We start from the raw sequence: 57,671 nt of genomic DNA on the forward strand, positions 1-57,671 counted from the left end.
CGCCGCGCTGGCCTTCGGCTTCACGGCATTCCTCGGCTGAGATCCACCACCGAGTGCGGTCGAGGTCCTGATCTTGGACGCGTTCCAGTGGGCGCAGGAGGTCGCGCCCAGACGTAGCAGATTCGTTCATGTATTCGATTCCAGGCACTGCGGCTACCCACCTGCACCACGAGGGGCCCGAGCCGACGGGAGAACGCCATGCACCGCGACCTGCGAGCACTCGCCGACCTCGGCATCAACCCGTTCCGCCTCGACCCCGCCCCCGACGTAGCGCCCCGCCGCTCCGGCTGGGAGGCCCGCGTCGACCAGACCTCAACCGACAGGAGGTTGAGGCGGACTGGATGGCGCGTGCTGCCTGGACTGCCAGGAAGTCACCTGCGACGACTGCACTCTCGCCGCCAGGGGGCCGTGGTGACACGAAAGACCTCGCCGCCCCCAACGATCGGGGCGCCAACCATCAGACCGTGAACCCAAGTTGTTGACGGCGCCTCGCAGCAAGGTCGTATCCATCAGCCCATACTGGCTGCGTGATCTGAAGCCCCGCCCCGGCGTGATGCATCCGGGCGGACCGCTGCCCAATGGGGGGACATGGCGAACTTCAGGACGCTCGCCGAGCTCGCTGCCCGGCATGAGCAGCAAACCGACCCGCTCGCACGCCCTCAGCGTCGTGTGGCTGCACTCGTCGAGCATCAACGGTCCGCGGACTTCATACGCCACATGATCGGCAACCGGGCCGTCGCAGATCTCAACCGGCTCACTCTCGGTGGGGCGCTGCATGCCGATGGGCCCCGACGGTGGTGCGAGCGCCACGGGTACCGCTGCATCTCCAGCTGGGGAGATGTCGGTGTCATTGCACAGCGCGGCACCGAACTGCCGGTCGCCGCGAGTCTCGGAGACAGTCTGGTGTGGGGCGGAGAGCGGATCACTTTGGAGAATCCCGCACAGCCCGCTTGAGCCCCATCTCCACATCGATCCGCGGCAGCCCGGCCTCCTTGGCGAACGCGGACACGACTTGCAAGCGGTCGCGGCAGCGCTGGGCGATCTCGAATTCGACGAGGACAGGCGCGGTCCAGTGCACGGTGGTTCACCCATACCGCCACATCGCACTCCCGCAATGCGCTCACCGTCTCAGGCAGCCCCACTGCCTGCCTCAGCTGGAGCAGTTGACGGTGCAGGGCACCTCGATCCGGTCTGCACCCTGACTGGCCTCGGCGCTTCGCCGGGGCGCTGACGGGTATGCACGTATGTGGCGCGACGGACATGGCGGGGCAACCGGCAACGAGCGCTGCCTCTGTCACCCGAGGTGCCACTACACTGCGCCGTGGCACCACAGGACACACAGCAACTGGCCGAACGCGAACGGGGAGCGGCATGGCTACGGGGGGATGGGGCCCGGGAAACGGCCCGGGTCAACCTGGCGGCAACGGACCGGGAGGCCAGGGCGGCTGGGGTGCTCCCTACGGACCACCGCAGGGCGGCCCGTACGGTCCGCCACCACCTGATCCGGGCCCGTACCCGAACCAGCCTCCGTACCCGAACCCGTACCCCTACGGCCCCCAGCCGACGAGGCCCGCCGTCCAGCGTTCCCGCGGCTGCCTGTCGTACGCCTCACCCTTCGGGCTTGTCGGCGCGATCCTGCGCTCCGCGCACCGCGTCGCCACCAGGCTCTTCGCGCAGGAGGGTGAAGGCCGGATCGTGGACCGTGCCGTGGACCGCGTCCAGGTGGCCCGCACGGTACTCGGTGCCGCCGCCACCATCGGCCTGATCCTCGCCTACAACGTGGACCCGAACCGCTGGGAGGACGCGGCGTACGGCGGTGCCGCCCAACTCATCGTCGCCCCGTTCGTGCTGATCGTCGCCGCGCCTCTGGTCATCGTCGGATTCATCTACTACGCGCCCCCGCGCCTGCGGCCGCATCTGCGCTCCCGGCTGCGCGCTCCGCTCAAAGCGGTCGGCTGGTACGTGCTGACGTTGGTCGTCATCGGCGGAGTCCTCGTCCCGACGGCCCTGACCGTCAACGCCGACGACGGGAAGGACTGGTGGGAGTACGTACTGGTCGTCGCCGCGATGATCGTGGTCGTGTGGGGCTTTCCCTTCTTCTTCATGGCGTCGCTGTACTCGGCCCGCAGTGCCTTCAACAGCGCCCAGGTCCACCCGATGCTGCCGCCCGTCCTGACCGTGGCGCTGGTGTGGGTGTTCGCGGCCTTCAACCTGATCGGCGACGGCCTGCCAGGGGGCCCACCCATCGTCCAGTTCTGCTCCACGCTGGGCGGGCCGCTGTCGGTGACCGCCGTCTCGCTGTGGGAACTGCGACGGATGAAGACCCGTTTCGGCGTCACCCTGCGCGCCTGATCCGGCTTCCAAGAGCTCGTAGGCGGTCAGCGCACGCATGACTGGCCCGCCGCGCAGGAATCTGGCACCCCTCACCGGACCCCTTGGAATCGACCACTTAGGCTGGCGCGGTGACTGATGGGCAGGAGCGGGTGCAGCCGTCGGGAGTGTGGGCCACGGCGGTAGGGGTGGCCAGGGTGCGGGCGCTGGAGACCGAGCGGGAGAACGCTCTGTTCCGCGACCCACTGGCACGGGCCTTCGCCACCGCCGGCGGCCTGTGGCCCTCCTCTCCCCCGCTGCCCGATGACGAGGCCGCGCGACGCCGTCGGCTGGCCGTGTCGTTCTCCATCGTCATCCGGACGAAGTTCCTCGACGACCTGTTGCAGCAGGCCTCCTTGTCGGGGGTCCGACAGGTCGTGCTGCTCGGCGCCGGTATGGACAGCCGGGCCTTTCGGATGAACTGGCCCGAGGGCACCCGGCTGTTCGAGGTCGACACCGCTGAGCCACTGGACTTCAAGGCTTCGGTGCTGCGCCAGGAGCGGGCCGTCGCACGCTGCGAGCGGATCACCGTCGCGGTGGATCTGCGGGAGGACTGGCCCGGCGCGCTGGCCGCCGCGGGGCACGACCCGGCCGTGCCGACCGTGTGGATCGCGGAAGGACTGCTGATCTATCTGCCCGAGGACGCGGTGGAGTTGCTGCTGGCCCGGATCACCGCGCAGTCGGCGGCGGGCAGTTGGTTGGGTCTGACGTTGGGCTCGCGCGGCGTGATCGAGCGCTTCGGCGCGGACGCCGTGCCGGGATCGGCGGCGTCCATGTGGGTCTCGGAGATGCCCGACGACCCGGTGGGCTGGCTGGCCGGTCACGGCTGGGAGGCCGACAGCCACACCCTGCGCGAGCGCGCTGCCGCGTACGGCCGCCCGATCAGCACCCCGCCGCAGCGTGAGGAGCGGCCCGGCGGACTGATATCGGCGGTCCGTCGGTAGAGCGCCTCCCGATTCACTGGATGATGTCCAGGATCCGCCCGTCCACCGTCCCTACGACCAGCCGGTGTTGCTCCACGCGCAACCGCCGGCGGACCCGCCACCGGCCTCCACGCCCGATCCACCGTGTTCCTTGTCCCTCACCCACACAACAGGCCCCATGCTGCGGGCGGTGAGTCGCCGTGCGCGGTGGTCGCCTTGATGGTCCGAGCCGGGATGCCGTCGTTCTTCAGCGTGTTGTCGACATGCCCCTAATTCGGCAGCGCCCGGCGGAACGTATCTTGGCGTCATGACAACAGCAGTGGGGACGCGCGCAGAGGGCACCGCCTTGGTCACCGGGGCCTCCCGCGGTCTGGGCGCCGTCATAGCCCGCCGTCTCGCGGCAGTCGGGCATGCCGTCGCCGTCAGCTATCGATCGGGGGCGGACGAGGCCCGAGCGGTGGTGACCGACATCCGCGCGGCCGGTGGCAAGGCTGAGGCGTTTGCTGCGGACATCACGGACGAGGCCGCTGTCACGGCTCTCATCACGGATGTCACGGCCACCCTCGGATCCGTTGCCACGCTCGTTGTCAACGCCACCGGACCGCAGCCCGCACAGGATCCCGCGGCGGTGACGTGGCAGGACCACCTCGACCAGCTTGCCTTCTTCGTCAAGAGCCCCACACTGCTCATGCAGGCCGTACTGCCCGCCATGCGGGAGCGCGGCGGTGGCCGGATCATCCAGATCGGTTCGGACGTGCTGGAGCGCGTACTGCCGGAGATGTCCGCTTACGCAGCCGCCAAGGCCGCCCAGCACAGCCTGACCGAGTGCTGGGCCCGCGCGCTCGGCCCGTACGGGATCACGGTGAACACCGTCGCCCCTGGTTGGATTCCGGTTGAGCGGCATGCCGGGACAAGCCCCGAATCGCTGGCCTCCTACGCCGCCGACGTGCCTCTGCGACGTATGGGGCAGCCGGAGGACGTCGCCGCCGCCGTGGCGTTCCTCGCCTCACCGGCGGCAGCCTTCGTCACCGGCGAGCGCATCAAGGTCAACGGCGGGCACACCCTGGGCTGAGCCAGCCTGTTCGACGAGATACACAGAAGCGACCTTGTGATCTGACCGCGACGATCACGCCGGCGCCGGGTGGAGTCCGAGTTCGCAGAGCGTCTGGGTAGCCGGTCGGATCATGGATCAGTCTTGCCGGGGGCCTCCCAGGTCGCCGTGATGTCGCGGGCGACATCACGGAGGAGGTCGATGAGTGTGTCTGCAAGTGGTGTGAGGCTGGCGTCGGTCTTGGTCAGGGCGTAGAGCTGGCGGTAGGGCCTGGGGTGGGCCAGTTCGCGGTGGGTGGTGCCGGGAGTGTGGGTGAGGGCCAGGCGTGAGACCAGGGCCGCTGCGCTGCCCGTGCCCACGAGGGCCTGGGCGACGTCGTAGGACTCGGTCTCGAACCGCACGATGGGAGTGAAGCCGGCCTCGCGGGCAGCCTCGTGGAACTGTTCGCGGGCGGCGTGGCCCGCCAGGATGGAAACCCACGATTCGCCGCGCAGTTGTCTCAGCTGCAGTTCGGTGTCCGCGGGCTGCCCAGTGGCCAGTGGGTGGTCGTCGGGGAGAACCACGATCATCGGGTCCAGCAGGAGCGGGTGGGCCTGCAGGTGCGGGGGCGGCGCGAGTGGCGCGCCCCAGGACGCGACGATCGCCAGGTCCAGGCGTCCCGCGCTGATCTCGTCCGCGCCGCGTCCGGACACCACGTCCACGACCGAGACATCGGCGTCCGGATGGCGGTGGCGCAGAGCGGTCAGGGCGGGTGGCAGCAGGTGCAGGGCAGCCGCCTGGAACGTTCCGATCCGCAGGCGCAGGGAGAGGTGGCCGAGCAGTGCGGCCAGTTCCGCCTGGGCCCTGTCAGATGCCTCCTCCACGGTTCGACCGTGCGAGGCGAGCAGCGCACCGGCTGCGGTGAGCGTTGCTCCGCGAGGACCACGGACGACCAGGGGAACCTGCCAGTCGCGCTCGGCCTTGGCCACCTGCTGCGTGACTGCCGCGGGCGTGATGCGGAGGGCGTGAGCCGCCGCCGTCAAGGAGCCGTGCCGCTCGATCAACGCGAGAAGCCGGAGCTGTCCCGGATCCACCACCATTCACAAATCCTAACGCTGCACCCTTCTCTTTTAACTTCTCTTACGAGTCTGGGACGGCAAGGCTGGTGGGACACCCGTCGACCGCGATCCCCGGAAGGGGTACCGTCCCCATGCCCACACATGTGCCCGTCTTCATCGCCACCACATTGCTTCTGGCGATGCTGCCCGGCGCGAGTCAGGCCCTGATGATCCGGCAGGTTCTGGAAGGCGGCCACCGCACGCTCCGAGGCACCCTCGCGGGCAACGCCACCGGGTTCCTCCTGTGGTCCACGGCCGCCGCGGCCGGGCTGTCAGCCGTCCTGCTGGCCAGCCCGACCGCATACGCGGTGCTCCGAATCGCAGGCGGCATCGTGCTGATGATCCTCGGAGGGAACACACTGCGGACCGCGCTCACCACCGCCTCCAACCGTGCACCCCAAGAGGGCGGGCGCCGCACCGGCTTCGCGGGCGGATACCTCACCGGCCTGAGCACGAACCTCGGCAACCCGAAGGCCGGTGTGTTCGCCGTCTCGGTGCTCCCCCAGTTCGTGACGTCGAAGGGCCCGGTGTTCCTGTCGACCGTCGCCCTGGGCGCTGTGTGGGCGCTCGTCAGCGCCTCTTGGTACATGCTGCTCACCTGGGCCGTCGGCCGAGGGCGCGACCTGGTGTCGCGACCGGCCGTCCTGCGGGGACTGAGTGTGACGACCGGTGTCGTTCTGCTCGGGCTGGGCGCCGCGGTGGCCGCAGGTGTCTGACAGCCGGGCCACGAGCGAGGAGCCGACGACCCACGCGACGGCGCCGGACGGAACCCGCATCGCCTACCAGTTCCGTGGCCAGGGGGCTCCGCTGGTCCTGCTGGCGGGCCAGGCCAACAACCACCACTGGTGGGACGTGGTCCGCGGCGACTTCCATCCGGCTCGCAGCACCCTCACGTTCGACTACCGCGGCACCGGCGACAGCGACAAGCCCGACACCCCGTACAGCACCGAACTGTTCGCTCAGGACGTCATCGCCGTCCTCGACGAACTCGGCATCGACCGGGCCGACGTCTACGGCACGTCCATGGGCGGGCGGGTGGCCCAGCAGCTCGCGGCCCGCCACCCGCAGCGGGTGGGCGCCCTTGTTCTCGGCTGCACGTCACCCGGCGGCCCGCACAGCGTCGACCGCGGCAACAACGTCCGCCGAGCCTTGGCGCAACCTCGGCCCGGAGCCGCGCGACAGGCCCTGCTGGAGCTGATGTACACCCCCCAGTGGCTCGCCTCGCGTCCCGGCCCGCACCACACCCTCGGCGACCCCGGCATGCCGGCTCACGCCCGGCGCCACCACCTCACGGCCAGCAACCTGCATGACGCCTGGGACCTCCTGCCGGACATCAGCGCACCCACGCTCGTCATCCACGGAACGGAGGACCTGCTGAACCCCACGGCCAACGCATTTGTGCTCGCCGACCGCATCCCCAACGCCCGACTGCACCTGATCCCCGAAGCCCGGCACGCCTACTTCGAGGAGTTCCGTACCCACGCCGGCCCCCTCGTCCTGGACTTCCTCACCACCGCGCACAAGCTGTGAGAACACCGCCGCCTGCACTGGGCCGCAATCGGGGTCCGCCGCCAGGGGCCGCGGCCGATCGTCTTCAAGGCACGCAGCATCATGATTGCCAGCAGCACGGCTGGGGATGATGGCGGGACCACCCGGCAGCTCCTCGCCGGAGTCCGCATCAGAGGGCGGGAATCTCGTCCACGTTGAAGCTCAGGAGCATCTCGGCGTGATTCTCACCATGGATTTCCAGTTCGGCCCAGATCGTCTTTCCGCGCTCGGTGGGACGGGTACCCCAGTGGTCGGCCGTGGCAGCAATGAGATAGAGCCCGCGGCCTTCTTCGGCATAGAGGGACGGATGGCGGATCTGCGGGGTGGTCAGGGAGTTGTCGCTGACTTCGCAGATCAGCCTGTCGGTGCGGAGCAGGCGCAGCTGACTGGCGCCCGGGGCGTGGCGTATGACGTTGCCGACGAGTTCGCTGACGATGAGCTCGCAGTTCATCTGTAGCTCGGTCAGATCCCAGGCGGTCAGCTGATCCCGTACATGCCTGCGAGCTTCGCCGGCGGCTTCAGGCTTCCCGGGCAGGTTCCAGTCGGCGATGTCCTCGGGGCGCAGGGGGTGGGTGCGGGCGAGGAGGAGGGCAGCGTCGTCACTGGCCGGCCGGCCGGGCGGCACAAGAGTCGCGAGGATTTCATCGCACAGGGCGTCAAGGCTGTCCGCGTGCTTGGCGCGCAAAATGCCGGCGAGGCGGCCCATTCCGTCACCGATGTCGCGCTGGGCCGATTCGACGAGGCCGTCGGTGTACAGGACGAGAAGCGAGCCTTCGGGGACGTCGAAGGTGTGCGTTCTGAGAGGCGGGGTGGCGGTTCCCAGCGGAGGGTCGGCGGGCGGGCCGGAGAAGTCGACGGTGCCGTCGGGGTACATGTGTAGGAGCGGGTGAGGGAAGCTGACAGTTCCGTCAGGAAGCGCGAGGGCGGGCGGGGGGTGGCCGGCGGAGGCGTAGGTGCAACTGCGGGAGACCGGGTCGTAGACGCCGTAGAGGCACGTCGCGGTAAAGCCCTCGTAGTCCTTGCCCATGTCGATGTCGTTGAGGTGGGCGAGGATCTCCCCCGGGGGCAGTCCACGGCCGGAGAGGGTCCGCACTGCGGTCCGCAACTGCCCCATCGTGGCCGCCTCCCGCGTGCCGTGCCCCATCACGTCTCCAACGACCAGCGCCACTCGGCCACCGGACAGGCGGATGACGTCGTACCAGTCCCCGCCGATGGCGGCGGGCTGCGCGGAGCGCAAGGTCGAGGGCCGATACCGGACCGCTGTGTCCACGGTGGAAAGCGCCGGCAGCTCTCTCGGCAGCAGCGCCTCCTGGAGTTCCTTCGCCTCCGAGATGGCCGCGTCGTACAGGTTGGCGCGTTCGACGGCGTGGGCGATCAGGCCGCTCAGGGTCGTCAGTAGCGTGCGCTCGTCCTGGACCGGCCGATGCGGTCGATCGAACGCCACCACCGCGGTGCCGACGGGCCGCCCGGAGACCCACAAGGGCAAGAACGCCCACGCGCTCTTCCCGTCGAGGCCGGGAAGGTCGGCCACCTCGGGGAAACGGCGTGCATGCTCCGCGGGCGATGCGATGAATACCGGGGCTCCGGTGCGCAGCGCCTGGACGGCAGGGGTGGGAGTGTCGGCGCTGAGGGGAGAATCGTGCATGCGCCGGCGGAATTCGGGCGGATAGCCGGCGGAGCCGAGGAGTTGTAGCCGGTCGCCGTCCAGCGTCAGGACGGCCAAGCCTGCGGCCCCCAGCGCGGGCAGGAGCGTGTCCGCGACCGCGGCGACCACATCGGTGGCGGTCCTGGCCTGGGCGAGTGTCCGGTTGAGATCCTCAGCGAGCGCCTCCCGTTCGGCAGCGGCGCGTTCCGCGGCCTTTCGCAGTCGCTTGTCCGTGATGTCCGTGATGTAGACGGTCATCAGGCCCCCGTCCGTGGGCTGCAATCGCACGTGGTACCAGCGGTCACTGCCCGGCCACTGCACATCAAATTCAGTAGTGGCCTGCTTGGCGATGGCCTGCCGACATTGCTCGGCCACGCCGGGCATCTGTTTCATGGCGGGCACCTCCCACAATCGCTGCGAGATCACGTCGTGGAAGGGACCAAGGAGATGTTCGGCCGCCGGGTTCAAGTATTCGATCCGGCCCAGACGGACGGATTCGGTCCTGCCCAGACGGACGGACAGGAAACCGTCGGTCATGTGCTCAAGCGTGCGGCCGGCCGATTCCGCCGCATCATGCGTCGCCGTGGTCACCGTCATGCTGCCCACACTGCGCGCCGGCTCTTTGCCCGTGGTCTCAGGCGGCCAGCTCTGCACGCGCACCCACGAGTAGTCGCCGTCCGTGCGACGCACCCGCCACTCGTGGTCGGCAATGATCTTGCGCAGGTTGTGCTGGAGCGCCACCATGGCCCGGGGCAGGTCGTCGGGGTGAAACAGCGAGAACCAGCTGTCGACCTGTCCGTCGAAGTCATCGATGCCCAACGCGTCAAGGAGCTGGGCATCGATTCGCATCTCTCCCGTGGCAAGGTCGCACTCCCAGTTGCCGGTGGTGCCTGTCCCCGATTCCGGCGCCTCACCTGATCGCCGCCCGAGCCGCAGCAGTGCGGGAGACAGTCCGCCCTGCTCCGGCTCGGTCGCGGTCAGTGACCGCAGTCGATCGGCCACCCACCTGGCCACGTCTTCAAGGAATGCCTGTTGCGCCGGGCCGGGCTCACGGTGGGGAGGCGCCAACACCGACAACGCGCCGAGCGGGCGGCCGTCGGGGGCCGGCAGAGCGACTGCGGCCATGCCTGCATCGACGGGCAGGCCGGGGGCCTGGGAGGCGGCCGGCTCCGGCCCGAGCCCACCGATCGACGGGATCCAGGTGTAGTCACGGTCGTGCAATGCCATGGCCGGCGCCGTAGAACCGTTCCGAGGCACGGCCTGCCACATGCGTGTGATCGGCGGGGGCAGCCCGGTGCTGGCCAGAAGGAGCAGCCGGGCCCAGGGGAAGTCGAGGCCGGACAAGTGCACCATGCCGCCCAGTCCGCGGAGCTCGACCACCACGTGCTGCAGAGCGATCCGCAGCACCTCCGGGACACCCTGGTCCACGCCCGTGGCCCCCATCAGCAGCAGTCGATCGGCGGCAGGCTCCCGCCGCTCGCCTGACTCCCACCCGGCCCGGGCGCTCACGGCTATTCCGTCTTCCGCGAACCGAAACTCACAGGGCGATTTTAGTGCAAATAGCGACTTTCCTGCCCGCCACGGCGTGGCCTCGTCGACATCGGCGGACAGGTGGCCACGTGTGAGGGTGGAACATTCTTGAATTCCTGCACCAGGTGAGATCTCACCGAGGGCGACTGACAGATTTTTTGTCCCGATCTTTCCTCGTCGAACATGCCTCACGGCTCATCCGACTCCCCCCTTTGCGAAACCTCACGGTGCTGGCTCGTCAAGTCTCCGGGATCTCCGGTCCACCCACATTGCGTGATGCAGTGCCGGTGCCGCGCGTTGATATCCGAGCCTCACGTCGCTCTGGGAACAGGTCAACGCAATGGCGGCTGGACTGTGCTGGGACTGAGAGGGCTTCGGTCCGGGTCTCGATCATGTCCTCGAACGTCAGTTACAGTCGAACGGCCCCGGGATCGACCCAACGCCTGCTTGATCACTCGGATGTGGCGCGGCCGGAACAACGGGTTGCTGAGGAATAACGACGGGTTGCTGAGGAATAGCGGCCCGGAACGACAAGTTGCCGAGGACCAGCAACTCGACACGACGGGTTGCCGAGACTCAAGATCGACAAGGTAGTTCGGGAGCGGTTCATGGCAGTCCACGGCACGGTGGCCCCCGGTTTCGAAGGGGTGCGGGAGGAGTTCGCTGCCTTCCTCGCGGGTGAGGAGCATGCGCCGGGCTCGCAGCTGGCGGTGTACCGGGGCGGCGAGCGGGTGGTGGACCTGTGGTCGGACGGAGTGACCGGGGAGTCGCTGCTCGGTGTCTTCTCGTCCACCAAGGGCGCGGCGTACCTGGTGACCGCGCTCCTGGTCCAGGACGGCGTCCTGGACCTGGACCACACTGTGGCCTCGTACTGGCCGGACTTCGCCGCCGAGGGCAAAGGCGAGGTCACCCTGCGCGAGCTGCTCGCGCACCGGGCCGGAGTGATCGGCCTGGACGCCGGCTTCACTCCGGAGGAGCTGGCCGACGACCGGGTGATCGCGGTTCGCCTGGCCGGGCAGCGCCCGTTCTGGCAGCCGGGACGGTTCTTCGGGTACCACGGGTTCGTGATCGGCGCGCTGGTCGGTGAGGTGGTGTTCCGCGCCACCGGACGCACCCTGCAGGAGTGGTACGAGGAGCGGATCCGCGCCGCGCACGGCCTCGATCTGTGGCTGGGCCTCCCGGAGTCCGAAGAGCCACGCTTCCTCACCACCCTGCCGATGCTGCCGACACCGGAGCAGGCGGCCGAAATGGAGGCCGCAGCGCAGAGCCCGTACAGCCTGGGCGGCATCGCCTTCAACGAGCACGCGCCGGACAACAGCGAGCTGTACGACTTCCCGAACTCGCACGCCGTCCGCGCAAACGGCCAGGCGTCGGCGGGCGGCATCGGCTCCGCACGCGGACTGGCGGGCATGTATGCGGCGGCCGCATTTGGCCTCGATGGCCGGAGCCCGCTCCTGAAACCGGACACGGCCGCCGAGTTCGCCCGGATCCACTCCGAGGGCAAGGACCTCGTGAGCGGCCAGCCGCAGGCGTTCGGCCTGGGCTTCCACACCTACGGCCCGCACTTCCGCTCCCTCGGCGCCGGCACCTTCGGGCACAGCGGCGCCGCGGGCTCCCTGGCCCTGGCCGACCCGCGTCAGGGTTTCGCCTACGCCTACACACGTCGCCGATACGCCTTCCCGGGCGGCGCCGCCCCCGAGAACGTAGGCCTGCTGTGGTCGGTGGTCCGGGCGCTCAGGTCTCCGCACACCGCATGACGGCCGGCTGCGTCAAGGAGGCTGCGGCCCAATCAGCCGGGCCGGCGGCGGCACGCGGATACGCAACCTGCGCGCGCCAAGCTGCTGACTCTCATGGGCGACTGCACCTACTGCCACATCGAAGCGGATCTTGAAACGCGGCCGGTCCCCCTTGCGCGAGGTGCCGGACCAACTGACCGCCTCCTTCGCGCACACGTTCCCCGACCACCGGGACGGCTTCTCGATCTTCTACCGCCAGTTGGCGCCCCACATCATCCGTCCCCAGGTGAAGCCAGTCGCCAGGGTCGGGGAGAACCCAGACGCGTCGAGGTAGTACGCGGTCGTACAAGGTCCGCCCCGTCGACATCAGCTCTCAGCCATGAGCCCTCCGGCTGCTCCCACACGGCGGGCAAAGGGCCTGGCCCGTTGCCGGACGGGCCCGCAGGGTGCGTCAGGGCCTGCGACCGTGGAAGGTGCGGCGCAGGTCGCTCACCCAGGCGTCGGGGTTCTCCCAGGGGATGAAGTGGCCTCCGTGCTCGTGGGCGTTGACGTTGACGTGGTTGAACCATTCGGCCTGTGGGCCGGTCTTGAACGCCCGGACGCGGTCGTCGGCGGTGTGGATGCCGGGCGGGTTCTCGTACGTGACGAAGGTGAGGCCGACCGGGGCCTGCACGACCGGGGTGCGGTCGTGGGCGGGGGCCCAGGGGTAGCGGTTGGCGTTGGCGTAATAGCGCAAGGACGTGGCGATGGAGTTGTTCACCCAGTAGATCGTGGCGTGGGTGAGCAGGTCGTCCTTGGTGAAGACGGACTCGACGTCGCCGCCGTTGTCGCTCCAGGCGTTCCAACGCTCCAGCAACCAGGCGAGGAGTCCGGCGGGTGAGTCGCTCAGCCCGTGGGCCAGGGTGGCACCGTCCAGCATGTGCACGGCGAGGTGGGATGCCCAGCGGTGATCCAGCTCGATGATGCGGGCGCGGATGTCGACGGGCTGGTCGTCGGTGAGGGGCCGATTCCGGGCGAAGTCCCAGGCGCGGGGGCCGGTGAAGAAGTCGAGCGGCAGCCCGGATCCGATGTGGATGCCGTACAGCGCGTCGGCGTACTTGTGGCCGAGCTGGCTGGAGACGATGGCACCGATGTCGCAGCCCCCGGCGGCGTACTTCTCGTATCCCAGGGTCTCGGTCATCAGCGTGTGCCAGAGGTCGGACACCTTCCAGAAGTTGACGTCCGGAAAGCCTGTGAGCGGGCCGGGGAATCCGAATCCGGGCAGGGACGGCACGATGACGTCGAACGCGTCGACGGGGTCGCCGCCGAACGCGGCCGGGTCGGCGAGCGGGTCGATCACCTTCGACCAGTGCCAGAAGGTCCACGGCCAGCCGTGGGTGAGGATCAACGGGATCGGGCGGGGCCCTCGGCCGGGCTTGCGCAGGAAGTGCACCGGGGTACCGGCGACGCTCACCTGGTAGTGCTCATAGGCATTGATGGCGCCCTCGGCCTTGCGCCAGTCGTAGCCGTCCCGCCAGTAGGCGACCAGCTCACGGAGATAACTGTCCGGGACACCGTAGGACCAGTCGCCATTCCTCTCGTCCAGTGGCGGGCGGGTCAGTGTGAGACGGGCGCGCAGGTCATCGAGGACCTCGTCGGACACATGAATCGGGGCGGGTTCCAGCAGGAAGGGGTGCGGGATGGCCATGGCGTGGTTCCTTACTGGGCAGAGGGCAGCCGCATCGTCGGTCTGTTCGATGGTCGGGCGGCGAGCCCGACCGTCCGACGGTCCACCTGCAGCGATCCCTTTTCAAGGGCCGTTGCAAAAGACTGGACTTACGGACGCACGGCGTGCTCTCGGGCTGAGAACTGCCAGGCGACCGCAGCCGCTGACGACACTTCAATGATCGAGTCGAGGCCGAAGCCGACCAGCGCGGTCGAGGACGCCAGGGTGCCGGCCGAGATGGCAACGACCGCCTCGATGACGTTGTACGTGATGGTCGCGGCTACCAGCAGACGTATGCGGCGGGTGAGGGTGTCGCGTCGAGACGGCGACGGTCCCAGGGATATCGCAGTCATCAGCAGCAGCCCTTTGCGTCGACGTCAGGGCAGGTGCGGTCGCTCTCCACGGCTACCACGGCGGTCCGCAGATCATCGAGTGCATAGCCGAGGCGTTCGTCGGCGAGTTCGTAGCGGGTGCGCCGACCGTCCGGCACAGTCACGACCAGGCCGCAGTCCGCAGGCAGGCAACCGCAGGCCGGCCTGACGGGTCACATAGAGCGACTGGCACGCTCAACGGCCATCCGCCCAGTTTGTCAGGCCTCTGTCATCTCGGCATTCTTCACGGCTAGCATGATCGGCATGGCAGAGCGTCTGGTCAGGCTGTTCGTCTGTGGCGTCATTTTCACACTGATTTTCCATTTCGGCAGGGGTGAGCCGTGGCTCGATGCGCTTGTAGGGTCGGCCATGTGTTTGTCGGCGTTGACGCTGTGGTGGGTCGCTGACAATTGGTACCGGCGACGGACCGAAAGCAGGTAGGGAGCAGCCGTGCGACCTGAGCCGCCTCCCAGCACTCCGAGGCACTCAGCGACGACCACGCTGACACCTGCCTAGAACTTGTCCCAGCGGAAGCTCAACTCCCGAGGGCCCCAGGGCAACCCCGTTCCTGACATCAGCGCCTGACGCCAACAAGCGCGCACGATGCCGGACAACGCTGGACTTCCGCGATCCGCCAACCGAAGCGAAACACTGGCCTACCGGCGTCGAGGACTCCCCGTGATTGGCCTGATAAAGATGAGGCCAAACTCCCCAGTTGGCCTCAACCGCGGGGCACCATCCTCAGCTGAGGGGCGGCGCCCCGTCGGCTTGACTCGAGGCCTAAGGGCTGCCCCGTAACGATCTCTGGCTGCGGCCCGCGGCCGTGCCTGTCGATAGAACTGTGGACGACTCACAGCGAGTTCGGGACCATGGCCTGCATGACTACCTGGACGATCAAGCCCGAGCCCGTCATCGGCCCGGCTGTGGACGAGGTGATGCGGCAGTACTTCATGGAGATGGGTCGGCGGGTGCTGGGACGCACAGCCACAGACGAGGAACTTCAAGCAGTGCTCGCTAGGGACCCGCACCAGGACCTCAGCCCGCCCAGCGGTGAGTTTCTCGTCGCGCGAAGTCAAGAGGGCGAGTTTCTGGGCTGTGCGGGTCTCAGACTGTTTGGCAGCACCCCCAAGACCGCGGAGCTCAAGCGGATGTACGTGCGTCCCGCCGGACGGGGAGCCGGGCTGGGCCGAGGTCTGCTGCTCGCCGTCGAAGAAGCTGCCAGAAGGTTGGGCGCCGCTCGGATCGTGTGCGAGACCAACACCCAACTCACTGAGGCACGGTCTTTGTACACGCGGCACGGGTACGCGGAGATCACGCCCTACGAAGGCCATGGCAAAGCAGATCACTGGTTCACCAAGGCCCTTGGGCGTGGGTAGCGGTTCTGGCAGGCTGGCTCACAGCCACTGAGATGATCTTGTCGTGGCTGGTGTGATCACGGCGTCGGAGCCGTCATGGATAGCCCCGTTCTCCGGGCTGAACCCCCGCTGTTTCGGCAAGTTGGTGACCGTGGTAGGCCATGAGATCGGGAACGAGTCACGGCCCGGGCGGCCATGGAGGCTGCCGTTGGAGGACCGCATCTTGCTGGTCACGGCGTACTGGCGCACGAACTTGACCTTGCGCCAGCTCGCCCCGCTGTTCGGCATCTCCAAATCGGCGGCCGACCGGATCATCGCCCACCTTGGCCCCGAGCTCGCCCTCCAACCGCGCAAGCGGTTCCCGAAGGACACCGCGCTCATCGTGGACGGCACCCTGGTGCCCACACCCGAGACCACGCGGTGGCCGACCAATCGAAGAACTACCGCTACTCCACCAACCACCAGGTCGTCATCGACGCCGACACCCGTCTCGTCGTCGCGGTCGGCCGGCCGCTGCCCGGAAACCGCAACGACTGCAGGGCATGGGCGGAATCCGGTGCGAAGGTAGCCGTAGGCAAGACGACGACCATCGCGGACGGCGGCTATCCTGGCACCGGGCTGGTGATGCCACATCGCCGCACGAAAGGCCAGGCCGAACTCCCGAACTGGAAGCAGGAACACAACCGCTCCCACAAGCAGGTCAGAGCCCGCGTAGAACACGCCTTCGCTCGCATGAAGAGCTGGAAGATTCTGCGCGACTGCCGACTCACGGGCGACGGCGTGCACCACGCCATGCTCGGCATCGCTCGACTGCATAACCTCGCCATCGCCGGGTGAGCAACCCGCCCGCCGGACGAACACCCGGCCCGACGCCTCACCAAAGATCATTTACGGGACAACCCATAGGCGCAGGGGCCGTTGGCCGACGTCGACAGATCCCTGTGATCGACCCGGGTGGGATGGCCCTGTCATGGGACAGCGCTGAAGATCACCAGAGGGGCCCGCGGGGCTCTTAAGTCAACTTCGCCCCGATCCACCCACCTGTCTGAAATTCTTGACTGAGCCATATGGCGCCATCGCTGAGGGGGAGCGGCCATGGAGTGGACGATGTCCATCACATACGGCGCACTGGGTGGCCTTGTCGTGGAGATCGTCGTCCTCTATGGCCGGATAGCGGCATGGCAGACGGCTCGGCATCGCGCCTTGGCAGGGAATAAACGGCGGAAGCAACTTCCGCGGCTCGACAAATACGTCGATCCCCCGTCCGACATGCTGGCAGCCGTGACTCGTCTTTCCCTCGGCGCCGTGGCCGGATGGATTTTTTCTCCACAAGTAACAGGAGCCTTGGCCACAGTCGCTGTGGGAGCCACGGCGCCGGCGTTGCTGCGTCAGTTAGGCAGCGCGCGCACCGTGCAGGCAGTGTTCGGGGGTGGATACTCCGGTCCCGAGCCCGCCGAGGCCTCGACGGAGCACGTCGGTGTACCGCCGGGCGGCGCGGAGGTGATCGAGCCGTGAGCAGGCTGGCGCGGCGGTACTGGGCTTCGCTGACGGATACGAACGTCGAATCCGTGGAGTTGCTGATCGAGTATGGGCGGCAGAGGAACGCGACGCTGTGGCAAAAGTACGTGGCTTCTCTGCTTGACATGCCAGTGACTTGCGGAGCCACCACAGAGACGAAACAGACCGAGGGCCCGACACCAGCACCGACGTCAACGATCTTCTACGACATGGAGACAGTCGTCGACATCGGGACCGCTCCACCAAACCGCGGGAGTTGGTGGCGTGGCGCTGGCCTTGCATTTGTGACCCTGCTCGCATTGGCCGTAGCCCTCGGCGTTTCTCATTTGCTGCCACCTGCTCCGGGGGTCGCAACACCTGCCACGTCAGTCGATGCTGTTTACCACAAGGTCAATGACCCGGCTGGCTACGTGATCAGCGTCCCTCGAGGATGGGCACGCGAGGAGACGCAGGGGAAGCTGCAACCCGTTGTCACCTACACGGCCCCCAACGGCCTGGACAGGTTGATGGTGTTCGAGGTCAAGGAGACCTCCGCGACGGAGTCCTCGGCGCAGGCCCAGTCCATCGCAGAGGGGTTCAAGGGATACCAATACCTCGGCCGGCGGACCGGCGCCGACTGGACTGAGTTCAGCTACCGCTACGACAGTAGACAGTACGGGGCCACCCAGACCGTCGACCATCGTTTCCATGCCGCCGGCGGGACGCTGTACGCCATCATCGTGTACTCACCGCCCGGCACGGACATGACGGAGCCGCTCACGAAGGCTGTGAACTCCCTGTGCCCGACGGGAGCACACTGCCCCGGACCGGGTTGATGAGCTTGGCGGATGCCTTGGTTCACAGAGACCGGATATGAAGGGGCCAGCCCCCGTGGCTATACGGCAGCGGAGTACAGCAACCACCACGACCGTAGTCAACTGGCATCGACCTCAGACGCCCAAGTGACCAGCCGAGCAGACTTCAATGACCAGCCCGCCCCCAATTCGGGACGACGACGTCCCTGTGCCACAGCCGTGCCACATCATGCGGTCAGCCACGGTCAACGACGGCTTCCTGCATGCAGACAGTCCGCAGCAGGCCAGAACGTGGTCGAGCCGCCGTCGCTCAGTTGTGGCTGGAATCTCTTCGCGCTCGACGAGCCGGGCCGCGACACGCCGGCGCCGCACCCCGGCGGGCGCCGATGTGGCCTCCAGCGCTACGAGGATTGGCTGCAGTGCGCGCGGTAGCAGTGACATGTCGGTCGGCACCCATGTCCACGCCGGGCTGATGCGCAAGGTGTGACATGTGTGCAGTCGCATGTCACACGACCGGCCAGCGCACGCAGGGCCCCCGCCCGCTGCCGCAATCGCGAGCGGGATATGCTGAATTGCGGAATTGATCCGGTGCCCCGTGAGGGGTCAGATCCGACGCAGTTCCGCCATCCATCGTTGAGGCGTGGACGCCCTTGGCCGTACACACTGTGTTGTCGCGGCGGGGGCGCTTCCGCTGTGCCCTTCGACGACCCGTTCCCCGCCGTGAGGACCCTGTGGACGCCAGCGACGAGGCCGCGCGCGGCCTGACCGACATCGAAGGATTCCTGTACTGGGAAGCCCATCGCCGTACTGCCCACTGCCGCGCTGCCGAGTTCGCCGCACGTGTGGCCGGGCTGAGCGAGACACAGAGGGCCGAGATCGAGTGGTGGTACGTGGAAGAGCAGATCTGTATGTGCCGGAAGATGACGCAGCACATCACAGACCACATCACTGCAGTGGAGAAGCACCACGCCAAGCGCTACGCGCAGCTACGCCGTGGTGCGTACGGCGCGGCGACCCTCATCACCGCGGTCATGTTCGGCCTGTGCATTGCGGTGCTCGTCGGCACCGCCGGCTGACCGTCCAAGCCGTAACACTGTCTCTTGTCGACACAACATGTTCGCCGCGACAAGGGGCCCGTGCGGACTGGAACAAAGTTTTGATATGCTGAACACAGCGTTTCGGGCCCAGCGTCACACGATCCCCCCGTGAGGGTTCCGGAGCGCCTCGTCACCTGCTGCCTAGAGCCGAGCAGGTGACCCGTCCCGGGCGCCACCGCACCACCTTGGGTGGCGCCCGGACATTGTTCGCGGTGCAGGAGCGACGCCGGTGAGGTCTCCGTGCTGGTTGATGAAGTCCCCGCTGGACGTCAGGAGCGTGTGGCGCGGTAGAGCCCCCGGCCGGTACGGCGGATACGTGAGGTGCCGACCAGGCGATCGAGTGTGCTCCGGACCGCGTTGATACTCCCGTTGTCGGCATCGCGGCCGAGAGCCGCGGCCACGTCGCGCGCACGCACATCCGCCTGGCCGACCGTGCCGAAATACTCGAGGATCTGCTCGGTGAGCTCCCCGTACTTCCGCTGGCCGTCGGCGGCATCGGAGGCGGAACGCTCCTTGGCGTCCCGCCGGCTCTCGGGCTGCCGGATCCGCGGTGCGGCCTTCTTCGGCGCGCCATCGGCCGGCGTGGAGGAGGCCAGGTCGGGTTGTGGCTTCGCGGGCGCCGATGCCTGGTCCACGCCGGCAGCCGCAACACGGGCAGCGCCCACGGGGACCGACTCGGGGGCGGTGTGCATCAGGCCCTCGAGCGCGCTGAGGGCCCGCTGGACGGAGCCGAGGTGCGCTACGACCGCGGCCAGTTCTCTCTCCAGCGCCTGCTTCTGAACCTCCAGGCGGGCCAGTTCCTCCTGGAGACTCTCAGCGGTGATCTCAATGTTGTGCGCAGCGCGGGTGCCGGAGACCATGTGTTCCTCTCATCCTCGACCCTTCGTGTCACGCCCCTGCCGACCCGCTTGCGGTGCTGTTCGGCCGGAGCGCCGGGATGGGTGCCCCCCGAGCCATCATATGCAGGAGTGCACTCCGGAACACAGGTGAGACAGGCAGCATGGAACACGGTGCCGTCGGTGCGATCACGTCGTGGCTACGATGCGTCCCTGAGAGGGGCGAGCGCCGAGCGCCGGCGTGGAGGCCGGGTGTCGAGTGCCGACGTGGAACGCGAGTGCGAGTCGAAGAACGCGGCGATCTTGCTGGGGCTGAACACCCACATCAGCTGGTGAATGCCCTGTTGCGACGCCGCGATGGTCAGGAAGGTCGCGGGCCGGCCGTCCCGGTAGATCACCACGGCGTGCCGTCCGTTGGCCTGCACGGTGCGGACCTCCGCGTCGCGCCAGAACTGCTGGGTGGCCGTCGCCAGGTTCGCCACGCGGGAGCGGCCCAGAACGGGCAGGCGAGCGGCGCCTCGCAGGCCGTTGCCGTCGGACAGACTGACGGCATCCGGCGTGAGGAGGGCCTCGAGCGCGGCCACATTTCCCGATTGCGCCGCCGCGACGAAAGCTTCGAGGAGCCTGCGGTGCTCGTCCGTGTCCACCGTGACTCGTCGGCCGGCCGAGAGATGCCGGCGGGCCCGGCTCACGATCTTCCGCACGTTGACCAGGCTGAGTTGAAGGATCTCCGCTATCTCGGCGTAGGCGTAGTCGAACGCCTCGCGGAGCACGTACGCGGCGCGCTCGGTGGGATTGAGTCTCTCCATCAGGAGGAGCAGCGCCAGTTCGAGGGCCTCCGCGCGCTCGGCCCCCGCCTCCGGGTCGGTGCTCGTGTCGAGGGGCTCGGGCAGCCATGGACCGATGTAGATCTCGCGGCGCACGCGGGCGGACTGAGCCACGTTGATGGCCAGCCGGGTGGTCGCACTCGACAGAAACGCCACGGGGCTGGCCACCGTCGAGCGGTCGGTCTTCTGCCAGCGCAGCCACACTTCCTGAATCACGTCTTCTGCCTCGACCGCGCTTCCCAGCACACGGTATGCGATACCGAAGAGACGCGGACGGAGCTCCCAGAACACGGAAACGGCCTCTTCGAGAGTGCTTTCCGAGCGGGACGTCTCCTGCTGCATGGTCCTGCTGTCTCCCATCCTCCGGGTGTCGGTTCGGTGAAGCGGCGTGGTCATGCGGCCGCCGCGCATTGGCCCGCTCCGTCGTCGGTTGCCTGGCTGCCCCAGGTGCTGTGGTCTCGTGTGGTCACGGCTTCTCCCATGCATCTGATCTCTAGACCGGAACCGTCCGCGTGGTGTGACAGGTTTCGCCATCTCCAAGTGGTTACCCACGGAAGCAGTATCCGCAGGTCGCAGGGGGTGCGATCCCATGTTCATCGGACAGCCGTAGGCATTGCCCGTACCGTCTCGCCGCACCGTGCACCAACGTGTGAACAATGGTCTCACGCGTCATTTCTCAGGTGCTCGGCGGCCTCGTCACCCGTCTTCGGCGGGCCGGGGGCGGTGCGTGGCCGGTTCCAGGGGCGGAGCTTGTCCGGGTTGAGGGTGGCCCAGACGTGGGTGATGTGGTGGTCGGCGATGTCGAGGCTGATGACCGCGGCGACCTGGTGGTCGCAGGTCGCCACGAGACCGGTCCGTCCGTTGACGGACCGGGTGTCCAGGCTGGTGCGTGGGGAACCGGGAAGCAGTGACAGCAGGCTGCGGGCGACTTGCTGGTTGCCGTGTACGGGCGTGACCAGGGCTCGGACCTTGCCGCCGCCGTCGAAGAGTGCTGCCGCATCGGGTGCCAGCAAGGAGGTCAGGAGTGCCGCGTCCGGCGTCAGCCATGCCTGCTGGAAGGCGCGGGCCACCGTGTCGTGCTGGTGCGGTGCCGTGCGCTGCGGGCGTCGTGCTCCCAGGCTGCGCAGTGCGTGGTCGGCCGAGTAGGCGCGCTCCGACTGGTCCCAGGCGTCCTCGGCCCGACCCGGCGCTCGACCGAAGACGTCATTGAGGATGAAGGCCGCCCGCTCGGCTGCAGACAGCGAGACCAGCGCACCCCGCAGAACCTCGCCGACCGCCTCCTGAAGCATTCCGTCAGGACTTCCGGTACTCGCCCGCGTCGCACCTTGGTTCCGGGTGTCGCTCCTCCCCGGTCCGGGCAGGGACAGTCTGGCCAGGCAGATGCCGCCGGCTACTTGCGCGAGCCATGAACGGGGCGCGGCAATCTGCACCCGCGCCGGGCGAGGCAGCTCGTACCACCGCCGATAGGTCTCGTCGATCACTCTCTCGGCCTCGCTGCTGCTGCCCAGCATCCAGTGCGCGACATCCAGCAGATGCCGCCGCTCGTCGAGCAGCTCCACGATCGGCACCGCGTCATCCGCACGGTCCATACGGCATCCTCCCTCTCACACGGCACCACTCGACGCAGCCGCCGCGCTGATCGACCTTCCGGGTGTTCGGGAAGGCTTCAGGAGACGTGACGCCTGGTCGGCAGGATGATCGCGCTCCACACCTTGGTGCGCTCACCCCTACAGACAGGACGGTCACAGATGCTGTGACACCTTTGCCGACCGTCCTCACTCCTTGCGCCGCACCGGGTCACCTACGGGGAAGGGTGATCTGGTCGAAGAGGTCCTCGCCGAGTTCGTCACGGATCAGTGTGTCGATGGAGTTGGCCCGGGGGACGTGGACCGTGGGTCGCCAGGGGTAGATCCGGTCGTTGAACCAGGGTGCCCGCCAGTCGGAAGTGGTTCTGATGAATTCTTTGGCGAACTGGGCTTTTCGGGCTTCCGGAAAGCGCTCCTCGTTTTCCAGGCAGCCGTCCAGGCACACGTCCACATAGGACTGGACGATGGGATATCGCTCGCTCGGATAACGTCGGGTGACGTTGGCGAAATACCATACGGTGCCGACGGGCGGACGTGTGCTGCCGTCCAGCATGGTGATGTTGCTTGACGCGATCCGCGTGGGCCGGTATCCGGATTCACGTCGTGCGTAGGCCCTGAGTTCCTCTGGAGTGACGGGGAAGATCACGCCATTGCATCGGGCGTCATTCTTGGAGACGGCCCCAAGGTACGTGGGGCTCCAACTGACCGTGTCCACCCTGTCGTACCAGCCGCGACTGATTCCCCGGACCACCACCGGTGCAGCTTCCTCAGCCTTGGCCCAGGTCGACGTCCGCGATGCTCGCTGGATCAGCGAACCGTACCCGAAGATGAAGTCGCTCCCCGTGGGCGCCGACAAAGGCTTTCCCGTCGGATGGGTTTTCGAGGAGCCCGTACCCCTGCAGGCGGCCACGAATGAACCGCCCGCCCCGAGTGCCATCATCCCTCCCAGTCGCATCGCTGTGCGCCGTTCGACGGCGAACTCGACGTTCATTCGTTTCTCCCGGCTGCACAAAAGAGAAGGGTGTTCTTTCGGATTCCAGGCCAAGGTCACCGCCTCTTATGGCAAGGAGGCTGCCGCCCGACGTAGAAGGGGTGTCTGAATCCAAGGTGTGTCGGAATCTATCGGCCGTGCCGTTCACCGACGTTGATTCCCGACGCGCGTTGCCGGCACTGAACCCCTTCGGGTTCGTGGTCACGAAGCCCGTGCCGGCATCCGGACGACACCTCGCGCGGGGCCCGTCGAGCACGGTTCCTGAGCCATGCCGGTCGTCGGCTTCGGCTGTTCGGCGGATGCCACGGCAGCCTGGCGGGCGGCCCCCGCCCGCCAGGGGCACCATCCCTGACGTCGGGGTGTCCAGGCCGATCCCCTTGCACAAGGACGAGCGCCGGGCGCCCGCGCGCCGAACAGGAGGACACAGATGGTGATGCGAGCAGCCGGGGCGGCCCGACGGCGGTGGGCGGCAACAGTCATGGCGACCGTGGGGGTGCTCGGCGTGGTCGGAGGCCCCGCCGCGGCCGCGGACAAGAACGGCACCGACGTGAACTGCAAGGACGACCCCCAAGCCCTTCAGCGCGCGATCACCAGTGCGGCGCCAGGGGCGACGCTACGAGTGAAGGGGACCTGCGTCGGCCCCTTCACCCTCGCCGACGACCTGACCCTGATCGGCCAGGGGCGCGCGGTCCTCGACGGCAACCACGCCGGCTCCACCGTGAAGGTGGCCGATGCGGCCCGGGTGTGGCTTTCCTCCCTGACCATCACCGACGGGACCGCGGTCGCGGGCGGCGGCATCTCCAACACCGGCGGCAGCACGGTGACGCTGGACCGCACCACGGTTCGGTTCAACACCGCGACGAGCGGCACCAGTGGTGGCGGCGGCATCTACAACGGCGGCGGCACGGTGACGCTGAACAACTCGACGGTGGGCAACAACGCCGCGGCAAGCGGCCTCGACGGTACGGCAGTGAGTGGCGGTGGCGGCATCTACAACGACGGCGGCACGGTGACGCTGAACAACTCGACGGTGGGCAACAACACCGCGACAACCGGCAACGGCACCGCTTCCAACGGCGGCGGCATCTTCAGCAAGGGCACTCTGGCGCTGAACCACTCCACGGTGGACGGGAACACGGCCACCTACGCCGCCGGCATCTTCGTCGTCGAGGGCACGGCGAGGCTCGACAACTCCACGGTGCGCAACAACACCGCTGACGCCAGCGGCGGCGGCATCTACAACGCCGGCACGACAACGCTCGACCAGTCCAAGGTGGACGAGAACACGGCCACCGACGGCGGCGGCATCTTCAACCAGGGCACGATGCAGCTGAACGACTCGACGGTGGAGCGCAACACGGCGGCGAACAGTGGCGGCGGCATCTCCAACGGCGGCGGCACGGTGACGCTCGACGACTCCACAGTGCGCGACAACCGCCCGGACGACTGCACCGGCGGCGTCCCCGGCTGCACGACCTGACGACAGCGACAGCGATTCTCCCGGGCCGCCACGAAACCGTACGCCTCCAGTATCACGGCAGGTCGGGGGCGCCCGGTGCGACGTGAAGCCAATCCCTCCGCGTTGAGCGTCTCCGGTGCCCATGACGTCACCCGGGTCGTCCAGCAGGGGACGTGCACGGTCCGCCGACGGGTTGACGCGGGTGGCGGGGTGGTGCTGATCTGCGCCACCCCGCCGCCGTGGCGCGGGCACCGTGTTCGCCGTGCAGCGGGCCGTCGGACCAGCCGGCGCGGCGAGAATGGTGTGCCGGGCACCGTGGTGGAGTCGATGATCGCCGAGACGGCACAACGGCGTGCGTGCGAAAGGCTGCGATGGCTGCCTTGACCACTGTTCAGTCGAGGTCGGAGCGTGCAGGGCAGCGGGGCCTCCACGGCGCGCGCCACCGCAACCGCGGAGGTGAGCGTGACGAGGAGGAGCCGCAGCAGAGCCGACCGGAGGAACCTGCCACCTGTTCGGGCCGGGTTGCGAGGGCACGTACGGTCCAGAAAGGCGTGAGCGTCTGTTCGTTCCCGTCCAGGCGGCGCGTTCTGATTACGGGGCCGTATCAGGCAGATGGTCGTCGGCTTCGCCGTCGATGGCGTCGTCGTACGGGGTTGCCGAACGGGAGGCCTGACACAGCGCGTTGGACACCTCCTGCATCTGCACGTTGAGATCGGCGAGCGCCCGGTGAAGCTCGTGGACGCGGATTTCGAGCTCGGTGGCCTTGGCGGTCAGCGCCGCGACCGTGGCCGTGAAGGCCGGTCGGTTCTCGGATGCCATGGTCATCAGACGTCCTCTCTCGGAAGAGTCCGGAAAGCATCGGGGGTAGATCGGACTCCCAGGGTGGGAGTCCGATGTGCCGGCAGGGGGTCCGATGTGCCGGCAGGGGGTCCGGCGTCATGCAGCGGGCGCCAGGCCCACCTGAACTGCCGAGATGTCGAGGTCCAGCCTCACCTTGTCTCCGATGAGAACGCCTCCTGTCTCCAGTGCCGCGTTCCAGGTGAGCCCCCAGTCGGACCGCTGCAGGGTGGCCGTGCCCTCGAACCCGACCCGGTTCTTCCCGTCGAGGTCCCGGCCGGTCCCGCCGAACGCGAGGTCGACGGTGACGGGTAGTTCGACGTCCTTGATCCGGAGGTCTCCGGACATACGGAACCCGTCGCCACCGACCGGGACGAGTCCGGTGGACCGAAAGGTCATCAGGGGAAACGTCGAGGAGTCGAAGATGTCGGGGCCCACGAGGTGCGCGTCCCGGTCCCGCATGCCCGTGTCCAGGCTGTCGGTCTGGACACTCAGATAGGCCTTGGACCGGGCGGGTCGCGCCCCGTCGAGCTGGAGGATCCCCTCGAAGGTGCCGAACGTCCCGCGCACATTCGTGATCATGGCGTGTCGGACGGAGAAGCCGATCCTGCTGTGTACCGGATCAACTGTGTACACACCGGCCAGTGCCGCGTACCGGCTGGTTCCGGAGCGGGTCTTCTGGTGGTGGTTCCTGAGCATGGCGAGGCCGCTTCCTTTGTGCGATGGCTGTCGGGGTGGGACGGAGACGTCGGCGCGTACCGTGCCCACCGCTGAACTCGGGTTCCTGCTCGATGACTTACCGCCGCGCGAGCCAGTCGGCGAAGTGTGTCTCGGCGATGTGCGCGCCGGGGCCGGGAAGGAGGCTGGTCTCTTCGAGCTCGGAGCCGAAGTACGGGGCGTGAGGGTCCGCCACGACACTGCGAGAGTCGCTGTCGGCGGCGAGTCCCATGGTGATGAAATCCCGGAACTCGAACGCATCGGGTCCGGCGATCTCCCCCACACCGTCGAGTGGCGCGCCGACGGCCGTGCGGGCCACGGCGGCGGCCACGTCGTCGGCGTACAGCGGCTGGATCTTCGCGTCGGGGACGCGCACCGTGTCGCCCTCGGTCATCGAGTCCGCGATGCCCTTCACGAACTCGAAGAACTGCGTGGCATGGACGATGGAGTACGCGATTCCCGACGCCTTGACGAGCTCCTCCTGCGCCAGCTTGGCACGGAAGTATGCGTTGTCCGGGAGCCGGTCGGTGCCCACGATGGAGAGCACGACGTGGTGAGCCACTCCGGCCTCCGCCTCCGCCACGAGGAGGTTGGCGGTCGAGGTGTGGAAGAACTCCATGACGGCGTCGGGTTCGTACGAGGGGGAGTTCGACACGTCGACCACGACCGAGGCGCCCTTAAGGACGTCGGCCAGCCCTTCACCCGTGAGTGTGTTGACGCCGGTGTTGGGTGAGGCGGGCACCGCCTCGTGACCGTGTTCGTCGAGCTTGCCGACGACCTTCGAGCCGATCAGGCCGGTTCCGCCGATGACGACAACCTTCATGATGAACAACCTTTCGCAGTGCGGTGAAGTGAATGTGATGCTGTGAGATGAGCTCGTAGAGACGCACGCCTGCTGTTCGACGAGCTTTCGTTCGGCCGAGACGTCTTCCAGTACCGATCACCAGCACCGTGGTGGAGATGTGCCGTTCACTGAGAGACACGATTTGCTCCCAAAGCCTTGGTTGGTCATTGAGTACGACCGGACGCCCTGGGTGTTTGTGACAGGGGGCGGACGCCACCGGCTCGGCTGCCCGTGATGAGGACGCCGGCGAGCGGCCGATACGGGTGTGACGGGCGGGGATGGCCCGCGATCCCGTCACTCTGCCCCCCACCGGCGGCCGTCGCGTCAGGAGAGAAGGCTGTCCAGGGGGACATCGGGATCGACGAGGCGGGCGTCGTCGCGGCACGATCCGCGGACCGTGCCGCACCGGCTCAGGGAGCCAGCGTGACCGTCACGGGCGTCCCCCGCACGGCCATCTTCGTGTACGGGCTCAGCGAGTCGGCCTTCTTCAGCAAGGGAGTGGCGATCTCCGGAGCGACGCCGGGCCAGATGACCTCGAGTTCGAGACGCAGCGCGTAGCCACCGTCCTGCGGATCACGCCCGAAGGCCACCGTCGCGTCCACGGTGATGGCGGCAGGATCGAGCGCCGCTTGTCGCGCCACCAGGCTCAGGGCTCCGTGGTAGCAGGCCGCGCAGCCGGCCGCGAACAACTGCTCGGGGTTGGTTCCCCGGCCGTCCCCGCCCAGCTCGGCAGGCACCCGCAGACTGAGGTCCAGCGCCCCGTCGGAGGACCGGGCGCTGCCCGAGGCCCGTCCGTGCCCGGCCGCGCCACCGCTGACGGTCACGGTCGTGGTGTAGATGGCGGAGAACGACCGGCCTTCGAAGTTCTTCTCCGTGGGCAGGTCGGGCAACGGGATGTGGTCGCTCAACGCAGGACTCCCGCGTCGCGGCAAGAGCGCCGAGACACCCATGACCCCGGTGGGTTCACTCCATGGGCATGGCTCTCTGTGCCGTTCATGTCCTTCATCGCGTCGGCTGTCCTTCCGTTCGGGGAAACGGGTCACGGATGACTGGATGACCGACGAGCCGCACCCTTTGTGACACGCGCACTGTGAAGGCGACGGCGTTCCCTCGTCGCCTCGTCAAGGGAGCCGACGTCATCCCCAGCGCGATGCTTGCACCTTCCCGACTCGAGACCGCCGTGCTACAAGCCCCGGGAGGCGGGTGCCGCTCCGGACCGGACGACCTTCACACTGTTCCGACCCGGCGAGAGAACAACGTCGCTCAAGGCGTACGAGTGGTGACCGCCCATGGCGTCTCTCGGTCGGCGGACGAACCAGGCATGTGACCCCGGGCACCCGATGCCCGCCCCGTGTCACACATCCGCTGACGCCGCTGTCTGATGTACGGCCCACGGAGGGCTAAACAGGAATTGAGGGCGGGTATGTCGGGTGCGCGTGACCGCAGGGCGCGCAGAATCGGATCGCAGTGGGGCGGTGCGGACCGCTGGTCCGGCGCCGGAAGGCCGGCGAAGACGGAGGCCGACGCGCTGATAGCGCGCGAAAGTGTCTCCTTGGAGCGCAGTCTCCTTCCCACCCCGGTGCTGCGCGGAGACGACTTCACGGTGGCTTCCCGTTACGAACCGGGGCGGTCCCACGCACTCCTGAGCGGCGACTTCTTCGATGTGGTGCAGACCGAGGATTCGACCGTCCACGTGATCCTCGGCGACGTTTCCGGGCACGGAGCGGTCGAAGCGGCGCTCGCCGTTCATCTGCGGGTGGCCTGGCGGACGGCCGTTCACTGCGGCAGGTCCCAGATGGAGCAACTGGGTCTCCTCGAAAGGATCCTGATCGACCTGAGAGCCGACGACGACACCTATGCCACGGTCGTGTCGCTGGTGTTCCCTCCCGAAGGAACGTCCGTCAGGGCGGTGAGCGCGGGGCACCCGGGCCTTCTCCTGCGACGCCGTTCCGAGGACATCCGGTGGGTGGAACCGCAAGCCGGGATCGCGCTCGGTCTCTTTCCCGGGTGCACCGACTGGGCCGAGACTCAGATCGACCTCGCTCCCCTGGACAGCATCGTCCTGTTCACCGACGGGCTCTTCGAGGGCAGGACCGACGCCTCCGCACGCCTCGGCGAGGAGGGCCTCCTGGGACTGGCGACGCAGTACGCGCATCTGCCGTCTCAGGAGTTCATCGACGCGCTGGTCACGTCCGCCGCGTCCCTGGCCGCTCCCTTCGGAGGCCTGGGAGACGACGTGGCCGTTCTCCATCTGGGGTGGAACCCGCTGGCAGCAGCGCCGGCTCGCAGCACATGAACGGTGCCCGACCGCCACCTGAGGCGGCGATGACCTCGGCTGGGCGCGAAGAGCCCCAAAACACCCCAGGACAGTGTGACAACGAGTGGGGCATCGGCAGCGTGCATGACCACCGATCCGCGCGACATTGTCACAGTATTACGATGTATCCGGCGCCGCCCAGGCGGTGGCGTCGCGTCACCCCCCGCCCCCGCGTGAGTACCGGGCTGCGGCATGACGGTCACTCAGTTTCTTCTCCAGTGACCGTCGTCGACTCCATCGGACCGGGCCACGGCGCCCCGTCCGATCCCTGACCAGAAAGACTCGGATGTACATCAAGAATGCGAGCGTCGTGCTCGCAGGCTCTGCCGTGCTGGCCACTCTGGCCGCTTCTCCGGCGAGCGCAGCCACCTCCTCCCTCCCCACCCCTTCTGTCACCTCGGTCCTCGCGGTGCAGAAGCAGGCCATGGCCGGCGGCGCGCCCGGCGCCCTCACCCGTATCGACGCGGGCAGCTCCACCTACCGCATCTCGTCGGGGCAGGCGGACACCGCCACGCACGCCGCGATGGACACCGGCCGTCGGTTCCGGGTCGGCAGCGTCAGCAAGACGTTCACCACGGTGGTGCTCATGCAGCTGGTCGCCGAGGGGCGCATCGACCTCGACGCCCCGGCGAACGCCTACCTCCCGAAGCCGCTGCCGGACGACCGCATCACCGTGCGGCACCTGCTCAGCCACCGCAGTGGTCTGTGGGACTACACCAACGAGATGTTCTCCTCCACCGTTCCCGGCTTCGAGTCCGTGCGGAACAAGGTGTTCACCTACCAGGAGCTGATCGACCGTTCGACGGCCCACCAGGTGAACAACGAGCCGGGGGCCGCCTACAGCTACTCCAACACCAACTTCGTGGTGCTGGGCCAACTCATCGAGCACGTCACCGGTGTGCCGATGGCCACCCACTACCAGCAGCGCATCTTCGAGCCGCTGGACCTCAAGCACACCTCCTACGTGCACCCGCAGACCACCATCTCCGGTTCCTACGCCCGCGGTTACCTGCGTCAGGACGACACCACGCTGCCGCTGGTGGACTCCACCGAGCAGACCGTCTCGTGGGCGCAGTCGGCCGGAGCGATCATCTCCGACGCGGCCGACCTGAACCGGTTCTTCTCCTCCCTCGTCTCCGGCCGGCTCGTGCCCAAGGCGCAGCTGCAGGACATGATGCGCATGGTTCCGGTCAACGCGGACGGCACCCAGTCCTACGGACTCGGCCTGCGCAGCCGCAAGCTCTCCTGCGGCGTGACGGTGTACGGCCACACGGGCACCGTCCAGGGCTACTACACGTACGCCTTCACCACGGCTGACGGCAAGCGCAGCATGACGTCGATGGCGAACACCTCCAACAACGGATCCGTCAACACCGTCCTCGGTGGCACGCTGGAGGCCGCGTTCTGCGGCACCGCCCCCGCCAAGGCCGACACGTTCGCGTCCACCACAGGCGAGGGATTCACCGAGGACATCGCTCCCCAGGTGACCCGCCACTGAACGGCCTCGCCCTGACGCGCGCGTGACGGGATTCCGGTCACACGCCGCCGCGCCCCCGCACACCGGCCCTGTAACCGTGTGCGGGGGCGCTGTCCGTCATACCGGCGTCGCCTGAGCCGCTGCGCGCCGCTGTGAGCGCTGTGCGGCCACGGTGAGCGGCGAGGGTCGCCGCGCGTGCCGAACGGTGGGTGAGGCGGGCGGTCGCGGCTCCGGATCAGTCCCGCCAGCCGTAGCGGTCGCGGGCCTTCGCGACCGTCTCCGCGTCGATCGCCCCGGTCTGTGCCATCCGGTCCAGGGCCGCCACCACGATCGACTCGGCGTCCACATGGAAGTAGCGGCGCACCGCGTCCCGGGTGTCCGACAGGCCGAAGCCGTCCGTCCCCAAGGACGAGTAGTCCTGCTCGACCCACTGACTGATCTGGTCGGGCACCTGCCGCATCCAGTCGCTCACGGCAAGGACCGGGCCCCGCGCACCCGACAGCGCGCGCGTCACGTACGGTTCGCGCCGCTCACCCCGCAGCCGCGCCCGGTCGGCCCTCAGCGCGTCGCGCCGCAGCTCCGTCCATGAGGTCACCGACCACACGTCGGCGTGGACGCCCCAGTGCGACGCGAGGAGATCCTGGGCCTCCAAGGCCCAGTGGATCGCCGTTCCCGACGCCAGCAGCTGGATGGCCGGCCCAGCATCGTGGGAGGCGGCCCGCCTGAAGCGGTAGATGCCTCGCCGGATTCCCTCCTCGATCGACGGCCCCGCAGGCATGGGCGGTTGGGACTTGGGCTCGTTGTAGACCGTCAGGTAGTAGAAGACGTCCTCGGGCTCCTCGCCGTACATACGCCGCAGCCCGTCCCTGACGATCACCGCGATCTCGTACGCGAAGGCCGGGTCGTAGCTCACCGCCGCCGGATTGGTGGACGACAGCAGATGGGAATGCCCGTCGGCGTGCTGCAACCCCTCGCCGGTCATCGTGGTACGGCCGGCCGTCGCACCGATGACGAAACCGCGCCCCAACTGGTCGGCCAGCGCCCAGAGCTGGTCACCGGTGCGCTGGAACCCGAACATGGCGTAGAAGATGTAGAAGGGGATCATGGGTTCACCGTGTGTGGCGTACGAGGTCGCGGCTGCGGTGAACTCGGCCATGGAGCCGGCCTCGGTGATGCCTTCGTCGATGAGCTGGCCGGTCCTGGCCTCCCGGTAGTAGAGAAGCTGATCCGCGTCGACGGGTGCGTAGTTCTGGCCGTCGTGCGAGTAGATCCCGGCTGTCGGGAACAGTGACTCCATGCCGAACGTCCGGGCCTCGTCCGGGATGATGGGCACCCAGCGCTGCCCCGTCTCCGGGTCGCGCATCAGATCCTTGACCAGGCGGACGAGTGCCGTGGTGGTGGCCAACTCCTGCTTGCCGGAGCCCTTCTGCAGGGCTTCGAAGGGCCGGGACGGCGGCTGTGGCAGGGGCTTGGCGACCGTCCTGCGCACCGGGACGGAGCCTCCCAGAGCAGCGCGGCGCTCCCGCAGATACCGCACCTCCGGCGCGTCCTCGCCAGGGTGCCAGAACGGCACCACGTCCCCGCTCAGCGCGCTGTCCGGGATGGGCAGCTCCAGCACGTCGCGCATGCGGCGGAACTGCGCCGTCGTCAGCTTCTTCATCTGGTGGTTGGCGTTGCGCGACTCGAAGTCCGGCCCCAGCGTGTGTCCCTTCACCGTCTGGGCGAGGATCACGGTCGGCTCCCCCTTGTGCTCTACCGCGGCCCGGTAGGCGGCGTAGACCTTCAGGGGTTCGTGTCCCCCGCGCGAGTTCGTGAACATCTCGGTGAGCTGGGCGTCGCTCAGCCTCGCGGCGACGGCGGAAAGCGCGTCACCGGTGAAGAAGTGCTCGCGTACATAGGCCGCGTCCCGCGCGGCGTACGTCTGGAACTGGGCGTCGGGGACCTCGCCGAGGCGGTGTACGAGGGCACCGGTGGTGTCCTGCTGCAGCACGGAGTCCCAGGCCTCGCCCCACAGCGACTTCACCACATGCCAGCCCGCTCCTCGGAAACGGGCCTCGAGTTCCTGGACGATCTTGGAATTCGACCGCACCGGACCGTCCAGGCGCTGCAGGTTGCAGTTGATGACGAAGGTGAGGTTGTCCAGACCCTCCCGAGCGGCGAGCGTCAGCGCGGCCGTCGATTCGGGCTCGTCCATCTCCCCGTCACCGAGGAACGCCCAAACCCGGGACCGCGAGGTGTCCTTGATGCCCCGGTCGTGCAGATAGCGGTTGAACCTCGCCTGGTAGATGGCGGCCAGCGGCCCGAGTCCCATCGACACGGTCGGGAACTCCCACAGCCACGGCAGCCGCCTGGGGTGCGGATAGGACGGGAGGCCGTGGCCAGCGGCCTCGCGCCGGAAACCGTCGAGCTGGTCCTCGCGCAGGCGCCCCTCCAGAAAGAGGCGCGCGTAGATGCCCGGCGACGCATGGCCCTGGACGAACAGCTGATCGCCCGAGCCGTCCTCGTCCTTGCCGCGGAAGAAGTGCTGGAACCCGATCTCGTAGAGCCATGCCGCCGAGGCGTAGGTGGCGATGTGTCCGCCGAGACCCAGGTGTGATCCGCGGGTCACCATCGCTGCCGCATTCCACCTGTTCAGAGCGGTGATCCGGGATTCCATGGCGACATCCCCGGGATAGGCCGGCTGCGCCGACACCGGGATCGTGTTGATGTAGTCCGAGGAGAGGAGCCGGGGCAGGGCCAGTCCGGATCTGGCCGCGTGCTCATGGAGGCGTCGCAGCAGAAACACCGTCCGTTCCGGCCCCGCGTTCTTCATGACGGCGTCGAGCGACGCCTGCCATTCGGAGGTCTCCTCTGCGTCGCGGTCGGGCAGCTGGTCGAGCTCGCTCGTCGTGGGGGCCTCTGCGGACCGGACCGGGTCACTCATGGCGGTCTTCCTGTCGGGGACGGTGGGGGTGGGGCGGGGAGGCGGGCCTGTCCCCCTTGGCATTCGTGAGGACGAGGACAGCGACTCGTTTCCTACGACAGGGCTCGTGCCGCTGGTGTGACACTTCTGCACGGGAGACCGCTGTCACACCTGCGGCCAGGGCGAGGGCCGCGACCACGACATCGATGTGGGCATGGAGCGCCAGGGCACCGCCCTGGCAGAGGCGGGCCGGTCCCTGGAGGAGCTGCACTCCCCCGCGACGGAGAGCTACTCGAGGCACGCGCCGAGTGACGACGCGACCCGGGTCCTCGTGCGCCCCCGCTCGCTCAGCCCGGCCCAGGTCGCCTCCTGGACACCGCCGTGCGTCGAGACCGCTGTCCGCGGCGGTCGGCACACGGCCGCCCGTCCGCCGACCGCATGGGGTCTGCAGGATCTCGAGAACACCACCACGCTGATCGTCAGCGAACTGGTCGCCAACGCGGTTCGCCACGGCACCGGCCCGGTCCGTCTCCGCCTCATCCGGCACGCCTTCGATACGAGTGTCCGGCGCGCGGTGCCGGAGGGGTCGTCGGGGCGGAGCAACCGCCCTGTCCCTCTCGGTGGACGGCCTGCCCGACACGGCCCTCGGCATCCCGGAGCAGCCGGGCTGCCCGGCGATGTCACACCTTGCCGGGCTGTCCGGTCAGTACTGCGTCACGACACCTCTCCTGGGAGAAATCATGGATGCGCGTCTCAACTACTACGGCAACTCCGTCGGGACCAAGGTGCTGAAGCACCTCGTCTCCGCCAGCAAGGTGCTGTCGGACTCGACGCTGCCGGCCACCATCCGGCATCTCGTGGAGGTCCGCGCCAGCCAGATCAACGGCTGCGGCTTCTGCACCGACATGCACACCAAGGAGGCCGCCCACGCCGGCGAGACCACGGTGCGGCTCAATCTGGTCGCGGCCTGGCGGGAGGCGACGGTCTTCACCGAGGCCGAGCGCGCCGTGCTGGAGCTGACCGAACAGGGCACCCGCGTCGCGGACGCGGCCGGCGGCGTCACCGACGAGGCCTGGGCGAACGTCGCCAAGCACTTCGACGAGGACCAACTCGCCGCGCTGGTATCCCAGATCGCCGTGATCAACGCCTACAACCGCATCAACATCATCAACCAGCAGCCGGCGGGCAGCTACACGGTCGGCATGTTCGGCTGAGCCAGGACGTCCGGCTCGGCCGGATGCGCACGGTCCGGCTCCCTGTCGCCCCGACCTCTGACAGGGGACGGACTCAGGCGCCACCGACCGCACAGAACCGTGCGGCCGGTGGCGCCTGTCGCTGTGACAAGCCTCAAACTTCACGGCCTTCGTCCTGGTCATGGGCGCCTTGGTCGGAGCACCTGATCAGACGAGGGCCGCCTCAACATCCGGTGAATGCCTTGCTGAGGCACCAAATTCGAAGCGCGTTTCGGAGCCGGTCCAACCAATGCCGACCTGCCCGGTAGCGTGATCGGCATGACCTCTGAGGGCGGGGCGACACAGGGCGAAGCCCTGGACGGCGGCATGGCAAACGCGGGCGCGGTTCTCCGTCGCGGTTCCCTGGTGGAACGCCCGGCGCCGCCTACTGCGCGCGCCCTTCACGCCCACCTCCGCGCGCTCAAGGTGCACGGCTTCGACGCGGCTCCGACCCCTGTCCAGCTCACGCCGGAGGGCCGCGAGCAGCTGACCTACATCCCCGGCGACGTTGCCCTGCCCCCGTTTCCCCGCTGGGTGATGACGGAGACCGCTCTGCGTTCGGTGGGAAGCCTGCTACGGCGCCTGCACGACGCCAGCATGGCCGTCACCGTGGACACACTCACCGCATGGCCCCAGGCTCTGGCCGACCCGGAGGGAGGAACGATGCTGTGCCACAACGACGTGTGCCTGGAAAACGTCGTCTTCCGCGACGGTCGTGCCACGGCCCTGATCGACTTCGACCTGGCGGCGCCCGGGCGGCCACTGTGGGATGTCGCCATGACCGCCCGCTACTGGGTCCCTATGCTCGATCCCGAGTCTGCGGCAGCCCTCTACCCGGCCGGGCTGGATGTCCCCAGGCGACTGCGACTCCTCGCCGACGGTTACGACCTCTCCCCGCAGCAGCGCGCTGAACTGCCCCGAGTCATTGAACAGGCCACCGCGACCTGCCGGACCTTCGTCACCGGCCGCGTGGCCGACAGTGACCCGGTCTTCACACAGGCGCTGTCCGAGCGCGGTGGCTGGCAACGGTGGGATCGCATCCAGGAGTGGCTTGTGGCCCACCGCAAGGTGTTCATCTCCGCCCTGCTGGACTGACCGGCCCGGAGATTGAAGAACAAGTTGTGACACTGTTCGCAATCATCGTCACGTGTTGGTCGGCGGGTGCGCCTGGCGGTCCCTGCCGCCCCGCGCTCTGCGGCCTCTGCGCCTGCGCCGGGCCGCGCGATGGTCGGCGGCGACGCCGGCCTGTGCTCGCTGTTGGCGGCTCGTCAGATCTCTCCATCCTGACCGGTAGGCTTGGGCGGCTGCGGTCCCCCCATCGTCACCCGAGAGCATGTGGTGAGTGACAGCCTGCGGCGGTCGATGCATCTCACGGCATGAGGGTGAAACACAGGTGTTGATAGCGGGCCGATACCGGCTGCACAATCCCATCGGACGCGGCGCGATGGGAGAGGTCTGGCGAGGCTTCGACGAGACTCTCGACAGACCGGTAGCCGTCAAACTCCTGCTCCCCCAGGACACGGACCCAACGGCCGCCTCACGTTTCCGCCTGGAGGCACAGACCGCGGGCAGCTTCAACCACCCCCATGTGGTGGGTGTCTTCGACTTCGGCCAGCACGAAGACCGCCTCTTCCTGGTGATGGAGCTGGTTGAGGGCGACAGCCTCGCCCGTCACCTCACCACCACCGGCCCGCTGCCCGCCGGGCAGGTGGCGCAGATCGCCGCACAGGCCGCCGCCGGGCTCGCCGCCGCCCATCAACAAGGCATCGTGCACCGCGACATCAAGCCCGCCAACCTCCTTCTGGACGCCGACGGCACGCTCAAGATCGGTGATTTCGGCATCGCCCGCTTCGTCGACGATCCGGCCGCCGCACTCACCACGACGGGACAGATCGTCGGCACGAGCCTCTACCTCGCCCCCGAGCGTGCCCTCGGCCGGCCCGCCGAACCCGCCTGCGACGTGTACGCCCTTGGCTGCGTGATCTACCAACTCCTCACCGGCCGCCCGCCGTTCCAGGCCGACACCGCTGTCGCGATCCTCCACCAGCACCTGGACACCGCCCCCGTGCCGCCCCGGCAGCGGGGCGCGGACATTCCGGCCGCCTTCGAGAACTATCTCCTGGCTCTCCTCGCCAAGCAGCCAAGTGATCGGCCCGAAGCACAACAGGTCGCTGACTGGTTCGCCACCGGCGCCTGGCAGGGCCGCTCCGAGCCGATGCCCGCCCCTGCACTGTGGCCCGGATCTGTGCCGTCGTCAGGACACAACGCCCCCTCCACGCAGCTGCCGTACACCACTGAGGCCGGCCCCGCGACCACCTACGCCTTGCCCTCCCCCGCCGGGCACACGCGTCGGTCACGTGCGTCTCGACGCCGGGGTGGTTCAAACATCCGCACACTCGCGGCCCATCGGCCGAGGGTCGCGGGCCTGGTCGCCGCGGCGGTGACCTTCCTGGCCGCCATGCTCGCCGGGGTGCTGTGGTTCTCCCCGGGCAGTAGTTCGGCAGAGACACCGCAAACCCCCACGCCCGGCATCACGAGCCCAACGACGACCCAGGAGCCGGCCGGCTCCGCGACCGTTACGCCGGACCCTTCATCCACCGCATCGCTGCCGGCGAGCATCGCAGACCACCCGGAGCGGGAACCCGAGCAAAAGCAGAGGGGGAACAAGCAAGGGAAGCACGAGGAAGGCGAGGACGACTGAGCGAGCCAGATCGTGTGGCTCGCAGCGTTGACCGACTCCCTTAGGTGACTCTGGATCACCTCCGCCGCATGGCGGAGAACGGCTGACGGTGGTGTGGGATCCGCACTGGTCGCTTGAACCGAGGCAGTTTCGCGGGCTGTACGAGTCCGGCGCGATGAGCCCGCGGGAAGCCCGCCAGGTGACTGGGCTGAACCGTCGCACGGTCTCGAAGTGCCTGTCAGGCCAGGTTCCGGTCGCGCCGACGAGGCAGCCGTGAGCGGTCGGCCTCAGGCGCTGGCGGTGGTCGAGGTCGCACAGTTGTTCGACGCGATGCCGCGGGGCGACGCCCGTCGTCATGGCCCCCGCCCGTACCGACACCCACAGCCATGACCACAGCCCAGTCGGCCTTCCGGTTCTTGCCTCTTCGACGTTATGCGTATAACTTCCCGGCAGGAGCAGTATGCGAAACGCCTCGATCACACGAAGGAGGTTCCTGATGAGCGCATGCCAGGGGAGCCATCACCTGTGGATCTTCGGCGACCACTCCTTCCGCAGCGACTTCTACGGCTGACGAGTTGATCCACGTCGAAGGCACACGTGTGCCTTCGACTTCGGGACCACGGCACCTGACGTGCCATGGACGTCACTCTTCAACCAAAGGAACTCGTCATGCCTGAGCCTTCCCCTGCCCGCTGCCCGATCCCGCACGACGGCATCCAGTGGGCCGCCCGCCACATGCCGATGCTGGCGGCTACCATGGAGACCCACGCGGCGGCATTTGCCGGCCGCCGCATCGGCATCTGCCTGCACATCGAACCAAAGACAGCGGTTCTCGTCGGCTACCTCGCCCAGGCAGGCGCCGAGATCACCCTCACCGGCTCCCCGGGCACCACCCAGGAAGACACGGCGGACGCACTGCGCGACTACGGCATCGAGGTCGTCGGCCACCGCACCGACGACCTCGATCGACACCGCGAGAACATCGCACAGGTCCTCGACGCGCGGCCTGATCTCATCCTCGACAACGGTGCCGACCTGATCGAGGGCGTCCTCGCCCGCGGCGGCCTGTCCGGGCTCGTGGGCGCCACGGAGGAGACCACCACCGGTGGCCTGCGCATCCGCTCCTGGGACAGGCAGCCGGACTTTCCGGTGATCGTCATCAACGACAGCCGCCTCAAGCTCTTGGTCGAGAACGAGTTCGGCGTCGGCCAGAGCGTTGTCCAGGGATTCATGAACGCCACCAACCTCATGATCCCCGGAGTCCACGCCACCGTCGTCGGCTACGGCCCCTGCGGACGCGGCGTCGCAGACACCCTGGCTCGGCTCGGCGCCCGTGTGGCGGTTGCCGACACCGACCCCTACCGCGCCCTGGAGGCCGTGATGGCCGGCCACCAGGTCGGCGATCTCATCGACCTCCTCCCCCGCACCCAGCTCCTCTTCCTGGCCACGGGCCACCGGAGCGTCATCGGCGCCGCAGAGCTCGGCGCCCTGCGCGACGGCTCGGTCATCGCCGGCGTCGGACACATGCCCTGGGAACTGGACGCGGGTGTGCTCGCCGAGCACACGGCCGGCGTGCACCGCTCCGGCCCCAGCGGACAGGAACGCGCCGTGCACCGGCTGCACGACGGACGCGAGATCGTGATCCTCGCGGACACGAAGATGATCAACCTGACGGCGGCCAAAGGGAATCCGATCCAGGCCATGGACCTCGGTCTCACCCTGCAGGCACGCAGCCTCGCCGCCATCGCCACCGGCCACGACCAACCACTCGCGACCGGGGCACAGGCTGTGCCCACGTCCATCGACCGTCAAATCGCCACCGACCTGGTCCACACACTGAGCCGCATCTGAGCACGGAACCCTACTGACGGGCTCATGTGCCCGGTCATCCCGGACGCATGAGCCCCGCCAGACGAACCCGGACACCAACGCTCACCCCGTGATACCCGAACACCCACCAGTCAGTGCCCGTTGCACGATCGTCCGGTCTCCCGGCCGAGCCCTCCAGGCCGCTTACGTGGTGGCAACTTCGAAGTAGTCGTAGCCCCTTTTCTCCTTCAAGTCCTCGAACCGCTGGTCGAGCACCTCGCTGAGTCCCTCTGGCAGGTCCCAGTTCGGGTACTCCACGGCCGGAGTGGGGGAAACGGTGCACGGGCGAGGCAGGTAGTCCTCGTCCGCGGTATGCGGGCGGGGAGGCTTCCCGACAGTGGCACCGGCCGCCGTCAGCACCGCGCTGCGCCAATAGAGCCGGGGGTTGGCCGCGCACTGGCCGTCCTCATGAACCAGCGGGCACCACAGGATCTGCAACAAGTCGGTTCCGACGGGGAAGACAAGGCCGGGCACATCCCGTGCGTACAGCTGGACCACCGGGACCATCGCGACCGGTTCCGGCCCGGGATGAGTCGATTCCCTCGCAAGACCGCAGGAAAGCGCCGGGCCTGGCAGACTGTGCGCCACCTTGGGGGGAGATTGTCGTGCCGGATGAGCTGACCGTCCGCCGGATACTCGGGGACCAGCCGTTCGCCGAGATCGGTCGGCCCGTGTGGGCGGTGACCGACGCGCGTCACGGCTGCGTCATCGCGGCCGGTGACCTCGGGCACGTCATGTGGCGCGGTACGGGCCACTGGCTCGGCCACCGGATCGGCGTGTACGAGGCCGGCACCCTCCGTCCGCGCCACGTCGTCGCCTCCCGCTACTCCGTATGTGCCATCGAGCCCCACCCCGAGCTGCCGCTCGTCGCCGTCGGCACCGGCCGCTACGACGGCTCGTGGGACTTCCAGGGACAGTTGCTCCTGCTGCACCTGGAGACCGGGCGCGTGACGGACCTGCTGAGCAAGAGCCGCCAAGTGCGTCACCTGCGCTGGCTGGAGGACGGCAGGCTCGCGATGCTGCTCTCCCCCGAGGACAAGGACGGCGGCTTCCGCAAGGGCTTCGAGCTGGCCGTCGCGGTGGACGACTGGCTGTCGGCTCCGGCCGGTCTGGTCGACCCCGACGACACACGTCACCCGATGGTCGAGAGCGGGCTCCTTCACGATCCGCGGGTGGAGGACACCCTCGCACGGCTGACGGAGGGCGGGTGGCGGCGGCGGGCGGAGGTGCGGGACCTGGCGGTACTGAACGACGGCCGGGTGCTCGCCACAGGGCGGCACACGGACCTCGAGTGCTGGGATCCATCGGGCGCGCTGAGGTGGGCTCTTCCTCCGGACGGGGAGGGGAGCGTCCGGGTCGAGGCGGCCCCGGACGACGAGTCGGCGTGGGTGACGTACCAGGGCTACCGGCGCGACGAGGCGACGGGTCGACTGGTCGACCGCGCGACGACTGTTCGGCGGATATCGACGGCGGACGGCGGTGTGGTGGACTGCGTGGACGTGCCGTCGACCCCCACACTGTGCGCCGCGGACGAAGGCTGGCTCGCCCTGCGCCCGCGAGGGCGCGACACAGACGCCGCGCTGCTGCTCGCCCCCACGCACCAGCAGGCGGCGCGCCTCGACCTCGCCCCCAGCCGCTCCAACTCCCCGGCGCTGCACGTCAGACACAGCGCCCGCCTGCTGTACGTGGACGGCCCCGGGCCGGACGACGACGCGCCGTGGATCCACGCGATCGATCCTCCGGGCGCCCACGGCCCCGCCACCCTGCGCGCTCTCTTCCCCTTGCGCTGGGACCCGGCGTCCGCACTCCAGCCCTGGTACGGCCCCGCCGTCGAGCTGACACGCGCCCTCGTCCACGCGGGCCGGTCGTACGAACGGGGCGCCACGTACGCGGACGCCCGCGAGGGCACGTATGTCGTGAGCCGCCGGCTGCCGGACGGCGACGCACGCTGGGTGTACGGCACCGACAAGCCGCTCGCCGATCTCGACGGCGACGAGCGGAGGATGTACGTCGTGTATGTCACCGGTGAGGTGGAGACCCTGGACACGGCGACGGGCGAGGTGCGAGCCAGGTACACCTTGCGCGCGCACGGCCACCCGGTCACGCCGGTGTCCGCCACGTACCGGGCGGAGCAACGGCGGCTGGTCGTGGGGACGGTGGACGGGCGGATCCTGGACTGCTCGGTCGCGGATTGACCGGGTCTCGGTCCAGCCGTTCGGCACGACGTCGCTCGTGGGGAAAGGGATGAGTCGGGCCTGACGCAGGCGGACCGGCGCGACCTGCTCGACGTCGTGGGCGGCCGCGCCGGTGGTGCAGTCAAGGGCCTGATGCAGTTGCCGACCCTGGTGTTCGGGTCGGATGAGGCGCAAGGTGTGGCCCGTGCAGGCACCGATGCCGGTCTTGCACAGGCGTCACGCGTCGCTGACCCGTGCGAACGTGGCTACATGTGGCTCGTTGGAGCCGCCGGCCGGGCGATGGTCCGGATCTTGTCCTCGGCGAGACGGGCCCGGTCGTCTGTTGCCGCTGCACCCCAGAGCTCGTGGACAGCTCCAAGCGCATGTGTTGGCCCGCCCCGTCCTACGGCGAGGTGGACTCGTGCGGGGAACGGAGCACGAGCAGAGTGATCTCGCTGGGGGCGAAGACGCGGAACGGCGGGCCCCAGAAGCCGGTGCCACGGCTGGTGTAGAGAAGGGTGCGGGCGCCGTGCCGGCTGAGTCCGGCCACGGCGGGCTGGTCGATGCGGACCAGGTGGTGGAAGGGCCAGATCTGGCCGCCGTGGGTGTGGCCGGAGAGCTGGAGATCGATGCCCGCAGCTGCCGCCCGGTCGACGAACTTGGGCTGGTGCGCCAGGAGCAGGACGGGCAGGTCGGGGTCGGCGCCGTTCAGGGCTCCGGCGAGGTGGGCGCGGTGGCCCTCCAGGCCGGAGGACTCGGCGGTGACGTCGTCCACGCCGGCGACCACGAGGGTGTCGCCTCCGCGTTCGAGCAGCAGATGGCGGTTGCGCAGCGGCTCCCAGCCCAGCTCGTCCATCAGGTCGACCCAGCCCTGGGCCTCGGTGTAGTACTCGTGGTTGCCGGTGACGTATACGCGGGCCCGGGTGGCCCGCACGGAACCGAGTGGGACGGCCTGGGCGCGGCGGCGTTCGGCCGTGCCGTCCGCAATGTCGCCGGTGTGGCAGACCAGGTCGGCTTCCAGAGTGTTCACCGTCTCGCACACCCGTGCCGACCAGCGAGCGCGATCGAGTGGGCCGTAGTGGGTGTCGGTGATGAGGACGACGCGGGTGCCGTCCAACCCGGCACCCAGCCGCGGGAGTTGCACGTCGAGTCGGCGCACGCGTGGCACGCGGCGGGCCTCGGCGTACCCCCAGCCGAGCAGTACGGCCGTTACGCCGAGGACGGCCCACGTGACGATGCGGGCCCGGTCCTGACTCTCGCCGACGCCGACCACGGTCAGGGCGAGCCGCAGCAGGACGCCGAGCAGAACGGACCAGGTGAACAGGATCCAGCTGGTGCCCAGCAGGGTGTCACCGACGATCGCCGCCCGGTCCTGCTGGCGCCGGCCGTGGCCGCGCACCATCGCGAGCGGCATGCCGATGAGGCCGAGGGCGAACAGGGCGGTGCCGACCAGCCTGACGGGCAGCGGCCAGTGCTGGCCGCTGTACAGGAGCACCCAGCAGGGCACGGCCCACAGCAGGACGGGGGCGATCAGGGGGATGTAGCGCATCAGGCGGTGCAGTCGGCTCTGCCGCGGCGCTCGCGCTTCACCGTCGGCGGGTTGGATGTTGCTGGTGGCGGTCACGCTTGCCCTCCCTGACCAGGCTGCCGTCTCACGCACTGTATCCGGTCGCCCTTGGGCCGGCCGGACCGGCGTTCATGGGCACGGCCCCTTTGGGTTCGCGCGGTATGGCAAGACTCCGCCGCAGACACCTTCCTCGGCCTTCTGCTCGCCGTCCTGGTCACCGCGGCCGGCGTCCTGGACTCCGTAGCAGGCCAGCCCCTCCTCGAACAGACAGCGGCCGCTCATCCCACGATCCGGAAGATCTGCGTCCACGGCGGCTACCGCAAACACTGCCCGCCCCGGCTCAGCACGCTGCGTACGTCTGGGCGGCGTCTGCCGTGCGTTGCCTGGACAGGAGATCCGATACCCACAGCGCTAAAATGGCCTGGCAGGCAGACTCAGAAACGACCAGGGCCGGACACTGAAGGCCCTCATGATCGGCCTGGAGCCACCTCCTCGCCGGGCTGGCCGAACGGGGCGGCCGAAGGGGCCTGAGGGCGTGCCTGAACGGGCACGTCGGCGTCCCAGCCACCGACGGTGACGGCAGCATCGCCCCACCGGCCGATCGTCACCACTGCCAGAACTGCGGCCGTCGGTACCTCACGGCTTGCTGTCCGAGGCCGAGGCACTGACGGAGCCGACCCTTCGCGAGTTATGCGCCGGGCAACCGCGAACCACACTTCCCGGTGCACCCGTTGAACGAACGAAAGGAATGCCATGCGCGCCCTCACCCACCGACTGCACGGTGCATGCGCTGTCGCGTGCGCAATCCCCCTGCTCGTGCTGCCCGCCGCAGCCGGCGCGAGCGCCGCCCCTGCCGGGCCCGACGTCGTGCAGCAGGCCAACGCCAACGAGATCCTGGCTCTGGAGAACGCCGCACGAGAGAAGGCCAATTGCTCGGCGCTGACCATGAACAGCCAGCTCACCGCGGCCGCACAGGCTCACAGCGACGACATGGCCAAGAACAACTTCTTCTCGCACACCGGATCCGACGGATCGAGTATCGCGCAGCGGGTCGAAAAGGCCGGCTTCAGCCCGTCCATACCGACCGAGGAGAACATCCACCAGGGTGGCTCCACCGCGCAGCAGGTATTCGACAGCTGGATGGGCAGCGCACCTCACAAGGCCGCCATCCTGAACTGCAAGTGGAAGCAGACCGGACTTGCCGGCGCCTCCGGCAACCTCTGGACCCAACTCTTCGGCACCTGACCGGTTCCGGAACCACACTCAGAGGCTCTGAGCGTTTTCGGCGTGGCCACTGGGACCCTCGCCGAATGCGACCGTGTCGGCGACAGCCGGGCCGACTACTCGGCCGAGCACCGCCGGCACGGCGTGAACATCCAGGTGGTCGCCGATCCCACCGGTGCGGTACTGCGGATCTCGCCCGCACTGCCGGGCCGCACCCGCGACCTGACCCTGGAGAGGCAACGCTGCAAACGCTCAGTGGCGCGGCCCGCGTTCTTCACCCCGCCAGCTCCGCCAGCCACCGATGCCGGGGGTGCACGGTCTCCAGCAACCCTGTGAGGACGTCCCGCCGCGCCCGGCCCAGCAGCGGCAGCACCGCATTGAAGTCCGCCTGGTCCTTGGGCCGTTGCGCCGTCGCTTTGAACAGCAGTGCAAGCTCCGGCACCAGGTACGGGATCCCGTCCGTCGTTCGCTCGATGATCGTGTCGTACGGCAGCCGCAGAGCTTCATCCCGCCGGAAGATCCACGTGCCGCCCTCGTGGGGCTCGCGGAAGACGTCGAACACGAACTGGCCGCTCGCCGAATCTCGCAGCCAGGTCTGGTGCGTGGCCGCCGGCGCCTCAGCTCCCGCCCCCGGCCAGACCCGCCCCGAACCCACCGCGTCGAACACGTACTCGGGGAAGCGGTACCCGACCCGGGTATGGCCTTCAGTGATGAGTTTTCGCGCCCGCATCCGTCACACCTAAGACGGGACACGACGAGGCGGAAGGACGGCGCGATGAGTGCGGACACGTGGCTGGAGGAGCTGGGCGTCAGCGGGCTGGGCGGGAGGCGGCTGGGCGAGGTCGAGGAGCCGGCGTTCTCGAGGCTGGCGGAGCGGCACCGGCGGGAGCTGCACGTGCACTGCTACCGGATGCTCGGGTCGTTCGAGGACGCCGAGGACACCGTGCAGGAGACGTTCCTCCGTGCATGGAGGCGGCGGGAGACCTTCGAGGGGCGGTCGACGTTCCGGGCCTGGCTGTACCGGATCGCCACCAACGCCTGCCTGGACCTGCTCGCCAGGTGCCGCCCGGAGCCTGCGACCGGCGGCGAGGCGCTGTGGCTGCAGCCCTACCCGGACCGACTGCTCGACGAGCTGCCCGCGAGCAACACCGACCAGCCGGAGACCTTCGCCTTCGCGCGCGAGACGATCGAGCTGGCGTACCTGGTCGCGGTACAGCACCTCGCGCCGCGGCCGCGGGCCGTGATGATCCTGCGGGACGTGCTCGGCTGGCCGGCGAAAGACGTCGCGGAGCTCCTCGGGGACTCCGTCAACTCCGTGAACAGCGCGCTGCAGCGGGCCCGCGCCGGCATGCGGGAGCACCTGCCCGCCGAGCGGCAGGACTGGACGGGCGGCGAACAGGACGCCCGGACGCGCGAGTTGGTGCGCCGCTATACCGACGCCAGCGTGGCCACGGACGTCCCGGCGCTCGCCTCGATGCTGCGGGACGACGTCCGGTGTTCGATGCCGCCCACGCCGGGCCTGCACGTCGGCCGCGAAACGGTGGTGAACGACTGGGTCGAGAGCGGCTTCGCGGGCATGAAGGGCCTGCGCGCCGTCCTCACCTCCGTGAACCACCAGCCAGCCGTCGCCTTCTACCTCTGGCAAGAGCCGGAGGGCGCGTACCTGCCGCTGACGATCGACGTCCTCCGGGTCACCGGCGGCGCCATCACCGAGATCGTCACGTTCCACGACGACCAGTTCCCGCTACTCGGCCTGCCGGAGCGCCTGCCGCTGGACGGCACTGAGTAGTCCGGTGCGGGGGCTCACGCCAGGCGGGGCCTCGCGTGTCGCGGCGATCGCGCCGGAGTGGTGCGACGCGTTCGGCGTCGTCACCCGCGGTCGGAAGCGATCCGGTTCCGGGCTTCTGGGTCTCCGGGTCTTCGGGTCTTCGGGTCTTCGGGTCTTCGGGTCTTCGGGTCGCCGGGCCCGATCGTGTAACCGTCGCCGCCGGTCGGCCCGCAGCGCGAAGTCGCCGTAGCTGTTGTCGACCGGGTTGACCGTGACCCCGGGGGCGACGATCTCGTCGCGGCGGTCCTTGAGCGCCTTGCCGACGATCTCTTCGGAGACGCCGGCGGAGTACACGTCAGCGGTGTCGATGAGGTTGATGCCCGCGTCGAGGGCGCGGTGGATGATCCGCACCGAGTCTGCTTCGTCCTCGTTGCCCCAGGGGCCGAAGATCATCGCGCCCAGGCACAGCGGGCTGACCTCGACGCCGGTGCGGCCGAGCAGTCGGTATTGCATGCAATGGTTCTCCTCGATCGATGGTTCTCCTCGATCGACGGTGATCACTCGTTCCGGGAGGGCACGACGGTGCCGGTGCCCGCCCAGCTGGCGAGCAGGCCGAGTGCATCCCGCTCCCGGGAGTCCGGCTCGGGTGTGTAGAAGTTGAGGCGGAGGCCGGGGTCGGCCGGCAGGTCCATCGCCTCGTACGGCAGGACGAGATCGCCGACCAGCGGGTGGTGGAGGTGCTTCACGCCGGCGCGGTGGAACTTCACGTCGTGGCGTGCCCAGCGGCGGGCGAAGTCACCGCTCCTCGTCGTCAGCTCTCCGACCAGATCGGTCAGCGCCTTGTCGTGCGGTGCCCGGCCCGTCTCGGTCCGCAGGAAGGCCACCGCGTCGTCGGCGCCCTTGTCCCAGTCGACCCAGAATTCCCTGCTTGCGGGGTCCAGGAACATGAATCGAGCGCTGTTGACCGGGCCGCGCTGGGCGAACAGCGGCGAGTCGAAGACGGGTGCGTACAGCGCGCGGCCCAGCCTGTTGGCGGCCAGGATGTCGAACCGTGCGTTACGGACGTACGCCGGTACGTCGGTCATGGAGTCGAGCAGCCGCAGGATCGTGGGCCGCACCCGGGAGGCGGTCACTGTCGGCCGCCGGCCTGAGGGAGTGGCCGCGCGGGCCAGGTCGTAGAGGTGGGTGCGCTCGGCCTCGTCGAGTTGCAGTGCGTGTGCGAGAGCTTCGAGGACCGAGTCGGATGCTCCGCTGAGGTTCCCGCGTTCCAGCCGGACGTAGTAGTCCACGCTCATGCCCGCCAGGAGAGCGACCTCTTCGCGGCGCAGGCCCGCGACACGGCGCTTCCCGCCGAAGACCGGCAGCCCGGCCTGCTCCGGAGTGATGCGAGCGCGCCGGGTGCTCAGAAACTCGCGGACCTCGGCTGCCAGGTTCTTCTTCTTGTCACTCTCAGTCATGGTCCGACCTCGGGGGCTTCGTGGGCGACGCGTCGGCGGGCGTTTCCTCGGACCGGTCGGCGTCGAACGTGGGGCGGGTCAACGCTTCGGCGTGGGCAGCGCAGGGCGCGGGGGCCTCGTCTCGCCGGGGCGGTGTGGATCTGGCCCGCACCCTCACGGTAGGTGCGTCGGCGCGTGTCTGCGAGGTACTGCCATTACCTGGAAGAGGAGTGACTCCCACCTGCGCGTCCGTCCGCGGTTGTCTGGAGAAGGCCAAGGACCGCGGGTCCTCGATGGGCCCGGTGAAATCGACCTGGAGGAACAGCGTGCGCGCAGCACTCATGTACAGAGCCGGCGATGTCCGCGTCGGGCATGGCGTCGAGCCGTATCTCAAGGAGGCGCGAGGCCCTGAAGGTGCTGGTGCGGCTCTGCACAGGCAGCCTGTGATCAGCACTGTGGACGCCTCTGCGCGTATCGGCGGCGCATCGTCCACCGCAAGGGCGATCACCAAAACCGGCGGCGGGACGCCGACGATGGGGCTGGTGACGCGATGACCACCACCGCGCAGCGCGCGTCGGCCCGTGCGGCGGCGCGACCCGACGGGACTCCGGCCCACGCGACGCTGATCCTCGCGATCATCTGTGTCAGCTACTTCATGGTCATCCTCGACAACTCGATCGTCTTCACCGGGCTGCCGCAGATCCGCTCCGACATGGGGTTCTCCGAGATCAGTCTGTCCTGGATCACCAACGCCTACGTCCTGGTCTTCGGCGGTCTGCTGCTGCTGGGAGCGCGGGCCGGAGACCTGTTCGGACACCGCAGGGTGTTCGTGTTCTCCCTGGTCGTCTTCTCGCTGACCTCGCTCCTGGTGGGCGCCGCGCAAGCCCAGTGGTGGCTGATCGGCGCACGCGCGCTCCAGGGCGTCGGGGCTGCGGTGCTGGCCCCGTCCGCGCTGTCCCTTCTGACGCGCAGCTTCGCCGAGGGCCGGGCCCGTGATCGGGCGATGGCCGCCTACAGTGCCGTCGCGGGTCTCGGCGCCGCGTTCGGCCTGGTCCTCGGCGGCTTGGTCGCCGACGTGATCTCGTGGCGGGCCGGGTTCTTCCTCAACGTGCCGGTCGGCGTCGTGATGGTGGTGCTGGCCCTGCGGTTCCTGCCCGAGACCGAACGCCGGCAAGGCCGCTTCGACATCGCCGGGGCGGTGCTGGCCACGCTGGGTTCGACCGCACTGGTCCTCGGCATCGTGGACGCCGCCGACTTCGGCTGGACCGCTGTCTTGACCCTGGTGCCGCTGGTGGCCGGCGTGGTGATGCTCGTGCTGTTCGTCCGGGTGGAGCGGGGGGCCGCGCAGCCGATCGTGCCACTGCGGCTGTTCGCCGGCCGGGAGCGCTCCGGCGCGTACCTCGCCCGGATGCTCTACATGGGCGCGATGATGGGGTTCTTCTTCTTCACCGCGCAGTTCGTGCAGAGCGTCTACCACTGGACGCCGCTGCAGGCCGGCCTCGCGTTCCTGCCGATGACGCTGGTCAACTTCGTCCTCGCCGTTCAGGTGCCCCGACTGCTGGAACGGGCCGCCAGGCCGTTGGTGCTGCTGACGGGGGTTGTCCTGACCACGCTGGGCATGGCGTGGCTCAGCCGCCTCGATCTCCACACCCCCTACCTGACGGGTGTGGCCCTGCCGATGGTGCTCATCGGCGCGGGCCAGGGCCTGACGCTGGCCCCGTTGACCTCCAGCGGCGTCGACGGCGTCGCCCCCGCGGACGCGGGGGCCGGATCGGGCCTGGTCAACACCGTGCACCAGATCGGCAGCGCACTGAGCCTGAGCATCCTGACCGCCGTGGCCGCCTCCGTCTCCACCGGGCACGCGGCCGCCGATGTCACGGCCCGATCGGGAACGGCCCTGACCGGCTCCGCCGTGCTGCTCGCGCTGGCGGTCGCGACCGTCCTCGCCCTCATCGTGCCCGCACGGGCTACTCACCATGAAAGGTCCCTGTGATGCAGACCCTCACCCTCAACAACGGCGTCGAGATGCCCGCCCTCGGACTCGGTGTCTTCCAGACCCCGCCCGACGAGACCCAGGCAGCCGTGAAGGCCGCGCTCGACCTCGGCTATCGACACATCGACACCGCCGCCGCCTACGGCAACGAACGCGAGGTCGGCCAGGCCATCCGAGACTCCGGAGTGCCGCGCGACGAGATCTTCGTCGAGACGAAGATCTGGATCAGCGACTACGGGTACGACGAGACCCTGCACGGCTTCGAGAAGAGCGCCGCAAAACTCGGCGTCGACCGGATCGACCTGCTGATCCTGCACCAGGCCCTGCCGTCCGACTTCGACAAGACCGTCGCCGCCTACCGCGCCCTGGAGAAGCTCCTGGCCGACGGCAAGGTGCGAGCCATCGGCGTCAGCAACTTCATGCTCGACCACCTGACCACGCTGCTGGACGCCACGTCCGTCGTCCCGGCGGTCAACCAGCTGGAGATCCACCCCTACTTCCAGCAGCGCGCCGTGCTCGACTTCGACGACCAGCACCACATCGTCAACCAGGCGTGGTCCCCCATCGGAGGGATCACCTTCTACCCGGGCTACGGCGAGGACCGAAAGAGCGTCCTTGAGGACCCGGCCGTCACCCGCATCGCCGACGCCCACGGCAAGAGCCCCGCCCAGGTGCTGCTGCGCTGGGGGCTCCAGCACGGCCGCTCGGTCATCCCCAAGTCCACCCAGCGCACCCGCATCGCCGAGAACATCGACGTCTTCGACTTCGAGCTCACCACAGACGAACTCACCGCCCTGGACGCGTTGGAGACCGGCCGACGCGGCGGCCCCGAACCCGAGAACGTCACCCTCGCCTCCTACGGCCGCGCCATCCCCGAAGCCTGACCCACCACCGCTCAACCAGCACCATGCGCAAAGGATTCACCGTGCCCACCACCGTCAAGGCGTTCGGCGCCCACGCCGTGCGTCAGCCGCTCGTCCCCCTCACCATCCAGCGTCGCGACGTCGGCCCGCACGACGTCAAGCTCGACATCCTGTACTGCGGCATCTGCCACTCCGACATGAACTACGTCGGCGGCGAGTTCGGCCCGCTGCCGACGAACCCGCTCGTTCCCGGCCACGAGATCGTCGGACGGGTCACCGAGACCGGATCCGAGGTCACCCGCCACCAGGTCGGCGACCTCGTCGGCATCGGCTGCATGGTCAACTCCTGCCGCGCGTGCGAGAACTGCCGGGCCGGACAGGAGCAGTACTGCCTCAACGGCCACACCCTGGTCTTCGGCAGCCCCGACCCGGCCGAGCCCGGCGCCCACACCCAAGGCGGCTACTCCGAGGCGATCGTCGCACCCGAGGACTCCGTCGTCCGCATCCCCGACACCCTCGACCCGGCCGCCGCGGCACCGCTGCTGTGCGCGGGCATCACCGTCTACGCACCGCTCAAGCGCTACGGCGCCGCGCCGGGCACCAAGGTCGCCGTCGTCGGCCTCGGGGGCCTTGGCCACCTCGGCGTCAAGATGGCCAAGGCCATGGGTGCCGAGGTCACCGTCCTCTCGCGGTCCGACCGCAAGCGCGAGGCCGCGGCCACCCTCGGCGCCGACCACTACGCCGTCACCGGCGACGGGTCCGCCTTCACCGACCTGGCCAACACCTTCGACATCATCCTCAACACCGTCAGCGCACCGGTGGCCCTCACGGACTACCTGGGGATGCTGCGCCTGCACGGCACCATGGTCAGCGTCGGCGTGACCACACAGCCGATGCCGCTCGATGTCTTCCCCCTGTTGCAGAACGGCCGCGCCTACGCGGGCTCGCTGTTCGGCGGCATCGCCGAGACCCAGGAGATGCTCGACTTCGCCGCCGAGCACGGCGTGAGCGCCGACATCGAACTCATCGACGCCCAGGACATCAACACCGCCTACGAGCGGATCCTCGCCTCCGACGTCCGCTACCGGTTCGTCATCGACGGCAGGACCTTCGCCGAACCGAAGTCGTGAGCGACCGTCCTGGGGCTGCCCTGCCCCCAAGCAGACCACCCCCAGGACGCCCGGCAGACGCAGCCGACCCGGACGCCGACCCCGCACCCTCCTCGGACACCCACCCCGAGGCCCTCGACCAGACGGAGGAACGACCATGACGCACTGGAACCACGCAGACCTGACGACGGTCGGCGCGACGGAAGAGCTGGACCTGGAGTCCGAGCGAGCCGACGGCACCCTGCGCGACCCCGTGACCATGTGGGTCGTCCGCTGCGGCGACCACCTCTACGTCCGCTCGGTCAAGGGCACCGCCGGTCCCTGGTACCGGGGCACCCAGTCCCGCCACCAGGGCCGCATCGACGCCGGCGGCGTACAGGGGAACGTCACCTTTCACAAGGCCGATCCTGGGGACTACGCGGCCGTGGACGCCGCCTATCGGGAGAAGTACGGCCGATACACGAGCATCGTCGAGCACGTGCTGACCGACCGCGCCCGCGAGTCCACCCTCCGCCTCGACCCTCGCTGACACCGGCTCCCCTCCCTCGGGGCCCACGACCTCCACGCCTGTGAAGGATCTGAGTGTTGCCTGTCCGTGATTGACCTGAAGTCAGTCCCGGCTGGAAGCTGAGCCGCCCCTCGGCATCTTCCCGTTCCTTTCACGCAGAGTGGATTACTGCCTCATGCGAAACCTCACCCGCGTCGGCGCTCTGTCCGCCGTCGCCGCGGCCTCGGCCGCGGTGTTCTGTGTTCCGGCCACGGCCCACGCCACCCCTCCTGGTGACAACGGCACCGTCAAGATCCATGACGCCGGCACCGGCGAGGAACTGCGCAAGAACGAGCCGCACGTGTGCGAGTTCTACTTGGACGCGTTCGGCTTCGACGGCGGCCAGCAGGTCGACTGGCACATCGAGGCCTGGGCCCCGACGGCCGGCGTCAAGGGCGAGACCGCAAAGTCCGGTGCGCTCACGCTGGACGGTGAAGGTCACGGCCGTACGCAGGACATGACGCTGCCCGACGGGCACTACAAGCTGTTCTGGAACTTCGAGGGCGAGCACGGCTCGGCCAAGCACAAGGTGTTCTGGACGGACTGCGAGGACAAGGAAGAGGGCGGCGGCACCTCCGCCTCGCCGTCGGCCTCGGCCGCGCCGGGCGACTCCACCACCGAACCGACCGCGAGCCCGTCCACGTCCTCCGAGGCCGCAGCCTCGTCCTCGCCGTCGACGCAGGGCGGCGAGGGCGACCTCGCCGAGACCGGTAACGGGGCGCCCGTGGGCCTGCTGACAGCGGGCGCAGCCGCGCTGCTGGCAGCAGGTGGCTACCTGGTGCTGCTGCGCCGCCGCAAGGCCTGAAAGCCTGGTCCCGCCAGGAAGAGCAGGTTCGGTACTACGCCCACGCTGCGTCGTGGGCGCTGCCGGTACCGGGGCCGTGCTCAGGCCCTCCTACGGCCGCCAAGGTTCGGGACACGAGTCGGCCGACTGCGTCCTCGTCCATCCGTCCCCGAGCACACGGATGCTCGGGGATGCGAGGGCGCCGTCCCGATGCGCGTTCGCGGGCAGCTTGGCGAAAGATCCGCTCAACTGGGCCACCGTGCACGCCAACTGCAGCACGGCGGGACGGCTGAGGGGAGCTACGTCATCGGGGAGCTTGATGGATACGCCGTTGCCGCTGCCGGCTGTCACGTCCGGTGCATCCGCAAGGCGGGGCAGCTGTGTGGTGGCCGTCACGGCCTCATTGTTCGTCGGTCCGTCGAACAGCTGGTCCACCACGGTCGCGAGGTCCGCGGGATCGCCCATCTTCCGGGGATAAGCCTTCAGAGCGCCGTCGTGCAGGAAGTAGAGGGAGACGACGACCGGCACCGTGGGCTGTGAACTGGGGAGCATGCCGCTCGCCGGTTCGCCGGCCTCGATGACGCCGGACGGGGGGACGCCGCACGCCGACAGCGTGAGCGTGGCCGCGAACCCGACCAACAGCGCCGTCAGGCGCGAACCCTTCACCAAGCACCCCCGGTGGCGTCGTCGACGACTGCGATGTCGCGGTGCAGAGGGAGTTCGATCGTGAACACTGCTCCGCCCCCGGCGCGATTGGCGGCGCTGATGCGTCCGCCGTGCAGATGCACGTTCTCGGCCGTGATGGCCAGGCCCAGTCCGCTGCTCTCGCTTCTGGTCCGTGTGGTGCTCGCCTTGTAGAAGCGCTCGAAGATGTGTGGCATGGCTTCCTCGCCGATGCCGGGTCCGTTGTCGGTCACCTCGATGACGGCCCAGGCCACATCCGGCCGCTCCTCTCTCACGTCCATGGACAGCCGCACGGGCGGCGCCCCGTGCCGCAGTGCGTTGCCGACCAGATTGGCGATCACCACGTCGAAACGGCGCGGGTCCACGCGCGCGCGGAGCACGCCCGGTAGGGGCAGGTGGGTCTCCACTCGGCCCTGCCACCCCCGAGCGGCGAGGGTGCGCTCTGCGCATTCGGCCAGGTCGACGTCGTCGAGGCTGAGTTCGGCCGCCCCCGCGTCGAAGCGGGAGATCTCCATCAGGTCGTTGACCAGGCCGCTGAGCCGATGGGTCCCCTCGCTGATGAGCCGCAGTGCCTCGCCGGTGTCGCGGTTCACGTGTGGCGCGTTCTCGTCCAGCACATCGGTGACTGCGGACATCGCCGCCAGCGGTGTCCGCAGTTCGTGGGAGACGTCCGAGACGAAGCGGCGGGCCTGGGCTTCCAGGCGGCGCAACTCCGCGACCGAGTGCTCCAGGGCTGTCGCCATGTGGTTGAAGGATTGCGAGAGGTCGGCCAGTTCGTCGGAGCCGTTGACAGCCAGTCGGACGTCCAGGTGTCCCTCGGCCATCCGACGTGTTGCGCGGCGCAACGCCCGTACGGGGCGTAGTACGCCACTGGCGGCCAGCAGTGCCAGCACGACGGCGAGGCCGAGTGCCACCAGGGTGGCGTGCTCGATGGCGCTGACCATCGCTTCGACATAGGCCTGTTCGGTGTTCTGTGGCACGACCAGGTACATCACGGTCCCTGAGAGCCTGGTCGGTGTGCCTTGGCCGTCGGTGTAGGTGATCGGCATTCCGACGACGAGGTAGGGGTGTCCGTCGGCGTTCACCCGCTGGAATACCGCGGCGCGTTTGGTGTCCACGGAGCGGCGCAGTTCCGTGCTGATCTTGTCGAAGTCGGCGCTCGGCGCGGACGCGCGGAGGCTGCCGTGCGTGGCCAGTACCCGTCTCCCTGGTGACTGGTTGGCGTGGAGGACCTGATTCACGGCTTTCTGCAGGCCGCTCTGGCTGGGTGTCGGGGGGACGCCGGCAGCCACGGCGTCGACGCTGGTCCGGAACTGCCGGATGACCGAGTCCTGACTCTGCTGCAGCACCCCCGTACGCGCCTCCCGGAAGGCGACGGCTCCCGTGCTCAGGGCACTGGCTGCGGCGACCAGGACGAAGGCCACCACCAGGCGGGAGCGCAGACCGCGCAGAGGCAGCGGGACTTTCGCGAGGACCGCCTTGTGGAGCCTCGTCAGTTTGAGCCGATTCCAGGGTGCGACGGTCTTGCGCTTGCGTGCCCCTGCGGATTCCTGGCCGCTCACGAGGGGCCGAAGCGGTAACCGAAGCCGCGCACGGTCTGGATGTGTCGGGGATCTCCGCCCGGCTCGCCGAGCTTGCTGCGCAGTCGCTTCACGCAGGCGTCCACGAGGCGTATGTCTCCGTAGTAGCTGTGCTCCCAGACCGCTTCCAGCAGCTGCTGGCGACTGAACACCTGGCCGGGCGAGGCCGACAGGGTCAGCAGCAGTCGAAGCTCGGAGGGGGCGAGTGCGACGGGTTGGCCTTGGTGTGTCACCACGAGTCCGGCGCGGTCGATGGCGAGTTCACCGTGCGATTCCGTCCTGGGCCGAACGGTGTCGGACACCGACGCGTCATGCCGGCGCAGCACAGCCCGTATGCGCGCGTCGAGTACGCGGGCCCGCACGGGCTTGACGACGTAGTCGTCCGCTCCGGCCTCCAGGCCCACGACGACATCGATGTCATCGCCCTTGGCGGTCACCATGATGATCGGGACCTGGTCGCGCTGCCTGATCCGCCGGCATACGTCGAGCCCGGACATGCCGGGCAGCATGAGGTCGAGCACGACGACGTCCGGGTGGGAGGGGTGAAGCTGCTCCAACGCCTCTTCACCCGTCTCTGCGGCGAAGACTTCATGCCCCTGGTGTCGCAGCCCCAGCTGGACGGCCGTACGGACATCAGGGTCGTCTTCGACAATAAGGACTCGCGGCACTTCGTCAGTGTAAGCAGATCCTGTGCGGTTGCCGACCTGCGAAGGAGCCCCTCTCGGGCGCTGTTACACAAGGGTCACATCGGCGTCTCGCCGAGCGGGCAACCCGCTGAACCGACCGAGCATCGCTCGTTATCGTTCCGTGATTTCCCGAACTCATGGCGATCATCTGGCATGACCAGCTTGAGTTGCCATGCAATCGGCACGACACCGGGAACACCCATCGCCCCCTGACAGCGCCGTGTCCTCCCACCGCGGCGTCAGTCACCGGCCCTCGCACCGCCGGGGCCGCCCGCGCCGCCAGGGGCGTACGTATCTGGTCGGCACACTGGTGGCCACGGGCCTGCTCGGCTCCGCCGCATTCTTCCTGGACGGGCGAAGCGACGCGTCGAGCCGTGCACCGCACCCGCGGAGCTTGGCACCCGCCACTCCGACTCCCACTCCGAGCCCCCCGACCCAAAACCCGACACCCACCCCGACGCCGACGCCGACGCCGACGGAGATCGACGTCCCCTCGACGGGCGCCGGCACGTTCGTCACCGCGCGGGCCGGCGGCGCGAAGGTCGGTCACGGCTCGCGTCCACTGCGGTACGTGGTGAAGGTCGAGACCGGCCTCGACGTCTCACCGACCCGATCGGCGGACGAGATCGCCGACATACTTGCCGCTCCCCGTGGCTGGACCCGCAACCCGGCCTACTCGTTCCAGCTGGTGAGCGCGGGACAGCCCCACGACCTCACGGTGACGATCGCGACTCCGGGGACGGCGGACGCGCTGTGCTGGGCAGGCATCCAGCAGAACACCCAGGGCGAATACAACTGCGAGGTCCCAGGCGGGGTGGTGGTGAACCTCAAGCGCTGGGTCAAGGGCTCGCCCACCTTCGGCGGGCCGATCCATGATTACCGGGCGTTGATCATCAACCACGAGATGGGGCACTTCCTCGGCCACACGCACAGGACCTGCGCCGGCCCCGGTCACCTGGCCCCCGTGATGATGCAGCAGATCAAGGGCCTGCACGGATGCATCGCCAACGCCTGGCCCTACGACGAAGACGGTCACTTCGTCACCGGGCCGCGCGTGCAGTGAACCGGCAGGTGCTGCCGTTTGCGGAGCGGCTGCTCATCGGTGTCGAACGTCCCCCCTCTTACCGGACTTCGAAGCGGCCGCAAACCAATCCAGCAGGCCCGCGGGGGTGCATGGCGTGGGGCCAGGCTCTGGATTGAGGGCGGACCACGCGGGCACGTGCAGTACGAAATCGTGGACAGTTCGCCGTCCGGGCAAGGGCGGTCGGCAGGAGAGTGGAGGGGTGGGGATGGCTGATCCATCGGCGGCGGTGCCGCAGCCGGAGTCGGATGCGGTCGACGATGCAGAGGCCCGGACGCCGCCGTTGCGGCCCGGTGGATATGACCCGGCCCACTACGCCGGGTGTGTGGTGCGCAGTGCGGAGGCGGCCGGCGTGTCGCCCCTGCTCGTGATGACGGTGCTGCACAACGAGGCGTACAAGCCGCACCATCCGCTGTTGGAGCGGTTGTGGCAGTGGTGGAAACCCGGGGCGTCGTTCGGGGTGGCCAACATGCACCGTGCCACGTTCGAGCAGGTCCGGCGCAGGCACGCCCTGTCCAAGGAGTGGCACGATCTTCGTGACGACGCGGCTTTCGCCATCCATGCCGCGGCCCTTCACTTGAAGGACCTCGACCGGAGTCTCCCCGAGCGTCACGTTCGCCGACTTGGCCGCGATGAACTGCTGGCCCTGGGCTACAACGCGGGTGAACGCAACATGCTGGCGTTCGCCCGAGGTGTACCGCCGGGACCCATGGCACGGTCGTACCTGCGCCGCTTTCGCGCCCATCGGAGCCGAGCCACCGCGGCCCTGGCCGGCGATGTTGGGCCGCACGACGCCGGAAGTGCGATGAACACGGAGGCGCCGAATTCCAAGTGAAGGCCCCGTCTCCGAGTTGAGGTGTT

47 protein-coding genes and 7 pseudogenes are annotated in these 57,671 nt (G+C 68.7%); 30 read left to right on the forward strand and 24 right to left on the reverse strand.

Features of this window, described 5'->3' with window-relative positions:
• Positions 1–922 precede the first annotated feature (922 nt).
• Complete coding sequence (locus tag ABEB03_RS27795; RefSeq protein ID WP_345655380.1) at positions 923–1,078, reverse strand: hypothetical protein; 156 nt, start codon at positions 1,076–1,078, stop codon at positions 923–925.
• A 16-nt stretch (positions 1,079–1,094) separates the two neighbouring features.
• Positions 1,095–1,373 (reverse strand): annotated as a pseudogene (locus ABEB03_RS27800) (hypothetical protein); the annotation flags it as partial.
• On the opposite strand from ABEB03_RS27800, the gene ABEB03_RS27805 reads away from it, so the two are divergent.
• From ABEB03_RS27805 to ABEB03_RS27815, 3 genes are all read left to right on the forward strand, one after another.
• Positions 1,372–2,352, forward strand: coding sequence for a hypothetical protein (locus ABEB03_RS27805; RefSeq protein WP_345655217.1), 981 nt, complete (start codon positions 1,372–1,374; stop codon positions 2,350–2,352). The pseudogene ABEB03_RS27800 and the gene ABEB03_RS27805 sit on opposite strands and share 2 nt — an antisense overlap.
• 146 nt (positions 2,353–2,498) lie before the next feature.
• Positions 2,499–3,314: a class I SAM-dependent methyltransferase gene (locus ABEB03_RS27810; protein WP_345655370.1), complete on the forward strand. Its 816-nt coding sequence runs from the start codon at positions 2,499–2,501 to the stop codon at positions 3,312–3,314.
• A 286-nt stretch (positions 3,315–3,600) separates the two neighbouring features.
• Positions 3,601–4,365, forward strand: a complete 765-nt coding sequence (locus ABEB03_RS27815; RefSeq protein WP_345655219.1) for an SDR family oxidoreductase — start codon at positions 3,601–3,603, stop codon at positions 4,363–4,365.
• A gap of 110 nt (positions 4,366–4,475) precedes the next feature.
• Here ABEB03_RS27815 and ABEB03_RS27820 read toward each other — a convergent pair whose 3' ends face one another.
• Complete coding sequence (locus ABEB03_RS27820) at positions 4,476–5,423, reverse strand: LysR family transcriptional regulator (protein WP_345655221.1); 948 nt, start codon at positions 5,421–5,423, stop codon at positions 4,476–4,478.
• 110 nt (positions 5,424–5,533) lie between these two features.
• Between ABEB03_RS27820 and ABEB03_RS27825 the strand changes: the two genes are divergently transcribed.
• Complete coding sequence (locus ABEB03_RS27825) at positions 5,534–6,157, forward strand: LysE family translocator (RefSeq protein WP_345655223.1); 624 nt, start codon at positions 5,534–5,536, stop codon at positions 6,155–6,157.
• Positions 6,150–6,971 (forward strand): alpha/beta fold hydrolase, encoded by an 822-nt coding sequence (locus ABEB03_RS27830; RefSeq protein WP_345655225.1) that lies wholly within the window; start codon positions 6,150–6,152, stop codon positions 6,969–6,971. Before ABEB03_RS27825 ends, ABEB03_RS27830 begins: the two co-directional genes overlap by 8 nt.
• A 148-nt stretch (positions 6,972–7,119) precedes the next feature.
• Here ABEB03_RS27830 and ABEB03_RS27835 read toward each other — a convergent pair whose 3' ends face one another.
• A complete protein-coding gene (locus ABEB03_RS27835) occupies positions 7,120–10,143 on the reverse strand; it encodes a SpoIIE family protein phosphatase (protein WP_345655227.1) in 3,024 nt (1,007 codons plus the stop codon).
• 629 nt (positions 10,144–10,772) lie between these two features.
• On the opposite strand from ABEB03_RS27835, the gene ABEB03_RS27840 reads away from it, so the two are divergent.
• Positions 10,773–11,921, forward strand: a complete 1,149-nt coding sequence (locus tag ABEB03_RS27840; RefSeq protein ID WP_345655229.1) for a serine hydrolase domain-containing protein — start codon at positions 10,773–10,775, stop codon at positions 11,919–11,921.
• Positions 11,922–12,351: 430 nt separating this feature from the next.
• Here the strand turns inward: ABEB03_RS27840 and ABEB03_RS27845 are convergent, their stop codons facing one another.
• From ABEB03_RS27845 to ABEB03_RS27855, 3 genes and pseudogenes are all read right to left on the reverse strand, one after another.
• Positions 12,352–13,587, reverse strand: a complete 1,236-nt coding sequence (locus ABEB03_RS27845) for an epoxide hydrolase family protein (RefSeq protein WP_345655230.1) — start codon at positions 13,585–13,587, stop codon at positions 12,352–12,354.
• Between the two features lie 134 nt (positions 13,588–13,721).
• Positions 13,722–13,958 (reverse strand): annotated as a pseudogene (locus ABEB03_RS27850) (cation transporter); the annotation flags it as partial.
• Positions 13,958–14,116: pseudogene (locus ABEB03_RS27855) on the reverse strand (transcriptional regulator); the annotation flags it as partial. The pseudogenes ABEB03_RS27850 and ABEB03_RS27855, both read right to left, overlap by 1 nt.
• 738 nt (positions 14,117–14,854) lie before the next feature.
• Here ABEB03_RS27855 and ABEB03_RS27860 point away from each other — a divergent pair.
• The 5 genes and pseudogenes from ABEB03_RS27860 (at position 14,855) to ABEB03_RS27880 (ending at position 18,719) form a co-directional block, all read left to right on the forward strand.
• A complete protein-coding gene (locus tag ABEB03_RS27860; protein ID WP_345655232.1) occupies positions 14,855–15,352 on the forward strand; it encodes a GNAT family N-acetyltransferase in 498 nt (165 codons plus the stop codon).
• A gap of 43 nt (positions 15,353–15,395) precedes the next feature.
• A pseudogene (locus ABEB03_RS27865) lies at positions 15,396–16,168 on the forward strand (transposase).
• Positions 16,169–16,438: 270 nt separating this feature from the next.
• Positions 16,439–16,846 carry a hypothetical protein gene (locus ABEB03_RS27870; RefSeq protein WP_345655235.1) on the forward strand — a complete coding sequence of 136 codons (408 nt, stop codon included), beginning with the start codon at positions 16,439–16,441 and terminating at the stop codon, positions 16,844–16,846.
• The gene (locus ABEB03_RS27875; protein WP_345655237.1) at positions 16,843–17,664 is read left to right on the forward strand and encodes a hypothetical protein; all 822 of its coding nucleotides are present in this window, start codon (positions 16,843–16,845) and stop codon (positions 17,662–17,664) included. Before ABEB03_RS27870 ends, ABEB03_RS27875 begins: the two co-directional genes overlap by 4 nt.
• A 710-nt stretch (positions 17,665–18,374) precedes the next feature.
• Positions 18,375–18,719, forward strand: a complete 345-nt coding sequence (locus tag ABEB03_RS27880) for a hypothetical protein (RefSeq protein WP_345655239.1) — start codon at positions 18,375–18,377, stop codon at positions 18,717–18,719.
• 290 nt (positions 18,720–19,009) lie between these two features.
• Here the strand turns inward: ABEB03_RS27880 and ABEB03_RS27885 are convergent, their stop codons facing one another.
• The 4 genes from ABEB03_RS27885 to ABEB03_RS27900 form a co-directional block, all read right to left on the reverse strand.
• Positions 19,010–19,600, reverse strand: a complete 591-nt coding sequence (locus tag ABEB03_RS27885) for a hypothetical protein (protein WP_345655241.1) — start codon at positions 19,598–19,600, stop codon at positions 19,010–19,012.
• 176 nt (positions 19,601–19,776) lie between these two features.
• Positions 19,777–20,745, reverse strand: a complete 969-nt coding sequence (locus ABEB03_RS27890) for an RNA polymerase sigma-70 factor (protein ID WP_345655372.1) — start codon at positions 20,743–20,745, stop codon at positions 19,777–19,779.
• A 320-nt stretch (positions 20,746–21,065) separates the two neighbouring features.
• A complete protein-coding gene (locus ABEB03_RS27895) occupies positions 21,066–21,992 on the reverse strand; it encodes a sigma-70 family RNA polymerase sigma factor family protein (protein ID WP_345655243.1) in 927 nt (308 codons plus the stop codon).
• A 208-nt stretch (positions 21,993–22,200) separates the two neighbouring features.
• Positions 22,201–22,980 (reverse strand): gamma-glutamylcyclotransferase family protein, encoded by a 780-nt coding sequence (locus ABEB03_RS27900; RefSeq protein ID WP_345655245.1) that lies wholly within the window; start codon positions 22,978–22,980, stop codon positions 22,201–22,203.
• A 427-nt stretch (positions 22,981–23,407) separates the two neighbouring features.
• Between ABEB03_RS27900 and ABEB03_RS27905 the strand changes: the two genes are divergently transcribed.
• Entirely contained in the window at positions 23,408–24,460 is a 1,053-nt protein-coding gene (locus ABEB03_RS27905) for a right-handed parallel beta-helix repeat-containing protein (protein WP_345655247.1), read from the forward strand.
• A gap of 570 nt (positions 24,461–25,030) precedes the next feature.
• On the opposite strand, the gene ABEB03_RS27910 is transcribed toward ABEB03_RS27905, so the two are convergent.
• From ABEB03_RS27910 to ABEB03_RS27925, 4 genes are all read right to left on the reverse strand, one after another.
• A complete protein-coding gene (locus ABEB03_RS27910; protein WP_345655249.1) occupies positions 25,031–25,264 on the reverse strand; it encodes a hypothetical protein in 234 nt (77 codons plus the stop codon).
• Positions 25,265–25,375: 111 nt separating this feature from the next.
• Positions 25,376–25,975, reverse strand: a complete 600-nt coding sequence (locus ABEB03_RS27915) for a YceI family protein (protein WP_345655251.1) — start codon at positions 25,973–25,975, stop codon at positions 25,376–25,378.
• A 97-nt stretch (positions 25,976–26,072) separates the two neighbouring features.
• On the reverse strand, positions 26,073–26,816 hold the full coding sequence (locus ABEB03_RS27920) for an SDR family oxidoreductase (RefSeq protein WP_345655253.1): 744 nt from the start codon (positions 26,814–26,816) through the stop codon (positions 26,073–26,075).
• Between the two features lie 431 nt (positions 26,817–27,247).
• Positions 27,248–27,745, reverse strand: coding sequence for an Ohr family peroxiredoxin (locus ABEB03_RS27925; RefSeq protein WP_345655255.1), 498 nt, complete (start codon positions 27,743–27,745; stop codon positions 27,248–27,250).
• 644 nt (positions 27,746–28,389) lie between these two features.
• Between ABEB03_RS27925 and ABEB03_RS27930 the strand changes: the two genes are divergently transcribed.
• Together ABEB03_RS27930 and ABEB03_RS27935 are read left to right on the forward strand one after the other, a co-directional pair.
• Complete coding sequence (locus ABEB03_RS27930; RefSeq protein WP_425589307.1) at positions 28,390–29,133, forward strand: PP2C family protein-serine/threonine phosphatase; 744 nt, start codon at positions 28,390–28,392, stop codon at positions 29,131–29,133.
• Between the two features lie 307 nt (positions 29,134–29,440).
• Positions 29,441–30,652 carry a serine hydrolase domain-containing protein gene (locus ABEB03_RS27935; protein WP_345655257.1) on the forward strand — a complete coding sequence of 404 codons (1,212 nt, stop codon included), beginning with the start codon at positions 29,441–29,443 and terminating at the stop codon, positions 30,650–30,652.
• A 214-nt stretch (positions 30,653–30,866) separates the two neighbouring features.
• Here ABEB03_RS27935 and aceE read toward each other — a convergent pair whose 3' ends face one another.
• On the reverse strand, positions 30,867–33,554 hold the full coding sequence (gene aceE / locus ABEB03_RS27940; RefSeq protein WP_345655260.1) for a pyruvate dehydrogenase (acetyl-transferring), homodimeric type: 2,688 nt from the start codon (positions 33,552–33,554) through the stop codon (positions 30,867–30,869).
• 719 nt (positions 33,555–34,273) lie between these two features.
• Between aceE and ABEB03_RS27945 the strand changes: the two genes are divergently transcribed.
• The 4 genes from ABEB03_RS27945 to ABEB03_RS27960 all read left to right on the forward strand — a co-directional run bounded on the left by ABEB03_RS27945 (position 34,274) and on the right by ABEB03_RS27960 (position 39,296).
• A complete protein-coding gene (locus tag ABEB03_RS27945; RefSeq protein ID WP_345655262.1) occupies positions 34,274–34,747 on the forward strand; it encodes a carboxymuconolactone decarboxylase family protein in 474 nt (157 codons plus the stop codon).
• 297 nt (positions 34,748–35,044) lie between these two features.
• Positions 35,045–35,860 carry an aminoglycoside phosphotransferase family protein gene (locus ABEB03_RS27950; protein WP_345655264.1) on the forward strand — a complete coding sequence of 272 codons (816 nt, stop codon included), beginning with the start codon at positions 35,045–35,047 and terminating at the stop codon, positions 35,858–35,860.
• Positions 35,861–36,158: 298 nt separating this feature from the next.
• Positions 36,159–37,466: a serine/threonine-protein kinase gene (locus ABEB03_RS27955; RefSeq protein WP_345655266.1), complete on the forward strand. Its 1,308-nt coding sequence runs from the start codon at positions 36,159–36,161 to the stop codon at positions 37,464–37,466.
• A gap of 648 nt (positions 37,467–38,114) precedes the next feature.
• The gene (locus ABEB03_RS27960) at positions 38,115–39,296 is read left to right on the forward strand and encodes an adenosylhomocysteinase (RefSeq protein ID WP_345655268.1); all 1,182 of its coding nucleotides are present in this window, start codon (positions 38,115–38,117) and stop codon (positions 39,294–39,296) included.
• Between the two features lie 162 nt (positions 39,297–39,458).
• Here the strand turns inward: ABEB03_RS27960 and ABEB03_RS27965 are convergent, their stop codons facing one another.
• The gene (locus ABEB03_RS27965; RefSeq protein WP_345655270.1) at positions 39,459–39,812 is read right to left on the reverse strand and encodes a hypothetical protein; all 354 of its coding nucleotides are present in this window, start codon (positions 39,810–39,812) and stop codon (positions 39,459–39,461) included.
• 107 nt (positions 39,813–39,919) lie between these two features.
• On the opposite strand from ABEB03_RS27965, the gene ABEB03_RS27970 reads away from it, so the two are divergent.
• Entirely contained in the window at positions 39,920–41,509 is a 1,590-nt protein-coding gene (locus ABEB03_RS27970) for a type 2 periplasmic-binding domain-containing protein (RefSeq protein ID WP_345655272.1), read from the forward strand.
• A 382-nt stretch (positions 41,510–41,891) separates the two neighbouring features.
• Here the strand turns inward: ABEB03_RS27970 and ABEB03_RS27975 are convergent, their stop codons facing one another.
• Complete coding sequence (locus ABEB03_RS27975) at positions 41,892–43,112, reverse strand: metallophosphoesterase (RefSeq protein ID WP_345655274.1); 1,221 nt, start codon at positions 43,110–43,112, stop codon at positions 41,892–41,894.
• Positions 43,113–43,244: 132 nt separating this feature from the next.
• Between ABEB03_RS27975 and ABEB03_RS27980 the strand changes: the two are divergent.
• From ABEB03_RS27980 to ABEB03_RS27990, 3 genes and pseudogenes are all read left to right on the forward strand, one after another.
• A pseudogene (locus ABEB03_RS27980) lies at positions 43,245–43,406 on the forward strand (IS5 family transposase); the annotation flags it as partial.
• A 402-nt stretch (positions 43,407–43,808) separates the two neighbouring features.
• Positions 43,809–44,300, forward strand: coding sequence for a CAP domain-containing protein (locus ABEB03_RS27985; RefSeq protein WP_345655276.1), 492 nt, complete (start codon positions 43,809–43,811; stop codon positions 44,298–44,300).
• Between the two features lie 36 nt (positions 44,301–44,336).
• Positions 44,337–44,516: pseudogene (locus tag ABEB03_RS27990) on the forward strand (transposase family protein); the annotation flags it as partial.
• Positions 44,517–44,553: 37 nt separating this feature from the next.
• Here ABEB03_RS27990 and ABEB03_RS27995 read toward each other — a convergent pair.
• The gene (locus ABEB03_RS27995) at positions 44,554–45,009 is read right to left on the reverse strand and encodes a hypothetical protein (RefSeq protein WP_425589309.1); all 456 of its coding nucleotides are present in this window, start codon (positions 45,007–45,009) and stop codon (positions 44,554–44,556) included.
• A 45-nt stretch (positions 45,010–45,054) separates the two neighbouring features.
• On the opposite strand from ABEB03_RS27995, the gene ABEB03_RS28000 reads away from it, so the two are divergent.
• On the forward strand, positions 45,055–46,068 hold the full coding sequence (locus ABEB03_RS28000) for an RNA polymerase subunit sigma-70 (RefSeq protein ID WP_345655278.1): 1,014 nt from the start codon (positions 45,055–45,057) through the stop codon (positions 46,066–46,068).
• Between the two features lie 263 nt (positions 46,069–46,331).
• On the opposite strand, the pseudogene ABEB03_RS28005 reads toward ABEB03_RS28000, so the two are convergent.
• Both ABEB03_RS28005 and ABEB03_RS28010 read right to left on the reverse strand, forming a co-directional pair.
• Positions 46,332–46,560, reverse strand: a pseudogene (locus ABEB03_RS28005) (aldo/keto reductase); the annotation flags it as partial.
• A gap of 44 nt (positions 46,561–46,604) precedes the next feature.
• Complete coding sequence (locus ABEB03_RS28010; RefSeq protein ID WP_345655280.1) at positions 46,605–47,504, reverse strand: helix-turn-helix transcriptional regulator; 900 nt, start codon at positions 47,502–47,504, stop codon at positions 46,605–46,607.
• Positions 47,505–48,033: 529 nt separating this feature from the next.
• On the opposite strand from ABEB03_RS28010, the gene ABEB03_RS28015 reads away from it, so the two are divergent.
• From ABEB03_RS28015 to ABEB03_RS28035, 5 genes are all read left to right on the forward strand, one after another.
• Entirely contained in the window at positions 48,034–49,476 is a 1,443-nt protein-coding gene (locus ABEB03_RS28015; RefSeq protein WP_345655281.1) for an MFS transporter, read from the forward strand.
• Positions 49,476–50,360, forward strand: a complete 885-nt coding sequence (locus ABEB03_RS28020; protein ID WP_345655283.1) for an aldo/keto reductase — start codon at positions 49,476–49,478, stop codon at positions 50,358–50,360. Before ABEB03_RS28015 ends, ABEB03_RS28020 begins: the two co-directional genes overlap by 1 nt.
• Before the next feature lie 23 nt (positions 50,361–50,383).
• On the forward strand, positions 50,384–51,469 hold the full coding sequence (locus ABEB03_RS28025; RefSeq protein WP_425589310.1) for an NAD(P)-dependent alcohol dehydrogenase: 1,086 nt from the start codon (positions 50,384–50,386) through the stop codon (positions 51,467–51,469).
• Positions 51,470–51,605: 136 nt separating this feature from the next.
• Positions 51,606–51,977 (forward strand): DUF2255 family protein, encoded by a 372-nt coding sequence (locus tag ABEB03_RS28030; protein WP_345655287.1) that lies wholly within the window; start codon positions 51,606–51,608, stop codon positions 51,975–51,977.
• A gap of 154 nt (positions 51,978–52,131) precedes the next feature.
• Positions 52,132–52,800: an LPXTG cell wall anchor domain-containing protein gene (locus ABEB03_RS28035; protein WP_345655289.1), complete on the forward strand. Its 669-nt coding sequence runs from the start codon at positions 52,132–52,134 to the stop codon at positions 52,798–52,800.
• 90 nt (positions 52,801–52,890) lie between these two features.
• Here the strand turns inward: ABEB03_RS28035 and ABEB03_RS28040 are convergent, their stop codons facing one another.
• From ABEB03_RS28040 to ABEB03_RS28050, 3 genes are all read right to left on the reverse strand, one after another.
• A complete protein-coding gene (locus ABEB03_RS28040) occupies positions 52,891–53,445 on the reverse strand; it encodes a hypothetical protein (protein WP_345655291.1) in 555 nt (184 codons plus the stop codon).
• Positions 53,442–54,959 (reverse strand): sensor histidine kinase, encoded by a 1,518-nt coding sequence (locus ABEB03_RS28045; protein ID WP_345655374.1) that lies wholly within the window; start codon positions 54,957–54,959, stop codon positions 53,442–53,444. The genes ABEB03_RS28040 and ABEB03_RS28045 overlap by 4 nt, the downstream gene beginning before the upstream one ends.
• 62 nt (positions 54,960–55,021) lie before the next feature.
• Positions 55,022–55,711, reverse strand: a complete 690-nt coding sequence (locus ABEB03_RS28050) for a response regulator transcription factor (protein ID WP_345655292.1) — start codon at positions 55,709–55,711, stop codon at positions 55,022–55,024.
• A gap of 190 nt (positions 55,712–55,901) precedes the next feature.
• Here ABEB03_RS28050 and ABEB03_RS28055 point away from each other — a divergent pair, with 190 nt between their 5' ends.
• Together ABEB03_RS28055 and ABEB03_RS28060 are read left to right on the forward strand one after the other, a co-directional pair.
• Complete coding sequence (locus tag ABEB03_RS28055) at positions 55,902–56,792, forward strand: DUF3152 domain-containing protein (protein ID WP_345655294.1); 891 nt, start codon at positions 55,902–55,904, stop codon at positions 56,790–56,792.
• A gap of 247 nt (positions 56,793–57,039) precedes the next feature.
• Positions 57,040–57,645 (forward strand): lytic transglycosylase domain-containing protein, encoded by a 606-nt coding sequence (locus ABEB03_RS28060; RefSeq protein WP_345655296.1) that lies wholly within the window; start codon positions 57,040–57,042, stop codon positions 57,643–57,645.
• The last annotated feature ends 26 nt before the right edge of the window (positions 57,646–57,671 follow it).

This window comes from Streptomyces siamensis, from assembly GCF_039543605.1.
GTDB lineage: Bacteria > Actinomycetota > Actinomycetes > Streptomycetales > Streptomycetaceae > Streptomyces > Streptomyces siamensis.

Coding starts and splice junctions, on each gene's coding strand:
- ABEB03_RS28010 (WP_345655280.1), bottom strand. CDS start 47,504: ATGACTGAGAGTGACAAGAAGAAGAACCTGGCAGCCGAGGTCCGCGAG.
- ABEB03_RS28000 (WP_345655278.1), top strand. CDS start 45,055: ATGAGTGCGGACACGTGGCTGGAGGAGCTGGGCGTCAGCGGGCTGGGC.
- ABEB03_RS27870 (WP_345655235.1), top strand. CDS start 16,439: ATGTCCATCACATACGGCGCACTGGGTGGCCTTGTCGTGGAGATCGTC.
- ABEB03_RS27920 (WP_345655253.1), bottom strand. CDS start 26,816: ATGAAGGTTGTCGTCATCGGCGGAACCGGCCTGATCGGCTCGAAGGTC.
- ABEB03_RS27960 (WP_345655268.1), top strand. CDS start 38,115: ATGCCTGAGCCTTCCCCTGCCCGCTGCCCGATCCCGCACGACGGCATC.
- ABEB03_RS27860 (WP_345655232.1), top strand. CDS start 14,855: ATGACTACCTGGACGATCAAGCCCGAGCCCGTCATCGGCCCGGCTGTG.
- ABEB03_RS28020 (WP_345655283.1), top strand. CDS start 49,476: ATGCAGACCCTCACCCTCAACAACGGCGTCGAGATGCCCGCCCTCGGA.
- ABEB03_RS27805 (WP_345655217.1), top strand. CDS start 1,372: ATGGCTACGGGGGGATGGGGCCCGGGAAACGGCCCGGGTCAACCTGGC.
- ABEB03_RS27935 (WP_345655257.1), top strand. CDS start 29,441: ATGTACATCAAGAATGCGAGCGTCGTGCTCGCAGGCTCTGCCGTGCTG.
- ABEB03_RS27945 (WP_345655262.1), top strand. CDS start 34,274: ATGGATGCGCGTCTCAACTACTACGGCAACTCCGTCGGGACCAAGGTG.
- ABEB03_RS28015 (WP_345655281.1), top strand. CDS start 48,034: ATGACCACCACCGCGCAGCGCGCGTCGGCCCGTGCGGCGGCGCGACCC.
- ABEB03_RS28035 (WP_345655289.1), top strand. CDS start 52,132: ATGCGAAACCTCACCCGCGTCGGCGCTCTGTCCGCCGTCGCCGCGGCC.
- ABEB03_RS27820 (WP_345655221.1), bottom strand. CDS start 5,423: ATGGTGGTGGATCCGGGACAGCTCCGGCTTCTCGCGTTGATCGAGCGG.
- ABEB03_RS28030 (WP_345655287.1), top strand. CDS start 51,606: ATGACGCACTGGAACCACGCAGACCTGACGACGGTCGGCGCGACGGAA.
- ABEB03_RS27885 (WP_345655241.1), bottom strand. CDS start 19,600: ATGGTCTCCGGCACCCGCGCTGCGCACAACATTGAGATCACCGCTGAG.
- ABEB03_RS27985 (WP_345655276.1), top strand. CDS start 43,809: ATGCGCGCCCTCACCCACCGACTGCACGGTGCATGCGCTGTCGCGTGC.
- ABEB03_RS27845 (WP_345655230.1), bottom strand. CDS start 13,587: ATGGCCATCCCGCACCCCTTCCTGCTGGAACCCGCCCCGATTCATGTG.
- ABEB03_RS27950 (WP_345655264.1), top strand. CDS start 35,045: ATGACCTCTGAGGGCGGGGCGACACAGGGCGAAGCCCTGGACGGCGGC.
- ABEB03_RS27815 (WP_345655219.1), top strand. CDS start 3,601: ATGACAACAGCAGTGGGGACGCGCGCAGAGGGCACCGCCTTGGTCACC.
- ABEB03_RS27840 (WP_345655229.1), top strand. CDS start 10,773: ATGGCAGTCCACGGCACGGTGGCCCCCGGTTTCGAAGGGGTGCGGGAG.
- ABEB03_RS27905 (WP_345655247.1), top strand. CDS start 23,408: ATGGTGATGCGAGCAGCCGGGGCGGCCCGACGGCGGTGGGCGGCAACA.
- ABEB03_RS27825 (WP_345655223.1), top strand. CDS start 5,534: ATGCCCACACATGTGCCCGTCTTCATCGCCACCACATTGCTTCTGGCG.
- ABEB03_RS27895 (WP_345655243.1), bottom strand. CDS start 21,992: ATGGACCGTGCGGATGACGCGGTGCCGATCGTGGAGCTGCTCGACGAG.
- ABEB03_RS27915 (WP_345655251.1), bottom strand. CDS start 25,975: ATGCTCAGGAACCACCACCAGAAGACCCGCTCCGGAACCAGCCGGTAC.
- ABEB03_RS27890 (WP_345655372.1), bottom strand. CDS start 20,745: ATGCAGCAGGAGACGTCCCGCTCGGAAAGCACTCTCGAAGAGGCCGTT.
- ABEB03_RS27900 (WP_345655245.1), bottom strand. CDS start 22,980: ATGAACGTCGAGTTCGCCGTCGAACGGCGCACAGCGATGCGACTGGGA.
- ABEB03_RS28055 (WP_345655294.1), top strand. CDS start 55,902: ATGCAATCGGCACGACACCGGGAACACCCATCGCCCCCTGACAGCGCC.
- ABEB03_RS27910 (WP_345655249.1), bottom strand. CDS start 25,264: ATGACCATGGCATCCGAGAACCGACCGGCCTTCACGGCCACGGTCGCG.
- ABEB03_RS28025 (WP_425589310.1), top strand. CDS start 50,384: ATGCGCAAAGGATTCACCGTGCCCACCACCGTCAAGGCGTTCGGCGCC.
- ABEB03_RS27995 (WP_425589309.1), bottom strand. CDS start 45,009: ATGCGGGCGCGAAAACTCATCACTGAAGGCCATACCCGGGTCGGGTAC.
- aceE (WP_345655260.1), bottom strand. CDS start 33,554: ATGAGTGACCCGGTCCGGTCCGCAGAGGCCCCCACGACGAGCGAGCTC.